General features: G+C 40.8%; 31 protein-coding genes and 1 pseudogene. 18 read left to right on the forward strand and 14 right to left on the reverse strand.

Features of this window, described 5'->3' with window-relative positions; translation table 11 throughout:
- Positions 1 to 422: 422 nt before the first annotated feature.
- Positions 423 to 1,637: an iron-containing alcohol dehydrogenase gene (locus tag A9Z07_RS03745; RefSeq protein ID WP_069576891.1), complete on the reverse strand. Its 1,215-nt coding sequence runs from the start codon at positions 1,635 to 1,637 to the stop codon at positions 423 to 425.
- Positions 1,638 to 2,241: 604 nt separating this feature from the next.
- Between A9Z07_RS03745 and A9Z07_RS03750 the strand changes: the two genes are divergently transcribed.
- The 5 genes from A9Z07_RS03750 (at position 2,242) to A9Z07_RS03775 (ending at position 9,882) form a co-directional block, all read left to right on the forward strand.
- Positions 2,242 to 3,582: a sigma-54 interaction domain-containing protein gene (locus A9Z07_RS03750; RefSeq protein ID WP_406935464.1), complete on the forward strand. Its 1,341-nt coding sequence runs from the start codon at positions 2,242 to 2,244 to the stop codon at positions 3,580 to 3,582.
- 170 nt (positions 3,583 to 3,752) lie between these two features.
- Positions 3,753 to 5,705: an alkyl/aryl-sulfatase gene (locus A9Z07_RS03755; RefSeq protein ID WP_069576893.1), complete on the forward strand. Its 1,953-nt coding sequence runs from the start codon at positions 3,753 to 3,755 to the stop codon at positions 5,703 to 5,705.
- 72 nt (positions 5,706 to 5,777) lie between these two features.
- Entirely contained in the window at positions 5,778 to 7,148 is a 1,371-nt protein-coding gene (locus A9Z07_RS03760) for an OmpP1/FadL family transporter (RefSeq protein WP_069576895.1), read from the forward strand.
- A 235-nt stretch (positions 7,149 to 7,383) separates the two neighbouring features.
- Entirely contained in the window at positions 7,384 to 9,459 is a 2,076-nt protein-coding gene (gene ppk1, locus A9Z07_RS03770) for a polyphosphate kinase 1 (RefSeq protein WP_069576900.1), read from the forward strand.
- A gap of 177 nt (positions 9,460 to 9,636) precedes the next feature.
- Entirely contained in the window at positions 9,637 to 9,882 is a 246-nt protein-coding gene (locus A9Z07_RS03775; protein WP_069576902.1) for a hypothetical protein, read from the forward strand.
- 46 nt (positions 9,883 to 9,928) lie between these two features.
- Here the strand turns inward: A9Z07_RS03775 and A9Z07_RS17940 are convergent, their stop codons facing one another.
- Positions 9,929 to 10,162: a hypothetical protein gene (locus tag A9Z07_RS17940; RefSeq protein WP_005257255.1), complete on the reverse strand. Its 234-nt coding sequence runs from the start codon at positions 10,160 to 10,162 to the stop codon at positions 9,929 to 9,931.
- A gap of 184 nt (positions 10,163 to 10,346) precedes the next feature.
- Between A9Z07_RS17940 and A9Z07_RS03785 the strand changes: the two genes are divergently transcribed.
- The 3 genes from A9Z07_RS03785 to hppD all read left to right on the forward strand — a co-directional run bounded on the left by A9Z07_RS03785 (position 10,347) and on the right by hppD (position 13,557).
- Entirely contained in the window at positions 10,347 to 11,312 is a 966-nt protein-coding gene (locus tag A9Z07_RS03785; RefSeq protein ID WP_069576908.1) for a 5'/3'-nucleotidase SurE, read from the forward strand.
- An 11-nt stretch (positions 11,313 to 11,323) separates the two neighbouring features.
- Positions 11,324 to 11,968: a hypothetical protein gene (locus tag A9Z07_RS03790; RefSeq protein ID WP_069576911.1), complete on the forward strand. Its 645-nt coding sequence runs from the start codon at positions 11,324 to 11,326 to the stop codon at positions 11,966 to 11,968.
- 533 nt (positions 11,969 to 12,501) lie between these two features.
- Positions 12,502 to 13,557, forward strand: coding sequence for a 4-hydroxyphenylpyruvate dioxygenase (gene hppD, locus A9Z07_RS03795; RefSeq protein WP_004771926.1), 1,056 nt, complete (start codon positions 12,502 to 12,504; stop codon positions 13,555 to 13,557).
- Positions 13,558 to 13,623: 66 nt separating this feature from the next.
- Here hppD and A9Z07_RS03800 read toward each other — a convergent pair whose 3' ends face one another.
- The 4 genes from A9Z07_RS03800 to fahA form a co-directional block, all read right to left on the reverse strand.
- Entirely contained in the window at positions 13,624 to 14,403 is a 780-nt protein-coding gene (locus A9Z07_RS03800; protein WP_005257259.1) for an IclR family transcriptional regulator, read from the reverse strand.
- Between the two features lie 280 nt (positions 14,404 to 14,683).
- Positions 14,684 to 15,232 carry a VOC family protein gene (locus A9Z07_RS03805; RefSeq protein WP_005257261.1) on the reverse strand — a complete coding sequence of 183 codons (549 nt, stop codon included), beginning with the start codon at positions 15,230 to 15,232 and terminating at the stop codon, positions 14,684 to 14,686.
- A gap of 19 nt (positions 15,233 to 15,251) precedes the next feature.
- Positions 15,252 to 15,884: a maleylacetoacetate isomerase gene (maiA, locus tag A9Z07_RS03810; protein ID WP_047427047.1), complete on the reverse strand. Its 633-nt coding sequence runs from the start codon at positions 15,882 to 15,884 to the stop codon at positions 15,252 to 15,254.
- Positions 15,871 to 17,175 carry a fumarylacetoacetase gene (gene fahA / locus A9Z07_RS03815; RefSeq protein WP_069576913.1) on the reverse strand — a complete coding sequence of 435 codons (1,305 nt, stop codon included), beginning with the start codon at positions 17,173 to 17,175 and terminating at the stop codon, positions 15,871 to 15,873. Before fahA ends, maiA begins: the two co-directional genes overlap by 14 nt.
- A 353-nt stretch (positions 17,176 to 17,528) precedes the next feature.
- Between fahA and A9Z07_RS03820 the strand changes: the two genes are divergently transcribed.
- The 3 genes and pseudogenes from A9Z07_RS03820 to A9Z07_RS03830 all read left to right on the forward strand — a co-directional run bounded on the left by A9Z07_RS03820 (position 17,529) and on the right by A9Z07_RS03830 (position 21,087).
- Positions 17,529 to 18,917, forward strand: coding sequence for an amino acid permease (locus tag A9Z07_RS03820; RefSeq protein ID WP_004771932.1), 1,389 nt, complete (start codon positions 17,529 to 17,531; stop codon positions 18,915 to 18,917).
- A 215-nt stretch (positions 18,918 to 19,132) separates the two neighbouring features.
- Positions 19,133 to 19,606: pseudogene (locus A9Z07_RS03825) on the forward strand (nucleotide triphosphate diphosphatase NUDT15).
- A gap of 311 nt (positions 19,607 to 19,917) precedes the next feature.
- Positions 19,918 to 21,087 (forward strand): MFS transporter, encoded by a 1,170-nt coding sequence (locus A9Z07_RS03830; RefSeq protein ID WP_171258943.1) that lies wholly within the window; start codon positions 19,918 to 19,920, stop codon positions 21,085 to 21,087.
- A 1-nt stretch (position 21,088) separates the two neighbouring features.
- On the opposite strand, the gene A9Z07_RS03835 is transcribed toward A9Z07_RS03830, so the two are convergent.
- Complete coding sequence (locus A9Z07_RS03835; protein ID WP_069576917.1) at positions 21,089 to 22,579, reverse strand: amidase; 1,491 nt, start codon at positions 22,577 to 22,579, stop codon at positions 21,089 to 21,091.
- A 203-nt stretch (positions 22,580 to 22,782) separates the two neighbouring features.
- Here A9Z07_RS03835 and A9Z07_RS03840 point away from each other — a divergent pair, with 203 nt between their 5' ends.
- Entirely contained in the window at positions 22,783 to 23,262 is a 480-nt protein-coding gene (locus A9Z07_RS03840) for a hypothetical protein (RefSeq protein WP_032864027.1), read from the forward strand.
- 47 nt (positions 23,263 to 23,309) lie between these two features.
- Here the strand turns inward: A9Z07_RS03840 and accC are convergent, their stop codons facing one another.
- The 5 genes from accC to A9Z07_RS03865 all read right to left on the reverse strand — a co-directional run bounded on the left by accC (position 23,310) and on the right by A9Z07_RS03865 (position 27,930).
- The gene (gene accC / locus A9Z07_RS03845; RefSeq protein ID WP_069576922.1) at positions 23,310 to 24,674 is read right to left on the reverse strand and encodes an acetyl-CoA carboxylase biotin carboxylase subunit; all 1,365 of its coding nucleotides are present in this window, start codon (positions 24,672 to 24,674) and stop codon (positions 23,310 to 23,312) included.
- Positions 24,675 to 24,691: 17 nt separating this feature from the next.
- Positions 24,692 to 25,114: an acetyl-CoA carboxylase biotin carboxyl carrier protein gene (accB, locus tag A9Z07_RS03850; protein ID WP_004771941.1), complete on the reverse strand. Its 423-nt coding sequence runs from the start codon at positions 25,112 to 25,114 to the stop codon at positions 24,692 to 24,694.
- Between the two features lie 27 nt (positions 25,115 to 25,141).
- A complete protein-coding gene (gene aroQ, locus A9Z07_RS03855; protein WP_004771942.1) occupies positions 25,142 to 25,591 on the reverse strand; it encodes a type II 3-dehydroquinate dehydratase in 450 nt (149 codons plus the stop codon).
- 725 nt (positions 25,592 to 26,316) lie between these two features.
- Complete coding sequence (locus tag A9Z07_RS03860) at positions 26,317 to 27,339, reverse strand: ABC transporter substrate-binding protein (protein WP_069576924.1); 1,023 nt, start codon at positions 27,337 to 27,339, stop codon at positions 26,317 to 26,319.
- Positions 27,340 to 27,930, reverse strand: coding sequence for an ANTAR domain-containing response regulator (locus A9Z07_RS03865; RefSeq protein ID WP_004771946.1), 591 nt, complete (start codon positions 27,928 to 27,930; stop codon positions 27,340 to 27,342).
- A gap of 534 nt (positions 27,931 to 28,464) precedes the next feature.
- Here A9Z07_RS03865 and A9Z07_RS03870 point away from each other — a divergent pair.
- From A9Z07_RS03870 to A9Z07_RS03890, 5 genes are all read left to right on the forward strand, one after another.
- Positions 28,465 to 29,817: an MFS transporter gene (locus tag A9Z07_RS03870; protein ID WP_005257281.1), complete on the forward strand. Its 1,353-nt coding sequence runs from the start codon at positions 28,465 to 28,467 to the stop codon at positions 29,815 to 29,817.
- A gap of 28 nt (positions 29,818 to 29,845) precedes the next feature.
- Positions 29,846 to 32,392 (forward strand): nitrite reductase large subunit NirB, encoded by a 2,547-nt coding sequence (gene nirB / locus A9Z07_RS03875; protein ID WP_069576926.1) that lies wholly within the window; start codon positions 29,846 to 29,848, stop codon positions 32,390 to 32,392.
- Positions 32,393 to 32,403: 11 nt separating this feature from the next.
- Positions 32,404 to 34,038: a nitrite reductase small subunit NirD gene (nirD, locus tag A9Z07_RS03880; RefSeq protein WP_069576927.1), complete on the forward strand. Its 1,635-nt coding sequence runs from the start codon at positions 32,404 to 32,406 to the stop codon at positions 34,036 to 34,038.
- Between the two features lie 270 nt (positions 34,039 to 34,308).
- Positions 34,309 to 37,089: a nitrate reductase gene (locus A9Z07_RS03885; RefSeq protein WP_069576929.1), complete on the forward strand. Its 2,781-nt coding sequence runs from the start codon at positions 34,309 to 34,311 to the stop codon at positions 37,087 to 37,089.
- A complete protein-coding gene (locus A9Z07_RS03890; protein ID WP_069576931.1) occupies positions 37,086 to 37,694 on the forward strand; it encodes an NTP transferase domain-containing protein in 609 nt (202 codons plus the stop codon). Before A9Z07_RS03885 ends, A9Z07_RS03890 begins: the two co-directional genes overlap by 4 nt.
- Before the next feature lie 15 nt (positions 37,695 to 37,709).
- On the opposite strand, the gene A9Z07_RS03895 is transcribed toward A9Z07_RS03890, so the two are convergent.
- Complete coding sequence (locus tag A9Z07_RS03895) at positions 37,710 to 38,876, reverse strand: YbfB/YjiJ family MFS transporter (RefSeq protein ID WP_069576933.1); 1,167 nt, start codon at positions 38,874 to 38,876, stop codon at positions 37,710 to 37,712.
- Positions 38,877 to 39,123: 247 nt separating this feature from the next.
- Between A9Z07_RS03895 and A9Z07_RS03900 the strand changes: the two genes are divergently transcribed.
- Positions 39,124 to 40,023, forward strand: a complete 900-nt coding sequence (locus tag A9Z07_RS03900; RefSeq protein ID WP_081406403.1) for a LysR family transcriptional regulator — start codon at positions 39,124 to 39,126, stop codon at positions 40,021 to 40,023.
- A gap of 127 nt (positions 40,024 to 40,150) precedes the next feature.
- Here the strand turns inward: A9Z07_RS03900 and A9Z07_RS03905 are convergent, their stop codons facing one another.
- The gene (locus A9Z07_RS03905) at positions 40,151 to 40,600 is read right to left on the reverse strand and encodes a hypothetical protein (RefSeq protein ID WP_004771956.1); all 450 of its coding nucleotides are present in this window, start codon (positions 40,598 to 40,600) and stop codon (positions 40,151 to 40,153) included.
- Positions 40,601 to 41,089: the final 489 nt, after the last annotated feature.

Genomic DNA, 41,089 nt, shown 5'->3' on the forward strand with positions numbered 1-41,089 from the left:
GATGACGACGATGATTATGATGATCGCGGTAGCAACCGTTCAGGTGGTCGTGGTCGCAGCCGTCGTGATGACGACGATGATTATGATGATCGTGGTAGCCGCGGTCGCGGTAATCAAAAACGTGATGAATACGGACGTTTTACCAGCTAAATTAAGCCGTATTGTTGCATTAAATAATGTACAGGCTTTCTCTGCCTAAGCCATTGTTTAATAAAAGCTAAGGATGTTGAATAAATGTTTTATTCAATATCCTTTTTTAATTGCTATTTCAACTGCTGTAAATCTAAAAAGATATTCTTTCCGTAAAATGAATCGCCCGCTAAAAAATTCGATTGAACTCGAGATTCCTAGATCAAGTATTCATCGCTTATTTTATATTTGATTGGCAGATATACGATCACGGGCAGCTTTTTAGATCAGTTTTATGTGTAGCTTTCCTCAGTAAGTTTATTCTCGTCAATAAGTGCTGGTTTTTGCTCTTGCCAAAGTTGTTGGTAAAGCGTGATGATCTGTTCAATCGTTGGTACGACTGGATTATTTAATGGTGAACCTGAAGCCAATGCTTGTTCAGCCATCGTATGTACGACCTGATCAAAATCACTTTGACTGACACCAAACTCAGCTAAGCTGGGTACTGCCAAATCTCGATTAATCTCAATCAGCGTATCAATGAGCTTCTGATTGGCGACGTCATCCGAATCATCATGATTTGCACAGCCGATTGCTTTGGCACATTCTGCATAGCGTTCAGGGGCGGCTTGAATTGAAAAAGCAGTGACTGTAGGTAACAGCATTGCATTCGATAAACCATGAGGCACATGGAAAAAGGCACCAATCGGTCGGCTCATGCCATGCACCAACGCCACGGAGGCATTGGAAAAGGCAATGCCAGCCAAAGTTGAGCCAAGCATCATTTTTTCACGAGCAGATTCATTACTGGGTTGGTGATACGCTGTTTGCAAATTTGGTCCGATCAATCTCATTGCCGCGAGTGCCTGCGCATCACTATATGGACTGGCTTTTTTACTTACATAGGCTTCCATTGCATGCGTAAGTGCATCAATTCCTGTATCTGCTGTGGTTCGAGCAGGCAGTGACATGGTGAGTTCATAATCGATAATCGCTGCAACAGGCAAAAAGCCTAAACCCGCACAGAGCATCTTTTCGCTGGTCAGGTCATTGGTGATGATGGTGAAACGTGTACATTCAGATCCTGTCCCAGCTGTGGTCGGGATGGCAATAATTGGAAGGCCTATTTCATTGACTTGTCGGGGAAATTTATAATCCGCGATGACACCACCGTGCTTGCTTAAAATGCTGATCGCTTTCGCACTATCTATCGGGCTGCCGCCACCAATCGCGATAATGGCATCGTAATCATGGTTTTTGACATGATCAACACCTGCTTCAATCGAGCTAGAGGTGGGTTCGGGAATGGTTTCATCAAAGTAATCACTGTCGATAAGTTCGGCTTTTAATATTTCTTGAATTTGTGCGATGTATCCTAGTGAAACCATCATTTTATCGGTAATGATCAGTGGTTTTTTTGCACCTAAACTATTCAGAATCAGGGGAAGCTTGCTTCGTGCATTTTTGCCAATTTCCATAATCCTTGGCAGATTAATTTGATGAGACATTGTTATTCATCCTATTCTTGATTCTTGTATTTTTATATCCTGATACAGCTTGTATCATTATTTATGTATATATTTTACCCGTATGCAAGTCAAACAAAAAAGGGCGTGGACTTTTCCTCAAAACCAAGCATATGCACTCGCGTTCTATTTCTGATGCCATGATTGCATCTAGCCTCTGACCTAAATTGTATTTCTGTAGGAGCGTTGATGTATAAACTTCATTGCTATTCATAGCACATCAACAATAAAAATCGTTTTCCCAAAAAAGCCTCCTGTATTTGTTCAGTATTTTTTATGATGAAAAAAATCATAAATAATGCTTTTTTTCATTAACTCAAAAGTCCTTATTTTTATATCTATCTGATAATTATAAATAATACATTTTGGCATCATACTTGCTTAATCAGATTTATTAGTTGAAAGATAAATAATTAAATACCAATATGTTTTTGAAAGCATACAGATGAGATGCTGTAAAACTTAGCAATGTTCTAAATCATCACTTAGAACGGTATTTAGAGATAAGACAATGGACTGGATAAATTTCTTTGATAAGGAAAACTCAAGGGACGTGAGAATTTCAAAAAAAATGTTCATTTCAATTATGGACGCAATTGATGATGGAGTATTTATTACAGATGGGATGGGACAGATCTTATTTGCAAATGATGCCTATTTGATGCTGACGGGTCTGGAACGCAATGATCTGATTGATCATTCCATTCAGGAGCTGGTCAATGCAGGTGTACTCTCGCGCTCTGTTTCACTGGAAGTCATTAAAAGCTGTAAAAAAACCACGATCTTGCAGTCACTAAAAAATGGCAAAGAATTACTGGTTACAGGTCATCCTGTTTTTCATGAAACCACCAATAGCTTGGTTGCAGTGATTACTTCTGTACGTGATATTACGGCATTATTACGTGCCCAAAATGCTCAGCGTGAGCTGGAAGATATTAAAAACACTCAGGAAAAATACTCTCATTCCAAGCCATTTGCAGATTTGTTTGAACATTTGAGTGATTCAACCAACCAGATCTATCAACTGGCAGATCGGCTCGCAGCATCTGATATAAAAGTGCTGATTCAAGGCAGCACTGGCACGGGCAAGACCATGTTGGCACGCCATATCCATAATCGCAGCAAAAGAAAAGATAAACCTTTTCTGGAAATCAATTGTGCCACCATGCCTGACGGTTTATTAGAATCCGAACTGTTTGGCTATGTGCCTGGTGCATTCACAGGCGCATTGCAGAAAGGCAAAAAAGGCTTATTTGAAGCGGTGAATGGCGGCACTTTATTTCTGGATGAAGTGGGGGATTTGCCACTGGCCTTGCAGGCAAAAATATTAAAAGTGATTGAAGATAATCGGTTTATTCCTGTAGGCGGCAGTGATTATATTTATACCGATGTCAGGATTATTTCAGCGACACATCATAACTTACAGGAACTAATGAAGAAGGGAACATTTCGGAATGACCTCTATTATCGACTGTGTGTGGCTAAGTTACATTTAGATGATTTAAAAGATCGTATTAGTGAAATCGAACCTTTAACCAATCATTATCTCAAGTTTTTTAATCATAAATATCAGCTCAATAGAACCTATTCCAAAACGGTCATCCAGATGATGAAGCAGTATTCATGGCCTGGAAATATTCGGGAATTGACTAACTTTATCGAACAGACCGTAGTCATGAGTTTGTCTGATCAGATTCAGCCTTCCGATATTCCTGCCAATATTTTTGATGAACCTCAATCTTTGATTGATGTATCTGCCTCACAACCGACAGAGAGAAATCTAAAAAGACAGGTTGAGGCATTTGAATACGGCATTATTGCCAAAGCACTGACAGAGTTTAAAACCACGCAAAAAGCAGCCCAAGCTTTAGGAATTGATCAATCTACTTTGGTCAAAAAGAGACAACGTTATATGGAGAATTTATAAAAGGATTTAGATCTTTCTGGCATCATAAAAAGGAGAATAGAAGCGGTTAATACATTGTTATTTAAACATAAGTTTTAAGTATATATCTGGTTTTACCTACGGTTTTGAGCATCCTAAGACACATTGAAATATAACAGTGAACGGGATAAAAGAAGTTATAAGGAAGTAATATGAAGATTAAAGTCGTTACAGCGTCATTATTATGTGTTTTACCGTTTTATGTTGGCGCAGCGGATGTCAATGTAGAAAAGGCAGTGATTGAATCTCATGCGCTCTATCAAAATAAATATAATTTACAAGATGAACAAGAGTTTAAAAATGCAGAAAGAGGGCTTGTTGCCAAGCCGAGCGGTCAGATCAAAAATGAACAAGGCGATGTGATCTGGGACTTCGATGCCTTTAATTTTATTAACGGTGCTGCCCCTGATACGGTAAATCCAAGTCTATGGCGACAAGCCAAGTTAAATAATAATGCGGGCTTGTTTAAGGTGACAGATGGTGTTTGGCAGATTCGCGGTTTTGATCTGGCCAATATGACCATTATTCAAGGGAAAACAGGCTGGATTATTGTTGATACTTTAACAGCAAAAGAAACGGCTGATGCTGCGATCAAGTTTGCTCGACAATATCTGGGCGATCAAAAAATTTCGGCAATTATTTTTACCCATAGTCATGTGGATCACTTCGGTGGTGCGCTGGGCGTGATTTCGGCTGAAGAGTTGAAGCAAAGAAAGATATCGATTGTTGCACCAGAAGGCTTTATGGAAGAGGCCACCAGTGAAAATATCATGGCGGGTCCTGCGATGACGCGCCGTGCCAGCTATATGTATGGAACATATTTGCCTAAACGTATCGATGGTCTAGTCGATAATGGTCTGGGCAAGGCGGTCGCTGTCGGACAAATGGGGATTTTAGAACCGAATAAGTTGATTACACAGTCAGAACAGAAGCTCAAGATCGATGGTCTGGATTTCGTTTTTTATAATGTACCCAGCTCAGAAGCACCGTCAGAACTGACATTCTCCATTCCTTCGCTGAAACTCTACAATGGCGCGGAGATTCTGTCGCATACGTTGCATAACCTTTATACCTTGAGAGGGGCAAAAGTCCGCGATACCTTAAAATGGGTGGGTTATTTAAATCAGGCGCTAGAACAAACCAAAAATTCGGAAGTCTTTGTTGCCCAGCATCACTGGCCAGTTTGGGGCAATGCCAATATTCAGGACTTTATTAAAACACAAAGAGATGTTTATAAGTTTATCCATGATCAGACGGTTCGTTATATGAACTCAGGGCTAAATGGTGCGGAAATCGCTGAAAAAATTAAACTGCCACCAGAGCTGGATCAGAAATTATATGTGCATGGTTATTACGGTACCTTAAAGCACAACGCCAAAGCGGTATATCAATACTATATGGGCTGGTTTGATGCGAATCCTTCCAATCTTGATCCATTGCCCCCTAGAGATGCGGCAAAGAAATATATTGAGCTTGCTGGAGGAGAGGTCAACGCACTACAAAATGCCCAGAAAGCTTATGATCAAGCGGAGTATCGATGGGCAGCAGAAGTATTAAAACATCTGGTCTTTAATAACCCTGACAATGCTCAGGCAAGACAGCTACTCGCTAAAACATACCGTCAACTTGGATATACGGCGGAAGCGTCAACCTGGCGTAATTTCTATTTAATGGGGGCGCAAGAACTGCAAGGCCAGCCGACAGTTAAAAATACCTCGAGTCGTTTAGGTTTACTGATTCATACGCCAACCGAAAGATTTCTGGAGGCTATGGCCACCAATCTGGATGTCGAAAATTTAAAAAATGAAAATCAGTGCCTGAATCTGGTCTTAACCGATCGCAATGAAAACTTTGCATTGCGGATCGAGAATTCTGTCATGCTGTTTGAAAAAATAGAGCGTAATCGTTTACCAGCCGACTGTCCGACATTAAGCCTCACCAAGCTTTCCTATTTGAGACTGATCAGTGGTGAAACCAATCCTGCCAAACTGCTGCAATCTAAAGACAGCGAGATAAAGGGCAATCCGATGAAAGTTGGACAATTCTTTATGCTATTTAAAAAACCAACGCCTAATTTTCCAATTTTGACTCGACCAGACTATTAATTAATATTTTAAGAAAATCGAAGGGAGTAGAGCAATAAAAAAGCTCCCTTTCATTCTACAAGGAAATGTAAAATGAATCATAAAATCAATTGTTTACTGTTGGCGGTTTTTTCAACACAATTAAATGCCGCTGCTTTTGATCGAAATGGACAATCCATTTCAGCCTTTTTACAGCCAGGAAATTATTTTGAAGCAGGTTTATCAGTCACGGATAGCTCCCTACAAGGGCAAGAAGCGGGTATCAATGCTTCGCGTCAGCCGATCTCTGATATTGCAAATTCAAGTTACTGGCCCTCAGCCGCATTAAAACTACAACTCGCGCCAAAGTTTTCTTTTGGTTTTATTTATGATGAACCTTTTGGTTCAGATACGGAGTATTCAGGCAATAACAGCTTTGTCGCCACCTCAAATGATATTGTTTTATTGCCAGGGATGACGACCACGAGAATTGCCCAAGCAACCTCCAATAACGCGCCAACAGGCAATACTAAATCCAGCTTTGATATCCAGAATTTAAGTTTTATTTTTGGTTATCAGCCCAATAAAAACTGGAATTTTTATCTCGGCCCGACCTATGAAAACTTTAAGAGTCAGGTTGAACTTAGAGGTGCGGTGTTCAGTCTCTATAATGGCTATGATTTTCACAGCAAAGCCGTGGGTGACTGGGGCTGGTTGGCTGGTTTTGCGTATCAGATTCCAGAAAAAGGTTTGAAAGCCTCATTAACCTATCGTTCTGAAATAGAACATAAAGTCAACGCAACTGAAAATGCGCCGTTGATTGATATGTTAAGTACCCAGCAAGGACGTGATCTGGTCGATCAGCATTTAAGTTATATGATTTCGATTGGGAAAATGACCGAGCAGAAAAAAGCAGCACTCAACCATATTGTGGCTGAGTTGCCCAATGCGAATAGCTCTGGAACCACCAAGTTCAAGACACCAGATTCCGTTAATCTTGAGTTCCAAACGGGCTTGCGCCCAGGAACATTGTTATTTGGTAATGTACGCTGGGTGAACTGGAGTGACTTTTCTTTTCAGCCTTATCGTTTTGGCGAAATTTCCAAGATGGTGGGCAGTTTGTCTACGCCAAGTCGACCAGATGGTTTTAATTTAGTTCGTTATTATGATGATCAATGGTCAGCAAATCTTGGGCTAGGACAAAAACTTTCTCAGAAATGGTTTGCTTCGATGTCGGTTGGATGGGATTCGGGCGCTGGAGAAAAAGTGTCAAGTGGTGGCCCGGTGAAAGGCTACTATAATGTTGGTATTGGCGCACAATATAGTCCCACAGCTCAAACTTTTATTTCAGGTGGCGTGAAATATTTCTGGCTGGGTGATGCAAAAGCACAACTGGGTGCACAGGCTGGCAGTGATTATTACGTGGCTGAGTTTAGTCAAAATCACTCCATCGGATATGGGCTTAAACTGGGTTATAAATTTTAGACCATAGACATAAAGATGTTTTAATCGTGGTTTTATTTTGAACCGCTATTGACTCATCTCTTTCATTTGATCTCGTATGGTTTTAACTTGAGCGAGATCAAATGGTTTATTTTTTTTTGCAAACAATTTATTTATGTCATTAATCTGCAATATATTTTTAAGAAAATAGGAGATTGAAAAATCCGTTTCCAGTTGCTTTATCGCAAAGTAATTTATATATAAAAAAGAGTAATCAATGACCTCACTGCATGCACTCAAAAATGCTCAAGAACATAGTTTAGAAACATATTTAAATCGAGAGTTGTCGCTATTAGAGTTTCATAAACGTGTGCTTGCACAGGCAAAAGATGTTGAACATCCGCTACTGGAACGACTTAATTTTTTAATTATTTTTTCTCGCAATTTAGACGAATTTTTTGAAATCCGCGTTGCCAGTCTGTTGCAACAAATCAATATGTCGACTCAGGTCACAGGACCAGATGAAATGCCGCTTGCAGAGGTATTGCAGCAAATTTCTAAAGTGGTTCATGAGGCGGTAGAAGAACAATATAAGATCCTGAATTATACGATTTTGCCCCAGTTACAAGGTCATGGGGTACATTACATACAACATGCCGATATTCTGGAAAAGCATAAGGCTTGGATTAAAGATTATTTCTACAGTGAAGTACAGCCTGTAGTCACACCGATCAGTCTGGACCCCGCTCATCCATTTCCACGATTAGCCAATAAAAGTCTGAACTTTATTGTTACCTTGGAAGGTAAGGATGCATTTGGCCGTGAAATCGATTTAGCGATTGTACCCGCACCAAGATCTTTACCTCGACTGGTAAAATTACCTCATCATGTTTCGGGTAGCGCAGAACACTATATTTTACTGTCGGCGATTATTCAGGAACATATCTCTGACTTGTTCCCTGGCATGAAGGCAACAGGTTGTTATCAATTCCGTGTCACCCGAAATGCTGATTTAACAGTATCAGAAGATGTTGAAGATCTGGCGGTTGCATTAAAAGGTGAGCTATCTGCAAGACGTTTTGGGCGCGCCGTCCGACTTGAAGTCAATAAAAACTGTCCAGATCATATTGCTGATTATTTACTGGAACAATTTGAACTCGAAAAAGAACATTTATATTTTGTTGATGGCCCTGTCAATCTGGCACGTTTTATCTCAAATTTTGATTTACCTGAATTACGCTTTAAGCCTTATCTACAAAAAATTCCTAAAGCACTTTATAGCAAAAAGCCAATCTTTGATGTGCTCAAGGCAGGTGATGTACTGTTACACCATCCATTTGACAGTTTTGCTCCTGTGATCAAGCTTTTGCGAGATGCTGCTTATGATCCGAATGTGCTTGCCATTAAGCAAACGCTTTACCGAAGTGGAGCGGATTCCGAAATTGTGAAAATCCTTGCGGAAGCAGCAAGAAATGGTAAAGAAGTCACCGCTGTCATTGAGCTAAGAGCGAGATTTGACGAAGAATCAAATATTGAAGTGGCGAATGTATTGCAAGAGGCAGGTGCGGTTGTTGTTTATGGCATCGTTGGTTATAAAACACATGCAAAAATGATTCTGGTGGTGCGTCGCGAGCAAGACAAGATTAAACGTTATGTGCATTTGGGCACAGGAAATTATCACGCAACCAATGCCAAAATTTATACCGATTATGGGCTGCTTACGGGTGACGATGACATTTGCGAAGATGTCCATAAAGTCTTTCAGGAATTGACGGGTATGGGGAAAATGGCTAAGTTAAAGAAGCTTTTCCATGCACCTTTTACCCTACATGCACAATTGATTGATCTGATTCAGCAAGAAATCGAAAACAGCAAAGCGGGTAAGAAAGCGCATATCATGATTAAGGTCAATGCCTTGACCGAAGCACAATTGATTCATGCACTTTATAAAGCATCACAGGCGGGTGTGCAGGTTGATCTGATCATTCGTTCAATCTGCTGTCTAAGACCGCAAGTGAAAGGGCTTTCGGAGAATATCCGTGTACGATCGATCGTGGGGCGTTATTTAGAACATACCCGTGTTTACTATTTCTATAATGATGGTGATGCTAAGCTGTATTGCGCAAGTGCGGACTGGATGGGACGTAATCTGTTTTCCCGCATCGAAACTTGCTTCCCGATTGAAGACAAGAAACTCAAGAAATTGATTATCGAAGATGGCTTGAATAATTATCTCAAAGACAATCGCCGTGCTTGGGAGCTTCAAGCGGATGGGATCTGGACGCAGTGTCAGCCTAAACCGAATCAGGCCGTGCATATTGCTCAACGTTACCTGATGAATAGAGAATTTTAATCAAATTCTATTGGTCATTGAATTGTCATAACATCAGATTATTCTAATTCTATAAGAACAAGAAATAGTTGGTTAGAGCATAAAAATAATAATTTTGATGTTTTCTAACACAACATTCTGATGGCTTCTGAACCCACTTCGGTGGGTTTTTATTTCATAAGGGGTAAAATGTAAAGTATGGTTGAGCAAGACAACACAACAAGCTTAAATAGAAGACGAAATGCGCGTCAAAGTTATCAACTCTTTGTCGCGTATAAAAAGTTTTTGCAAGAAAAGAAGCGGCAGAATGATGAAAATAGTCGCTTAATTTTTATTGTCAATTATCTGGAAAAAATCAATTTTGAATTATATGGCATGGATGGCAAAGAACAGCTGATTGCTGAACTGGAAAAATATTATAACGAAAATGAAATTCTGATTTAAACGTATAAATTGCAGAGCTAATGATCTGTATTTTTTGGCTAGAACATCATTCTAGCTCAAGTTGATAATCATCTTTAGTGACCTTAATTTTTATCTTTTTATACCTTCTTTTATTTGGATTTAATGCTGAATCTGTCACTTCTGTGGCAAAGTTCGAGTTGCCCATAAGATGATAATAGGCTTTATAACCGATTAAAATTTTTTGTGGTCTGGCGCCATGCTCATGGCTATAAGAATCAATAAGTTGGGTCAGTTTTTCAAAGGTTGATATCTCGTTCATAGTTCAATGATCACTGTGGTCTTTATCAATTATTTATTTAAATTAATCGAACTTTGTTAAGAATTTAAGACAGCGAATAGATCTGAATCAGGTGATTTGCTAAAGCCTCTACACGAATACGTCATAAATTTTTCATATTTCAACACTATTGTTTCTGGCGAATATTTTGAATAGTGATAGGACGATGAAAAAGAGTTTTTGGGGTGGATTAATTTTAGCTGCATGTTCGACGCAGACTTTTGCTTTAAATATTTTAATTGTGAATGATGATGGCTTAACCAGTAATGTCAAAGCGCTTTATGATGAGTTAAAGGCCAATGGTCATAGTGTCGCTGTATCTGTGCCATGTTCACCACAAAGCGGACGTGGTGGGGCGATTGTGATGTACAGCGCTAGCGTAATTTCGGCGGATAATGATAAGCAGATTGCGGCTGAAAATGGTTGCCATAATGGGGCAGCAGCGATTGGTGCACCAGCAGCAGGTACTTTTACTAAAGCAGGTTATACCAATGGGGACTGGAGTTATGTACATGGCACACCTGTCATGGCAACTGCTTATGGTCTGGATGTGGTTGCCAATAAACGCTGGGGTAAAGCACCTGATCTTGTCTTGTCAGGGCCAAATGAAGGGCAGAATGTTGGTCGGGTTGTGGTTCATTCGGGCACGATTGGTAACGTACAATTTTCGGCAGCTCGAGGAATTCCTTCAATTGCCTTAAGTGCAGATCCAAATACGGTGGATGATAAGACTTTAAATAATGCTAATTCCGTGATTGTGGCAAAACAGACAGTCGTATTATTGAAAGAGCTTCAAAATAAAGCAGGTCAGGGTGCTTTGTTACCTAAAGGCATTACTTTGAATGTCAACTTTCCAAAGAACTTAAGCACCAGCACGCCGTTCGCGTTCTCGAAAATTGGTAGCTATGACTTGTATAACTTTAATTTTAAAGTCAGCAAAGATGATAAAGGCGGCAATCAATACGGTTTAGGTTTTGGCATTAATTCCAATGCACCAACAGCAGCACAAGCAACAGATGAAAGTGCTGTTGTACAAAGCAAGATTGCAGTGACTGCAATGCAAGTCGCCTACGACCATCGTCCTGCAGCGCAAGAATGGCTAAAGATCCGTCTTAAAAACCTGTTCAAGTAAGGGGAAGGCCAATGCAACGTTGTTTATGGGTATTCCTTCTTGGCTTAGCCTTGAGCGCTTGTCATGATGACAACAATGATCGACAAGAACAGCCAGCCGAGAAGTCAGAGCCAGTTCTTGCTTTAGCAGTGGGTACTTATTCGGTCAGTATCGAAAGCGATCAGGAATTGCCTACAGTGGGTAAATACTATTCAGGTACGGATGGCACCAAGCTGGTGGTTTTGAATGATGAGCAAGATCGCGCTCAGATCGTGATGCATTATGATGTAGCAACTAAAATCTGGCATAGCAATCAAAGCGATAAAAATCTCAAGCTTGAATTTGCCCATTATGAAAAAATTGATGATCAAAAGCTAAGTTTGAATGAGCTGGTGGGAAGCTATACCTTATCTTTGGCTGACGGCAGTTCGATTCCTGTTGAGGTAAAAGCTCAAGGACAAATGATTTCACTTGATCAAAACTGTAGCTTCACAGCAAAAATCAGTGAGAGTTCATTGGCAAATACTGCAAGTTATCAATTCACTGAAAATAAATGTGCAGCCTTAAAAAATAATGAAAAAGGTTATGTCGTAGTCGATCAGGATCTGGAGCCTGCTGCTTTTAGATTGTTATCGGATACGGTTGATTCCAATGATCTTTGGGCATTTCCATCTTAAAATAAGCGCATCCCGATAATATCTTGTCGGGATGCTTCTCATCTTCTATCTCCCTCATCTCGCTACCTCCTTTGTTTTGCTTCAAAATAATATTCTGCTTCTAAGGTGCTGACTTTTTGATCTTGAGACCAATGTCTGATTTAGTTGGAGGCATTTTTCTTTTTAAATTCTGTCTCCTAGCAGGTACTGCTTCGAATTAAGTTAAAACACGTTATATATGACAAGAAAAAACCAATAAAATTACACATAACATAATTTAATTATGTATTGCATAAATTTAATCTTTCTTGTAGCATGAATTTATGGTTGAGGGCCTATGCAGAGAAAGTTCATACTTTATGGTTGCATTGGCTTACTTATGGAAGGAAAGGTTTCAACACGGATGCTTTTAACATACTTATAAAAACACCTGTGACCTTTTCTAAAAGTAATGCATATAAGTGCTGATTTTTTGAGTGAGCTGAGATGAGCCAAAACAAAATACGGTACTTTGCATTAACAACGGATGAATTTATCTAAATAAGGGAAACTAGATGGACATTTTAGATAACCCATTAGAACTATGTGGTTTTGCTTTTATTGAATTTGTTTCGACGGAAAATGGATTAGACCAAATCTTTGAAACAATTGGCTTTACCAAGGTGGCAAAGCATAAATCTAAAAAAGTTTATTTATGGCGTCAGGGTAATATCAATATCATTTTGAATTACCAGCCAGAATCTTATGCTTCATTCTTCTTTAAAGAACATGGCCCGTCCGCATGTGCAATGGGCTTTAGAACCCGTGATGCAGCGAAGGCATTTAAAAATGCAATCGAATTGGGTGCAGAGCCGATGTACTCGCAAGCTGGCCCAATGGAATTGAATATTCCTGCGATTAAAGGCATTGGTGGTATGCCAATTTTTCTGGTAGATCGTGATATTTATGAAAATGACTTTGTTTTCTTTGATGATGTCGAGCGCAATCCAAAAGGTGCGGGCTTAAACGAAATCGACCATTTAACCCACAACGTTTATAAAGGACGTATGGAATATTGGGCGAACTTCTATGAAAAAATCTTTAATTTCCAGGAAATCCGTTACTTCGACATTAAAGGTGAATATACAGGTTTGACTTCGAAAGCGTTGACTGCACCCGATGGCATGATTCGTATTCCATTAAATGAAGACTCAGACAAGGGCAATGGTCAAATTGCCGAGTTCTTGGCGGACTTTAATGGTGAAGGTATTCAACATATTGCCTTTATTACCGATGATCTGCTTTCAACATGGGATAAGTTAAAAGGTATGGGTATGCAGTTTATGACCGCGCCACCTGAAACTTATTATGAAATGTTGAAAGACCGTTTACCGGATCATGGCGAGCCAACTGAAGAACTGCAAAAACGCGGTATCTTACTGGATGGCAATACCAAAGATGGTCAGAAGAAACTGTTATTACAGATTTTCTCTCAAAACATGCTTGGGCCAGTTTTCTTTGAATTTATTCAACGTAAAGATGATGACGGTTTCGGTGAAGGCAACTTTAAGGCATTATTCGAATCAATCGAACGTGACCAGATTCGCCGTGGTGTGTTAGAAGCAAAATAAGCTAAAACTGAAAGAAACGAAAAAGCCAAGAAGTTTATTTCTTGGCTTTTTTATGATGAATAAAAATTAACGAGTTTGAATATACTGGTTGATCGCAGCCACTTCACGTTTAAATAGTTCCAGTTTTTCACTGCCTTCCTGCACCGAGAAGAACATTTCACTGTCCAGTGCAACAATACAAAACTCCATCGAGTGATGTGCATTAAAAATTGGTAAACCGACTGCATTGATTCCGACCAGCAGGTCGCCTTGAGCAATCGCCATGCCGTGTTGTAGTGTAGTTTGTTTAAGCGCAAGGAACTCATCCCAATTACTCGGTTTGATCGGGTAGTGGTTTTGTGTCGCTTTTTCCCATTCAGCCAGCATAAGCGGCTTAATGATGGCCTCAGGCATATATGAAGCAAATACGCGCCCAGCAGCGGAGTTGATTAACGGCATAACCGAACCCACTTTGGTGACAATGGAAATCGGGTGATTAGACTCAATTGATTGCACCACTAATGGGCCTCTAGGCGACCATTTGCTAATCTGGATACCGCAACCGATCTTGTTTTGTAATTCGTAAATAAGATGCTGTACCAGTTGTAATACATCGGTATGCTGAATGCAGTTCAAACCCAGACGCCATGCCTGATCACCTAAGGCATATTGACCATCTTCAAGCTGTTTTGCATAGTTCATGCGGATCAGGCTGACCAGATAGCGGTGAACTTTGGCAGGATGCATATCCAGTCGGCTAGATAATTCTTTTAATATAATCGGTTTATTGTGTTCCAAAAGGGCATTGAGTACGGCTAGACCGACCTCAAGTGATTGAACCCCACCAGATAACTTTTCTTCAATCATTCAATAACCCTTAATCTGCATACATTTAGCTGTGTGCGTTTACTGTCAATATTTAGTGTTACATGCAGCACATAATGCCTGAGCATGACCTAAAATAGAAATCATCTTTTTAAATGATTTAAATAGGTGAATTGTATAAGCATACAATTGTTTTTAATCACCTTACACTATATTCGTATCACAAGCATAAGCCATAAAAAGCGTATACATGCGTTATATTCAGGCAATAAAAATCGGCATTGAAGCGATAGAACCCCAATGCCGAGCGTTTGAGCCTGAATTATGCTCCTAGCTCATCTTCATGCAAGAAGTGAGTATGGTGTGGAGCACGTTTGGTACGGCTCCATTCATCCAGCATTTCCATTTTCATTTCTTCTGTAATACGTGAGATTTTGGCATTTGCGTGAACATCATTATAGGTCAGTTCCAGACGATGACCATTTGGATCGAAGAAGTAAATTGAATGGAAAATACCATGATTGGTAACGCCTAATACTTTGACATCATTGGCTTCAAGATGTGCTTTTGCTGCTAATAATGCATTTTGGTCTTCAACTTCAAAAGCAATATGTTGAACCCATTGTGGGGTATTCTCATCACGTCCCATTTCTGGTTGAGTCGGTAATTCAAAAAATGCTAGTACATTGCCTTGTCCAGCATCGAGAAATAGATGCATATAAGGATCAAAGGCTTTGGTAGAAGGTACATGGTCTTCAGCAAATGCCAGAATGAAATCCATGTTGAGCATTTTTTTATACCATTCCACAGTCTCTTTAGCATCTTTACAACGATAGGCCACGTGGTGAATTTTTTTAATTGCAAAGCTCATGATAAAACTCCTTTTATCCCTATTCCCAATCTGGTTGTTGTTCTGGTGCAGCATGTAAAAATGCTGGAAGGGTTAAACAATGTTGATAAATCGATTCAATTTTTGGGAAAGCGCTTAAATCAATCTTGAAGCGCTTTGCGTTATAAACCTGTGGAATCAGGCAGCAGTCGGCAATCGTGGCTTGTGTACCAAAACAGAATTGCCCGTTGGAATGCTGCAACTGTTTTTCCAGACTTTTAAAGCCTTCAATAATCCAGTGCTGATACCATTGATTTTTTTGCTCATCGCTGACTGCAAGATCATTCTTGAGATATTTCAGCACTCTCAGATTATCCAGTGGGTGAATATCACAGGCGATGACCTGAGCAAATGCACGTACTTTGGCGCGTTCAATGCTATCTTTCGGTAACAATGGGGTTGCTGGATATTGTTCTTCCAGATATTCCAGAATACTGAGTGACTGTGAAAGCGCCTGATCCTGATCCATCAGCGTAGGAACAAGCTGGCTTGGATTCAGCGCAACATATTGTTCCTGTTGCTGTTCATTTTTGACCAAATGAACAGGCTGGGTTTCATAGGCAATCTCTTTCAGGTTCAGCGCAATACGGACACGGTACGCGGCCGAGCTACGAAAATAACTATACAGTTTCATAGCGCTCGTCCTTTTGTTCGTTAAAACTAAAGTGACGTGCTGGTAAAATGGTGTTGGCAACTTCGCCAAAGCCCACGCGAATACCATCTTTTTCACAATAACCTTTCATGACAACACGGTCGCCGTCTTCAAGGAAGCCGCGTGTTTCGCCGTTTGAAAGGTGAAGTGGCTTGGTGGTATTCCATGTCAGCTCAAGCAAACTGCCGTAAGAGTTTTCAGTTGGCCCAGAAATCGTACCAGAACCCATGAGATCGCCAACCTGAACATTACAGCCTGCAATGGTATGGTGGGTGAGTTGTTGCGCCATCGACCAGTACATATATTTAAAGTTGGTCTGGCAAATCACTTCTGCTTGTTGTGCTTGAGGTGTTTGTACTTCAACACTCAAATGAATGTCATAGCTGTTTGCAACATTTTCCTGTAAATAGCCGAGTGGTTGTGGCTGTTGTTCTGGGCCTTTGAGTTTAAATGGCTCCAAAGCTTCCATGGTAACGATCCATGGGGAAATTGCGCTGGCAAAAGTTTTGGCATTGAACGGGCCGAGCGGAACATATTCCCATTGCTGGATATCACGCGCAGACCAGTCATTTAGCAACACCATACCAAAGATATGATCCCATGCATTTTCAATCGCAATCGGCTCACCTAGTTCAGTGGCTTTACCTACAATAAAAGCAGTTTCCAGTTCAAAGTCGAGTTTACGCGTTGCTGAAAAAACAGGACGTTCTTCATTTGGTAATTTGATCTGACCAGAAGGACGGACAATATCTTTACCGCTGACAATCACAGAGCTGGCACGACCGTTATAGCCCACTGGTAGTTCACTCCAGTTTGGCAATAAGGCATTTTTCGGGTCTCTGAACATGGTACCAACATTGGTCGCATGTTCTTTAGATGAGTAGAAATCGGTATAGCCCGGTACATGTACTGGTAAATGTAGCGTAACGGCATCTTGTTTCAATAATGCTTTCTGGCGTAAGTCTGCGTTATCGCGTAAAGCAGGGTTCTCAGCAGACAGTAAGTTTTGCAAGGTTTTACGAACGGCTTGCCAGTTTTGCTTACCTGTTTCAATAAATTTATTTAACGTTGTTTGATTAAAACAGTTTGGGACGTTGCTGTGTAACACGCCATGCGCTTCTAATGCTGCAAGATCAAGTACCCAGTCGCCAATCGCAACACCTACACGTTTATCACTTTGTGCTGTTTCGCTAAAGATTCCGTAAGGCAAATTATGAATTGTGAAATCTGATTGTGGATCAATCTCAAGAAAAGAGTTTAATTGTTGCGCCATGTTGTACCTTCCTTGTCTCTCATTCTGTGAAAAACGTTTAAATTTTTATCTTGCTATGTTCAAGCTTTTGAAAAAACGATACATATTTTTCGTCTTATCCATTGAGTTGTCTTGGCTCAAGCAAGAAATATCGACTTTATGATTTCTATCATACTGAAAATAATTAATTACGCAATACATAATTTAATTACATTATTCATAATATTTGTTATTTATTGAATTTTCTGTTTATATGCGCGGTTATCTGAAAAGTAAATCAAATATTTTTTGATTAGAGGTAGGCATTGGTGATTAATTTATGATATACGTAATTTTAGACAAAAAAATTACGCTACAAGGACGAGAATAATCATATGTCAAAACAGGAGCAAGGAAACCTGAAACATGGTCTAAGCAATCGGCACATCCAGCTTATCGCGCTAGGTGGTGCAATTGGTACAGGTCTGTTTCTCGGGATTTCCCAATCAATCAAGTTGGCAGGCCCCTCGGTCATATTGGGTTACGCGATTGCAGGACTGATTGCATTTTTAATGATGCGTCAGTTAGGTGAAATGGTCGTACAAGAGCCAGTAAGTGGTTCATTCAGTCATTTTGCCTATAAATACTGGGGCTCATTTGCAGGCTTTATGTCGGGCTGGAACTATTGGGTACTCAATGTTCTGGTCTGTATGGCAGAGTTGAGTGCAATTGGTCTCTATATTCAGTATTGGTGGCCTGAAATACCGACATGGGTTTCAGCACTGGCTTTCTTTATTTTAATTAACGGTATCAACCTGTTACATGTAAAGTTTTTTGGCGAAATGGAGTTCTGGTTTTCCATCGTCAAGATTCTAGCGATCCTCGCCATGATTGCCTTTGGTTCATATCTACTTGCAACAGGTACAGCAGGGCCGCAGGCGAGCATCAGTAACCTTTGGGCATTGGGTGGATTTTTCCCATTTGGTGTTGAAGGTTTAGTCATGGCAATGGCGGTGATCATCTTTGCATTTGGTGGCATCGAGTTATTTGGTATTACCGCAGCCGAAGCACGTGAGCCAGATAAAACTCTACCAAAAGCAGTGAACCAGATTATTTACCGTATTCTGATTTTCTATATTGCGACACTTTTCATTCTGTTTGCATTATTCCCTTGGAATCAAATGGCAGCAGGCGGTAGTCCGTTCGTGATGGTATTTGCTTCACTGGACAGTCAAGGTGTAGCGACTTTACTGAATTTTGTGATTTTGACCGCGGCAGTATCGGTATATAACGGTACAAGTTATTGCAGTAGCCGTATGTTGTTAGGTTTGGCTCAACAAGGCAATGCACCGAAATTCCTCAAGCATATCAATAAGCGTGGTATTCCAACCAATGCGGTATATCTTTCAGCTTTCGTGACGGTTTTGTGTGTATTGTTGAACTATGCATTTCCTGAAAAAGCGTTTGGCTTATTGATGATGCTGGTAGTTGCTGCGATTGTCATTAACTGGGTGGTGATTTCATGGACACATCTCAAGTTCCGTAAAGCCATGCAAGCAGAAGGCGTAACAACCAAATTCCCAAGTATTGCTTATCCATTTAGTAATTATCTCTGCATGATCTTTATGCTGGGAATCTTGGTGGTGATGTCATTAACACCTGATATGCGTATTGCCGTGATGATGATTCCTGCGTGGATTCTATGTTTGATGCTGGCGTATTTTCTTAAACAGCGAAAGTTAAGAAATGCGCAACATAGTGTGGCATTGAATACAGATGCATAAGTTTTGAATAAATGATGTGAATAGAAGGGCTGAGTTATTCAGCCCTTTTTTATTTTAGAACTAGGAGGGTAATTAGGGATTAGTAATTATCTAGAGATATTTGATGTGAGCCATATTATTACTGTAATAATAAGCTCTCATTATGGGAGTAGACTACTGTTTAATAGTCACTTTAATCGTTTATTTTTTATAAAAATATGGAAAGGAACTGAATTATGACCCAATCTTTAGATTTATCTCCTATTTTAGGTGTAGGAGTGATGATATTAGATGAAGCTGAGCAGGTTTTGTTAGGCTTGCGTATAAAATCAGATGAAGATCCTTCATGGTGCTTTCCTGGTGGGAAAGTTGAGGCAGGGGAAACTTTTGAGTAAGCAGCCTTTAGAGAGGTTTTTGAAGAAACTGGATTGAAAATAGAAATAGAGAATATTCAACCATTTGTTGTGTTTATTAACCAATCTTTGGCACATGTAAATAATACCATAGGGCTATCTTTTAAATTACAAAATAAACAGATGAAAGAAAAAATCGTTGTAACAGAACCTGATATTTTTGAAAAATGGGATTGGTTTCGTTTATCAGATTTACCTACAAATTTATTTCCTGCATCTAAAGTAATGTTAAATATTTGGAAACAAGAAAAGCTTGATGATTCATGGGCTGCATATTCAATAACATCGGGAGAATAAATTTTGCTCCCTATATTTTTTGATATAACTTATTTGTTTTGAAATCTTTTAATAAGAATATTTTCAATCTTAGACACCCTGATAAGGGTGTTTTTATTGGTAATGAATGACTCTCGTTTCGTTTAAAGAATACTATAGCTGCGATATCCAATTTTATTTTAATTGAATACGTTGTTTGCGATAATTTAAAGGTATGATGTTAGAACTCTCAGACTATAGAAATACTAAGAATTTCTATTTTTGCTGAGTGGCGAAAGTTCTAGTGCAATATCTAAGTCACTATTCTGAGTTCTAGCTGAAAAAACGAATCAATGCCATCACTTACGATAAATACCAGACTCGCAGGTTTCTACTTCTTTTACTATGCCATCGTTGGTACATTCATGCCTTATTGGAACCTATATCTGCAAGATCAGGGTTTCAACTATCAAGAGATTGGCATTCTTTCTTCAATTGCCATTATTACCCGTTTCTTTGCGCCACTCATCTGGGGCTGGATCGCCGATAAGTCTGGCAAACGCATGCTGCTGGTACGCATTGCAACTTGGATGGAAGCCTGTATCTGGTTTGCAATATTTGTGATTCCAAACAGCTTTCAATCGGTTGCTCTGCTGATGCTGATTTTTAGCTTCTTCCAGAATGCCATTCTGGCTCAATTTGAAGGAGTGACATTATTTTGGCTGGGTGAAAAACGGGCTGAACTGTATGGCAAAGTGCGTAAGTGGGGTTCGGTCGGTTTTATTGTCGGAGTGTTTTTGATTGGCGCATTATTGGAGATTATTCCAATTGCGATGTTGCCAGTTTTACTTTTAGCGATTTCATTTCTTGCTTTTCTATGGTCATTTAGTATTAAAGAGCCTGAGCATGCACCAAGCTCACAAAAAAAATTACAACCGCTATGGCCTGTTCTGAAAAAACCTATTGTTGCTGCATTCTTTAGCATTGAATTTATTTTATTGTTTTCACTGGCGCCATTTTATAGTTTCTATAGTAATTTCCTCAAAGAAATTGGTTTCAGTACTACACAAATTGGCAGTTTGTGGGCGATGGGTGTTATCGCCGAGATTGTCATGTTTGCAGTCGCGCAAAAAGTATTTTTCACTCGCTTTTCTTGGCGGACACTGGTGGTGATTTGTCTACTGCTGACCAGTCTTCGCTGGTGGCTAGTGGGGATGTTGGAGACAAATTATATCGGACAATTGCTGACCCAATGCCTGCATGCATTTAGTTTTGGGTTGTTCCATCTAATTGCCATGAAAGTGATTTTTCAGAACTTCTCGGCAGAGCAACAGGGACGTGGACAAGCGCTGTATAGCACCATGTGGGGCTTAGGCGTTGCTTCTGGAAGTTTGTTGGCAGGGCATTACTGGCAGATGTTTTCAGGTATGACCATCTTTTTCTGTGCAAGTGTAGTGGTGTTGCTGGGACTATTATTGGTGTTTTGGCTGCCGAATCACATTGAAACAGCAGCCAAAAGCTAAATTAGAGTTGAATGTTTTGATATTGAGGCATCCACGGTTGTGCTTGTTCGAGTTGGGCTGCCAGTTGAAGTAAGCGATCTTCACGTCCAAACGGTGCGATAAACTGACTGCCAAGCGGCAGGCCTTGTTGATTCCAGTACAGCGGCACCGACATGGCTGGTAAGCCAGTAACATTGGCTAACTGGGTAAAAGGAACCCAGCTCAAGTTGTCTTGTACCATTTTTTTGACCAGTTTGCCTTGTGCGAGATAATGCGCTTTGCCAAGTTTTAACAAGCCTTTTAAGATGGGTTTCTGCCACGTTGGCGTGGCAACTTCACCATTCTTGGGTGCAACTGATGTTGTGCTTGGAGTGAGATACAGGTCATATTGTTCAAAGAAGATGTTCATCTGGGTGCTATACACGCCCCAATTATCCAGAGTGTGAATATATTCTGTTGCCGTAGTTTTTGCTCCAAAAGCCGCCAAGGCGATTGAATCCAGTTCAAAGTCCTGATCTGTTGCTCCATATTGTTGTTTGATTTGTGCCTGCATATAAGAGAACTGGCTAAACCATGTGGTTACGAAGTCTTTTGCTAATGCCAAACCATCAATTTTCGGGTGATCTTCCACCACAATATGACCCAATGATTCCAGCAGTTTTGCAGTGTGTTGCACTGCTTGAATCGCATCTTTAGACACTTTGGTGCCAATCGGGGATTGGGTATTAAACGCGATTCTGAGCTTTTTAGGTACTTGTTGAATAATGTCACTGTATTTTTGTGCTGGCGCTTCAATTCTAAAGAGTGAAGTTTGTTCTGGGCCTTGCTCGGCATCAAGCATGGCTGCACTATCACGCACAGTTTTGCTCAAAACATGCTGCATTGCTGCGCCGTGCATGGCTTCACTAAATTGTGGCCCCCACGGCGTGCGTCCGCGACTAGGCTTTAAGCCAAATAAACCGCAATAAGAAGCAGGGATACGGATGGAACCGCCGCCATCACCAGCACCGGCGATCGGGACAAGGCCTGCAGCTACCACAGATGCTGAACCGCCTGAAGAACCACCACTATTATGTTTTAAATTCCACGGGTTATGGCATGCACCCCATGCTTCAGGTTCGGTAATACCTTTAATGCCAAACTCTGGCGTGTTGGTACGGCCAAAAGTGACAATACCAGTATTTTCCCAGCGATTGACAATTTCAGCATTAAAATCAGGGATGTAATTACGGTTTTTAAGTGCATGGCTACCATAGGAGGTCGGGATGCCTTGGTATTCCTGAAACAGATCCTTTACCAAGAAGGGAACACCTGCAAATGTGCCAGAACGTTGTTGGCTTGCGCGATGTTTTGCCTGTTCGTACATGGGAATAATGATCGCATTGAGCTTGGGATTAACCTGTTGAGTGCGTTGTAATGCAATGTCTAGTAATTCAGAAGGATGGATTTGTTTTGTGTTAACTAAGTGAGCTAATCCAAGACCATCGTATTGCACATATTCTGAAAATTTCATGGCTTTTATCCCTAAAGCTAAATTGTTATAAAGTAAAAATAAATCTAAGTTGCGAAATAGAATACCCGAAAAAAATAACAGAACAATCAATTAAATGACGTGCTAAAAATATTGTGTTTATATGGTTATGAATGCGTGTTTTTATCAAAAAATATGCTAATTTAAGCGCATGCACCGTTTTAGATGACGACTTAATTAAATCTATGAAAAATATTTATATTATTGGATTATTATGGGCTTGCTCAACATGGACTATGGCAGAGACGGTCGTAAATAACAAGGCAGCGCCAACGCCTCAGCAAGTGGCTAAAGCGAATGCGATTCGTGTAACAACACGCCCTGAAATTATGGGTTTATGGGGAATGGAAATTCCAAATAATAAAAAATGTGTTGAGTACTATAATTTTCGTGGTTCCAGCGATGTGGTGATTAAAAGCGGACAAGAGTGGTCATATGGTTTATATGATTATCAACCTTCTGAAGATCATAAAGAGCGGCTACCTGCGCTGATCTTACAGATTAAATATGACAATAATGAAAAGGATTGTTCTGGCCAAGCTCAGGATCAAACAGGCGAGGTTTCTCAGTATTTCGTGAAATGGTCAAACGATCACACCATTGATTTCTGTGCCAGCGAGAAGGGCGATAAATGTTTTGCTACCTTGCGTCGTGTCTTACCTTAATGAATCGGTAGATATAAAAAAGCCTCTTATTGAAGAGGCTTTTTTATTTAGGCTTTTTCAGCTTGCGGTTCAAGCTGTTTAAGCAAATGCTTTTCTAGGTAATGAATATCCATTGCCTGTTCACAGAAGTTCTTATCTTGCAGGATAAGATCTTTATGCAATGGAATATTGGTTTTAATCCCAGTCAAAATCATTTCATCTAAAGCTTGGCGCATACGAGCTAGAGATGTTTCACGATCTTTACCATGAGCAATCAATTTTGCAATCATTGAATCATAGTAAGGCGGAATGCTATAACCTTGATAAATATGTGAGTCTAGACGAATACCCGCACCACCCGGTGCATAGAAGCTTTCAATCTTGCCTGGTGAAGGCAGGAATGTAGTTGGGTCTTCGGCATTGATACGACATTCAATCGCATGACCTTTAACTTCGATTTGCTCTTGTTCAAGCGCTAGGCCTAAACCAGCGGCAATACGAAGTTGCTGTTCAATAATGTCGACGCCTGTCACCATTTCAGTCACAGGATGTTCAACCTGAACACGTGTATTCATTTCAATAAAGAAGAATTCACCATCTTCAAACAAGAACTCAAATGTTCCCGCGCCACGGTATTGCATCAATTTACATGCATTGACACATGCTTCCAGAATATCAGCACGTGCTTGTTCTGGTAAGTTTGGTGCAGGTGCTTCTTCTAACACTTTTTGATGGCGACGTTGTAAAGAACAGTCACGATCATATAAGTGAATCGCATGACCATTACCATCACCAAGAACCTGAACTTCGACATGGCGAGGTTTCTGTAAGAAACGTTCCATATATACGGTGTCATCACCGAACCACATTTCAGCATCACGCTGTGCCGCCTGAACAGATTCAAGTAGGGTGTCGACACGTTCTACAATACGCATACCACGACCACCACCACCTGCGGCAGCTTTTACGATCAACGGGAAACCAATTTCTTTGGCTTCAGCAAGTGCATTGTGAATCGTAACTGCATGGTCACAACCTGGTACAGTTGGAACACCTGACTTTTTCATGGCAATAATGGCAGAAACCTTATTTCCCATGAGGCGGATATGTTCAGGGCGAGGGCCAATGAAAATGAAACCTGAGCTTTCTACAATTTCAGCAAATTCAGCATTTTCAGACAAGAAGCCATAACCAGGATGGATTGCATCTGCACCTGTAATTTCTGCAGCAGTAATAATCGCAGGAATATTTAAATAGCTTTCACTTGTGGTACCTGGCCCAATACATACCGCTTCATCAACGAAGCGTAAATGCATCAAGTCTTTGTCAGCATCTGAATAGATACCAACTGTTTTAATGCCAAGAGTTTTACAAGCCCGAGTAATTCGTAAAGCGATTTCACCACGGTTTGCAATTAATACTTTTTGCAACATCGGAATCCCCAAACAAATTAAGCACGGTAGCGGAAAAGTGGTTGACCGAATTGGATCACTTCACCATTTTTCACTAAGATTTCTTCAATAACACCGCTCTTTGTTGCTTCGATCGGGTTCATGATTTTCATCGCTTCGATGATACCAAGTGTTTCACCCGCAGAAACTGTTTGACCTACATTTACAAATGGTGCTTCACCCGGGCTTTGTGCTGCATAGAACACACCAACCATTGGAGAAGTTTCAACTGCACCACGTGGTGTTTTAGCTGCTGGAGCAGCTGGAGCAGAAGCTGCTGGCGCTGCCGCAACAGGCGCTGCTGCATAAACAGGAGTAGGACGAGTTAATGAGATGGACTGGTCACCTTCCTTAACTTCAATCGCTTGTAAGTCAGATTCAATCATCAAGTCGATGAGCTTCTTGATTTTACGGATATCCATGAGTGAGCATTCCTAATGTGTTTAAAATTAGTTAGAAGATTGAATTTTTTCGATAGCGTAATCGAGTGCAAAGGAATAACCCTTCGCACCTAAGCCACAAATCACGCCAATGGCCTTATCTGATAAATATGAGTGATGACGAAATGCTTCACGGGCGTGAACATTTGACAAATGAACCTCAATAAATGGAATGGCAACGCCGAGAAGGGCATCGCGTAAAGCAACTGATGTATGAGTCAGGGCAGCAGGGTTGATAATGATAAATTTTACCCCTTCAGCTTGTGCCTGATGAATGCGATCGACAATCGCACCTTCCCAATTGCTTTGAAAAGTATCTAGTGTAAGTGATGCGTGTTTAGCCTGAGCGGTGAGTTGCTGGTTAATATCATCTAAAGTGAGATAACCATAAACTTCTGGTTCGCGCTTTCCTAGCAAGTTCAAATTCGGTCCGTGAATCACCAAAATGGTTGAGCTCATTCAGCCTGCTCCAATTCTAAAACTGCAAATATTTTTTGCAAGATGTCTGCAAAGTTTGCTTATTATGGCATAAATTTCTGCAATTTTTTTATAAATTGTTTTAATTGATGAAGAAAGTTGCATACCAAGCATGGTGCATATAATGAAAACTTTGCAAGGAATTGGCAATGTTAAAATATGACAAATTTCAGCGTATTTTCGTTTTTTTATATTTTAAACTGAATTGCCCCAATTCGTTCATGGGATTTGTGTAACTCAGCAGTCAATCTTGCCGAAGCCTGTTTGTTTTTACATGACTTGTCGATCAATGTATCGTGGAAACTAGTGTTTGAAAACCTGAATAATGGAATCTATATTTTTATTGTAAATTATTGATTTTACTTTTATTAATCTTGGTCTTTATTCTCCTTGCAATCGGCTGTGGCGAATGGTTAAGCTTAAATTCTGGTCCCTTTATCTGAGTATTCTCATTTCGTGGGTAGGTACTATATAGAGATGTATTGTGCTGCTTATGGATTGAACACTGTGCTTGTTGTTGCCATTGGCAAAAATGATGAAATCCCTGATTCTGGATGGCAGTTAATGACATAAAAATGTCCGAAAAAGATATGCATGACTTCAATATGATAACAATCACTTAAAGGATTACATCTGATTGGCGTAATCTTTTATGGGTCTTTCAATGCTGTCTTGGTACTTCAAGACAGCTTTTTTTTGTCCAAGATTTAAGTTTCTTTGGCAGCTTGATAAATCGAGCCCAAGATACAGTGCTGTGCTTGCTCAAGATAGATGGTTTTTTCTGACGTCACATCATTCCATTTATACATTTGTTGAAATAGCCATTCAAAATCTTCTGCTTGGGGTTCAGCACTATTTTGTACGAAGTTCCGAATAATCTCCTGAATACTAAAATACTTCTCGACGTGAATCTCTGCTGAACATGGAAATTGAATCACATCAAAGTCCATTAGCATTTGCCATACCTGCGTAAAGTCTTGCAGTTCTCGTAATTCCTGTTGTGCTTTCAGAATCGCACGGCTCAGTGCAATGAGTGTATTGGGGTGCTGTTTGGCCCAGTCTTGTGTTACGGCAAGCACTTTATCTGCAACATTAGGAATGATCTGTTGGCTGGAGCAGATGATATGGCTCAGGCCCTGAATTTCAGCTTGTGTATTCCAGGGTTCGCCTACACAAAACCCATCGATCAGGTGATTGCTGATGGCTTCAACCATATAGGGTGGTGGTAATGTTTTTAACTGAATGGATTGTGCCAATTCAGGACTAGCCAAGGCCAGCCATTCTCTTAAGCAATAATGATGAATTGAATGCTGAAATACATGAGCAAGAGACAAAGGATGGTTATTCTGGATATATTCAAAGACTTTATGGGCAGAGGACTCAGCCGAATCTTGGGAAACAATATTCAGTTGATAGCATAATTTTTGGCTGATGCTAATAAAGGCGCGATTTTCACTCAGCACTAAGGGTGTTTGCAGCGGAATACCAATCTGATCAGCGCCTATAGCCGCAGCGGGAAGCATGGCGGATAAGCAATGGGCAGCATCTAGCAGGCCAAAAGCCAAACGGTCTCGTAAACTTGCCCAAGATGCTTCTTTGATGAGTTGAACATTTAATCCATTTTCGGCAAAAAAACCACGCTGTTTAGCCCAAAGCAGTGCAACACAGTCGAGTAAAGGAATATAGCCCAGTTGTAAGTCAGTTTTTTCTAATACGATAGAATGAACCATTTACTCATCCTTTAATTGATTATTTAACAGTTGTTGAGCATCAAGGAGGCGCCGCGCCATTTCTCCAATGGTCATGCGATGGCTCATGGCATTTTTTCTGAGCAGTTGAAAGGCGGTATCTTCGGTTAGCCCATGTAATTGCATCAGCAACACTTTGGCCTTTTCAATATCTTTACGATCTGCCAGTTTGGTCTTGGCATCTTTGAGATCACCTTCCAGCTTTTTATGTTTCTTATATTGCTCAATGGAAATATCGAGAATGGTATGTAAGCGGCTTGGGTCAATACCATCGACGATATAAGCGGTAATGCCCGCGTCAATGGTTTGTTTAATGGTGTCCTTATCTGCATTTTTGGTAAACAGGACAGTCGGTAGATCAAAGTTGCTGACACAACTTTCGATTACATCACGATGTGGATGATCCATATCCAGCAGAATCACATCTGCTTGGAGGTGTTCGAGTTTAAATAGATTGAAGTGATCCAGCGTAAAACAAGCCACCACATCAAAGTCATGTTCAATCAAGCATGCTTTTAGGTATTCAGCCCGAGCCTGGTCGTCATCAATAAGAGCGATCTTGAGTTTCGGCATAAGTATAAAGGTCAAACGCTAAGTCAAAGCACATCTAAGGTCATGTGCGGTATAGGATAGAGACGATTGTTTTGAAGCAAATTTAATGCCAGTCAATGAGGGGTAAATCTCGAACTGCATTCATGGCCAGATGCTTCATAGAGATTAGTGTACTGCGATTGATAGAAAGAAAAATGAAAAAGATGTGACCAGCCAACACAAAGTAAACATGCGCATTTTTGGTGCGGAAAAAGAGTTTTTTTGAGGCGGTTTCAATGCTGCTGTAAAACAGTTCATTTCTTATTTTTATGAATATAGCAATAAAATAGAATGCATTTTTAGGAGAATGTATTTAACTATAATTAATATAAAACAATTATTTACCCTGTTTTTGAAGTTGTATTTTAAAAAGTTGGCATAGCAATTGCTAAATATCTCATGAGTCAAAGATGACTTATAAAGTTATAAGACGGCCAACGATGTCCGATCTGATCGATTTGTTTACACAACCTGATGTGTCAACAAAGCAAATTACGTTCAGTATGGGAGATGGCTATGTCTTTAGATTTATCTGCTAAAAAAGCAACTTCAATCAAGTTATTTAACTTTTCTGCACCAGCAATGCGGGCATTCCACATGAGCTGGCTGGCTTTCTTTGTTTGCTTCTTTGCTTGGTTTGCCTGTGCGCCTTTAATGCCGGTGATCGCAGGTGAATTCCATTTAACCAAAGACCAAATCGCAAATATCAATATTGCTGCTGTTGCAATCACCATTGTAGTCCGCCTCATTGTCGGGCCACTGTGTGATAAGTATGGCCCACGTAAAACCTATACCGCTTTGTTACTCATCGGCAGTATTCCTGTATTTGGTGTAGCCGCTGCCAATAGTTACGAATCCTTCCTTTTCTTCCGTTTGCTGATTGGTGCCATCGGTGCCAGCTTCGTGATCACGCAATACCATACCAGCATTATGTTTGCGCCAAATGTGGTGGGAACCGCAAATGCCACTTCAGCGGGTTGGGGTAATGCGGGTGGTGGTGCTACACAAGCTTTGATGCCATTGCTATTGGCTGCATTGGTGATGTTTGGTGTTGAACAGGCGATGGGTTGGAGAATTGCGCTGATCGTTCCAGGTGTGATGATGGTGATCGTCGGTATTCTTTACTGGAAGCTTACCCAAGATTGTCCTCAAGGCGACTTTAAAGCATTGCGCGAGCAAGGTGTTGTGGTTGGAAGTGACAAAAAAGGTGGTGTTGCAATCTTGATGCACGCAGCACGCAACTATCGTGTCTGGATTTTGTTTGCCTCTTATGCTGCGTGTTTTGGTATCGAAATTTTCATGCACAACATCATTGCGATGTATTACGTCGAGCACTTCAATTTCGGATTAAAAGAAGCAGGTCTAGCTGCGGGAATCTTTGGTTTATTGGCTCTATTTGCTCGTGCCTTAGGTGGACTGGTTTCAGACAAAGTCGCACTGAAAAAAGGACTGGATGGTCGTACCAAAGTGCTGTTTATCCTGATCTTGGGTGAAGGTTTATTCCTGATGCTGTTTTCACAAATGAATAGCGTTGCACTTGCCATGATGAGTATGACGGTATTTGCACTATTTACCCATATGGCTTGTGGTGCAACTTACGCTTTAGTGCCATTCATTGATCGTGATGCTTTAGGGGGTGTGGCAGGCATTATTGGAGCAGGCGGCAATGTGGGTGCAGTTGCAGCAGGCTTCCTATTAAAAGGCATGGTCGATATTCAAACCTGTTTAATGGTTTTAGGTGGCCTAGTCGTCTTTGCAGCAGGTTCAGTCATGTTGATCCGCTTCTCAGTCGAACATAAAGAAAAAGAACAACGTCTGTTTGAACAGGCCGTTTTAGAACGTGGCTCAGAACAAAGCAGCATAGCTTAATCATTCGTCAGATTTTAGGAGAAACACAATGAAATTAGTGATGATTGGTCACGGTATGGTGGGACATAAATTCATCGAAGCCATCTTGGAGAAAGCGGATGATGAATTAGAAATTACCATTCTTGCGGAAGAACCTCGTATTGCTTATGACCGCGTACATTTGACCGAATATTTCTCTGGTAAAACAGCAAAAGACTTATCGCTGGCTCGTTTTGATTTTGCCGACGCACATGGTATTGACCTCCGATTAAACACCAAAGCGGTTGAGATCAATTCTACAGAGCAAACGGTGACCACCAATTTCGGTGATGTGATTCATTATGACAAATTGGTATTGGCAACAGGTTCTTATGCCTTTGTTCCTCCGATCTCAGGCAATGACCGTGAAAACTGTTTTGTCTATCGTACCATCGAAGACTTGGATGCGATTCGTACAGCAAGTTTGAATGCGAAGACAGGAGTGGTGATTGGTGGTGGTTTGTTGGGTTTGGAAGCTGCTAAAGCACTACGTGATTTAAATCTGGAAACGCATGTGGTGGAATTTGCACCACGTTTGATGGCGGTACAGATCGATGATCTTGGCGGTAAAGTGCTACGCCGTAAAATTGAAAATCTTGGGGTTAAAGTTCACACTCAAAAAGCCACGCAATGTATTGAAGCGGGTGAAAGTGCAACACATGTGATGAAATTTGCCGACGGTAGCGAATTGGAAACCGATATCATTTTATTCTCGGCAGGGATTCGCCCACGTGATGAATTAGCGCGTGTCAGTGGCTTAGCATTGGGTGAGCGTGGCGGGATTAAAATCAATGATTATTGCCAAACCTCAGATGACAATATTTATGCGATTGGTGAATGTGCACTGTGGGATAACAAAATTTATGGCTTAGTTGCACCGGGCTATGACATGGCACGAATCGCGGCAAAACATATCCTCGCTGAAGATACGCATTGTTTTGCAGGTGCAGATATGAGCACCAAATTGAAATTGATGGGTGTTGATGTTGCCTCCGTCGGTGATGCGCATGGGATGACGCCAAACTCACTCAGCTATTTCTATGCTGATGAGGATGCATTGGTTTATAAAAAAATTGTGGTTGACGCAGACAAGACCAAATTGCTTGGTGCGGTATTGGTGGGTGATGCCAAAGAATACAATGATCTTTTACAAATGATGTTGAATGGTTTGACACCTCCCGAAACGCCTGAAAGTTTGATCATGCCGGGATTTGCGGATTCAGGTGCGAAAGCAGGTGGCAGTGGTGTCGATTTATTGCCTGATAGTGCAACCATTTGTTCATGTAACAACGTTTCTAAAGCTGATATCTGCCAAGCGATTTGTGATGGTTCAACCTCTTTGGGTGCATTGAAAAAATGTACCAAAGCAGCGACAGCTTGTGGTGGTTGTGCACCTTTAGTGACGCAAGTGTTGAAATCGGAGTTACAGCGTCAAGGGGTAACGGTCAATAACCATGTCTGTGAGCACTTCCCATACTCACGCCAAGAAATTTATCACTTGGTTCGTGTCAATGAAATCAAGACCTTTGACGATTTGATTCATCAACATGGTCATGGTCTAGGCTGTGATATTTGTAAGCCAATGGCGGCTAATATTTTGGCATCGTGCTGGAATGATTTTGTACTTGAGCCAAGCCATGCGGGTCTACAAGACAGTAACGATTACTACTTGGGCAATATTCAAAAAGATGGTTCTTATTCGGTTGTGCCGCGTATGGCAGGTGGTGAAGTCACACCAGATGGTTTAATCGCTGTCGGTCAAATTGCCAAGAAATATAACCTGTATACCAAAATCACAGGTGGACAACGGGTCGACTTATTTGGTGCGCAAATCCATCAACTGCCATTTATTTGGGAAGAGCTCAACGCAGCAGGTTTTGAATCAGGTCATGCTTACGGTAAATCATTACGTACCGTGAAATCATGTGTCGGTAGTACGTGGTGCCGTTATGGCGTCGATGATTCTGTGGGCTTAGCGATTGAACTTGAGAATCGTTATAAAGGTTTACGTTCACCACATAAACTAAAAATGGCAGTGTCGGGTTGTACCCGCGAATGTGCTGAAGCACAAGGTAAAGATGTTGGGGTAATTGCAACTGAGAAAGGCTGGAACCTGTATGTCTGTGGCAATGGTGGCATGAAACCACGTCATGCAGAATTATTGGCTTCTGACCTTGATACGGAAACCTTGATCCGTTATATCGACCGTTTCTTTATGTTCTATATTCAAACCGCAGATCGTTTACAACGCACCAGTGTATGGCGTGACAATATGGAAGGTGGTTTGGATTATCTTAAATCAGTGATTGTCGATGATTCGCTAGGGCTTGCCGAAGAGTTAGAACTTCGTATGAGCCATGTGATTGGCACTTATCAAGATGAATGGCGTACCGCGGTTGAAGACCCTGAAATCCGTAAACGTTTCCAAACCTATATCAACGCCAGTGCAGAAGAGCAAGCTGATCCACATATTCAATTTACTCAAGTGCGTGATCAAATTCGCCCATTAAATGACGCTGAACGTTCAGTCGATCGTATCCCAATGGTTGAAGCATAAGGAGAATTCAAATGACCAGTTTAAAGAACATGAATATGCTGCCAGAAAATCAATGGGTTGAGGTGTGTGCTTTGGATGACATCACACCAAATACAGGTGTCGGCGCATTGATTGAAGGTCAATCAGTGGCACTGTTTCGTGTTGGGCATGAAAAACGCATTTATGCTTTGAGCAATAAGGATCCGTTCAGCCAAGCCAACGTGATGTGCCGTGGCATTATTGGCGATTTACAAGGTGAACGTGTCATTGCATCGCCGATTTATAAGCAACATTTCAGTTTAGCGACGGGTCGTTGTCTGGAAGATAAAGACCAAAAGTTATTGGTTTTCCCAACAAAAATTGAAAATGGTCGTGTTTGGGTTGGGTCTGTTCCGCAAAAAACCTATATTACCAATAATGGCGCTGCGCAAGAAAAGCTGAAACTGGTGCTGATTGGCAATGGACTGGCGGGTATGCGTTGCTTAGAGGATTTACTGGACATGGCACCAGATCGCTATGAGGTGACGGTGATTGGTGAAGAACCTTGGGGCAATTACAACCGTATTATGCTGTCACCAGTGCTTTCAGGTGAAAAAACCATTGATGACATCATGCTGCATCCACATGCATGGTATCGCGATAAAGGGATTCAATTTATCGCTGATGATCCTGCGGTAAAAATTGATCGTACTCGCAAGATTGTACATACAGAGAAAGGCGAAAGCGTTGATTATGATCGTTTGATCATTGCGACTGGTTCATCGCCATTTATTCCACCTGTACAAGGTGTGGATTTAAAAGGCGTGATCAGCTTCCGTGATATTTATGATGTAAACACCATGATCAAATATTGCGAAACCAAGAAGAATGCCGTGGTGATCGGTGGTGGTTTGCTGGGTCTGGAAGCGGCATATGGACTGAAACAACGTGGTATGAATGTGACGGTTCTGCACCTGATGGATCGAATTATGGAACGTCAGTTGGATGGTCGTGCCAGCCGTATGTTGCGCCATAGTATTGAGCAAAAGGGTATCAATATCATTACAGAAGCCAATACTGAAGCATTGATTGGTGAAGATGGTCATGTTAGTCAAGTCCGTCTTAAAGATGGAACTGTACTGGATGCTGACTTAGTCATTTTTGCTGTTGGTATTCGTCCAAATATTGCTTTGGCGCAAAGTGCAGGACTACGTTGTAATCGAGGCATTTTGGTGAATGACACCATGCAAACCTTTGATCCAAGTATCTATGCTGTGGGCGAATGCATCGAGCATCGTAATCAAACTTTTGGTCTGGTTGAACCACTCTGGGGGCAAGCCTTCATCTGTGCAACGCATTTGGCTGAACATGGTAGTTTAACTTTTAAATCGCCAACCGTACCAACACAGTTAAAAGTCAGTGGTGTCGACGTATTCTCGGCTGGGCGAATTGATTTAGAAAATAGTGAACCGAAAGAGGATTATGAAGACATCATCCTCAATGATGATAAACGTCAAATTTATAAGCGTATCATTATCCAGAAAGACAAAGTGATTGGTGCAGTTTTGTTTGGTGATACCGAAGATGGCATGTGGTATGCCGAGTTGATTGCAGATCAAACACCCGTTTCTACATTTAGAAACAAGCTGTTATTTGGTAAGGATTTTGCAATGAAAAAGGCAGGGTAATATTTCTAAGAAATTAAATTCTTATGTAAGTAGTTTGATACTCGGAAAAGTCATCTGCAACCTGCATGGTTTTTGTAAGAAATGTTTCTGCGATGAATCTAAGTAGGTGACAGAAGAGAACAGGTTTTGCAGATGACAATGGTTTTGCCTACTTTTCCCGAAAGAAAAGTAGGTCGAGCCGAAGGCTTAGCCTGAAAATAAGATGAAAACTCGGTAAGACTCCCGAGAGTATGCATCTTTAAAAAGATTAACTAGGTAAAAGGAGCAGTCATGAACAGTATTCAAAATTTAGAACACAGTCGCTCCGATCAAGCAGAAACAATCATAACAAAAACAACATGTCCCTATTGTGGCGTGGGCTGTGGTGTGGATGTCAGTGTCCAACATAAAACGCATGGCACGACGGTACAAGTTGCTGGTGATATGAATCATCCTTCAAACTTTGGACGACTCTGCATTAAAGGCAGCAATCTTGCAGATACGTTGGGTTTGGAAACCCGTGTCTTGCATCCGATGTTTGGCCGTAAAAACCATCGCACAGTCACTACATGGGATCAAGCCATCGAGAAAATTGCAGATCAATTTCAAGCCTGTATTGATCAATATGGCGCAGACAGTGTTGCATTTTATGTCTCAGGTCAGTTGCTGACAGAAGATTATTATGTGGTGAATAAGTTTGTAAAAGGCTATTTGGGCACGGCTAATATTGATACCAATTCACGCTTATGTATGTCATCTGCGGTTGCGGCACATAAACGGGCTTTTGGTGAAGATATTGTTCCAGCCAGTTATGAAGATTTTGAACATACTGACATGGTGGTTCTGGTTGGTTCCAACACCGCATGGTGTCATCCCGTGCTGTATCAACGGATTATGCAAGCAAAGAGCAAGAATCCAGATTTATTTGTAGTGGTGGTTGACCCTCGGTTTACCAGTACCTGTGAGCAAGCGGATTTACATTTGCCGATCTTACCTGGTCAGGATGTGGCATTATTTAACGGCTTGTTTCAGTATTTATATCACAATAATTACATCGATCAGCATTTTGTAGAGGCCCATACCGAAGGTTTAGCGGCACTTTTAGCTGCGAGTAGCAGCGAACAAGATTTTGATGGACTAGTGAAACGGACAGGGATCTCCGCAGAAAAATTACAACTGTTTTTTGATAAATTTGCCAAGACGGAGAAAGTGATTACGCTATTTTCAATGGGCGTTAATCAATCCTCTCAAGGGGTGAACAAAGCCAATAGCATTATCAACTGTCATTTACTGACTGGGAAAATTGGCAAATTAGGTGCAGCGCCATTTTCTATGACGGGTCAACCCAATGCCATGGGCGGCCGTGAGGTGGGTGGACTCGCCAATATGTTGGCTGCACATCTGGATTTGGACAATCCTTCACATCAAAAACTGGTACAAGATTTCTGGAACAGTCCTGTGATTGCCAAGCAGGCAGGCTTAAAAGCAGTTGATTTATTCCAAGCCGTGGAAAGTGGCAAAATCAAAGCGATCTGGATTATGGCAACCAATCCTGTGGTGAGCTTACCCGATGCAGATCAAGTCAAACGTGCCTTGGAAAAATGTGAGTTTGTGGTGGTCTCTGATATTTGTGCAGATACCGATACCACGGCGTATGCAGATGTATTGTTACCTGCGCTGGGTTGGGGGGAGAAAGATGGCACAGTCACCAATTCTGAACGCCGTATCTCACGTCAACGTGCATTTTTAACGCCGCCAAAACAAGCCAAAGCCGATTGGTGGGCAGTTGCTCAGGTTGCAAAAAAACTGGGGTTTAACGGGTTTGATTTTAATTACGCTGCTGACATTTTTAATGAACATGCGGCTTTATCGGCTTATCAAAATGCCAGTGTTGACCAACGTGACCAAGTTGAAAATTTCCGTTATTTCAATTTGAAAGGTCTCATGAATTTAAGTCTGGATGAATATAACCATTTACGTCCAATCCAATGGCCTGTATGGGAGAAAGGTCAAAGTGTTGCGGTGGAGCAGCTATTTGATCGAGGTCGTTTTAGCCATAAAAACCAAAAAGCCAAATTGATTCCAACCGTGGCCATAGATCCAGTGCATGCGATTTCTGAAGATTATCCTTTGGTGTTGAATACGGGGCGTATTCGTGATCAGTGGCATACCATGACTCGCACGGGTTTATCGGCAAATCTCACCACACATCGCGCTGAACCATTTTGTGAGATTCACCCGAATGATGCGTTAAAATTTGGTATTCGTGATAAAGCTTTGGTCGAAGTTCGTTCGGAATGGGGCCGTTGCGTGCTGCGGGTGACCTTGGCGCAAGGGGTTCGCCGTGGTCAAATCTTTGCACCGATTCACTGGACTGAGCAAGTCGCTTCTGATGCGCGGATTGGTAAAGTGGTCAATCCTGTGGTGGATGCGATTTCAGGTGAACCTGAATTTAAACATACCCCTGTTACAATTCAGCCGTTCCATACCACTTGGCAAGGTGTGCTCTATGTACGTGAAGGCTTTGAACATCATATCAAAGCCTCATTGCAAAATTGTGCATGGTGGACCAAGATCAAAACTGCAAAAGCGATTCGTTATGAAATTGCTGATCGTCAGAGTATTGATCAAACCCAAAAGAATTTAAAAAGCTTCCTACCTTTTGTCGATGAAACTTATGAATGGTTAAGCCTTGAAGATATTTCATCGCAACTCAGTCATAGTGTGATTTTAAAAGAAGGTATTCTGGTTGCCAGTTTATATATCGCTCCTGCCGATCTATTACCTGATCGGGATTGGGTGGCGAGCCTATTTAAACGTGAACGATTAAGTGCTCTGCATCGTAAAGCACTGCTGGCGGGTATGCCAATGTCTGCTGCAAATAATGATGGACCATTGGTCTGTAGTTGCTTTAAAGTGGGTAAAAATAAGATTATTGAAGCCATTAAAACGCAAAATATCACGCATGAAAAACAAGTCACTGCATGTTTAAAAGCAGGCGGAAATTGTGGTTCCTGCTTACCTGAAATTCGTGGCTTGATCAAAACCTGTCAGCTGGAGGCAGAAGCATGAATACCGAATATCCTGCTACGGATCTGGTGATCTTGGCGGGAGGGCAAGCGCGCCGTATGAATGGCGTGAATAAGCTACTGCAACAGTTTGATGATCAGATTCAACTGTTAAAAATTTCTGAGCATTTTAAGACCCAAGTACAACAGATTTGGGTAAATAGCCATCGTGATCGTTCGATTTACCAACAAATTGAACCAGATATTCAATGTTATGCCGATGATCAGCAGGGTTTTCTAGGCCCATTAATGGGCATGAAAAGCGCATGGTCGCATATTAAAGCTGACTATGTTTTATTTATTCCCTGTGATGTGACTTATATTCCCAATCAGGTTTTAGTCAAACTGCATCGTGCTTTACACAAGAATCTTCTAACACAAGTAGCCTACGTCACAATTAATGGAGATGCGTTATATCCATTTTGTTTGCTGAAGCGAGAAAGTTTATCGGTGCTGGAACAAGCAATCGCTGAGAACAAACTCAGCTTGCGAGATTGTTTTAAACAATTGAATGGACAGACGGTGGCATTTCAGAAGCAAAGCCTGTTTTGTCATAGCATTAACTCCTTAGATGAGTTGCAACAATACAAGCAGATGAAGGTTTTTTAAGTCATCTATTCCAGCTTAATGAATCGCTTCAGTTGATTTTAGACTCATCAGTGTTGCAATCAATAAGGCCCCCGCAGCAGTTATTAGTAAGCTATTAAGGGTGTGATAGATTGAAAATAGGGTATTTGCTGCAATTGGTCCGATGATCTGACCGAGACCATAGACAACGGTCATGATAGCAATTAAATTACTTTTGCTTTGACGTGCGATTCGCTGTGCGACAGGCATGGCAATGGTCACAGTTCCCATAAAGGTTCCACCCACCAGTAACGCACTCAACAGATAACCTAAAGTGGTTGGCAGCATGATAGGTAAGACAACACTGACGGCCTGTACTCCCAGATTAGAAGATAAAGCGATTCGTGTCCCAAGTCTGTGATGTAGATAATGCCAGAAAAAACAAGAAGGAATCGCACCCAAACCGAAGATCGCCCAGATATGTGCCGCGTCAATATTCGGCAAGGCCTGTTTGACCAGTAGGGGTAAATAGGTTGCCGTGATAATGTAGCCAAAACCTGCCAAGGCATAAATCAGAATCAATGAGACAGCTTTGGGCTGTTGAGTATTGCCATGAGAGAGATGCGACTCTAACACCTGTCTGGGTTGAGCTCGAGATAAACCCACAATAGCAGCGAAGCCAAGGACAAAACTGGACAGCCCAAGCAATAACCATAAGCTTTTACTCTGCCACCCAAGTTGTGTGCCAAAAACCAAAAGTTCAGCGGACAAGGCAATCCCAAGACCAACGCCTGCATATAAAATAGGGGCTTGATGCACTTGTTTCTGTTGTTCTAACAGCCATAACGAGGCTGAAATCATAGCGAAGGCACTCAATACACCCGCAAGACCACGAATAAGAATAATGACCGAAGCTGAATCTAGATAAGCAAGAAGGGTGAGACAAAGTGCTGTACCTACCGTTGCAAATACACAGGTGAAATAGCTGTGCTGCGACTGGATTTTAATTGCGAATAAAGCCCCAAACAAATAGCCTGCATAGTTAGCGGATGCTGCGACACTGGCACTATGCAAATTTAAAATGCTTTCCTCAATCATATGTGGATAGACCGCCGTGAATGCAAAGCGGCCAAATCCCATCCCAATCGCCATAATCAGCGCTGCACAGAATGCGGATTGCAGTGTTTGCTGCTTATGAGCGTTTATTCCTTTAGTATTGATCATGTTCAGCACCAAAATTTAATCGCTATAGTTGATGTGATCTAAAGGTCGTGCTTTGCCAAAGATTTTGCTATCGACCAAAAAAAGCCCATAGCTAAAACAACTTAGAATACAGATGAGAAATATAAGTTTAGACACGTTCATTTTGAATCAGCATGACATCTGGAGAAATTTAATAAAATTTAAACAAGAGTCACTAATCATGTAAAATGATTTGAATTGATACAAACTATCTTTAATAGTGATAGAGATGCAGATTAAGTCTTTAGAAATGTTCATAGCAGTGATGAAGTTAGGCAGTTTTTCCGAAGCCGCAAAGCGATTACATACGGTACAGTCCAATGTCACCAGTCATATCAAGAAACTAGAAACCGAACTTAAAGTTGAACTGTTGCATCGGCAGAATCCAATTCAGCCGACTCGGGCAGGTATACAGTTATATGGTTATGCAGAAAAAATGCTCGATCTACAACAAGAGCTGCTGGATACCTTCTGTAATACACAAATGGCAGTCCGTTGTCCTTTAGAAATTGGCAGTATGGAAACAACAGCGGCGGTGAGGCTTCCAGCCTTATTTCGGGATTTACAAGAATCTGCGCCCGATTTCCCTTTTGCCTTATCGACTGCTCCGAGTCGAGAGCTGATCGATTTGGTAAAAGTCTCCAAGCTAGATTGTGCATTTGTTGCCAATCATGCCCCGATCGAAGGCATGTTTAATTTTCATGTTTGGACAGAGAAACTAGTTTTAATTTCTTCAAAAAAAGTGCCACAACAACTTTCAAAGGAATATCTGGTTCAACAGAAATTTATTGCCTTCAAGCAAGGCTGTAGTTATCGCAAAGCAATTGATTCCTTTCTTTCATCATTTCAACTTCCGGCAGCGAATATCATAGAAATGGGAAGTTTGGATGGCATCGTTAGTTGTGTCAGTCTAGATGTTGGGCTTGCGATTTTGCCTGTGAGTTATGTACAGCAATCACATTTTGCTGATCGGGTGCAGATACATGACATGGATTTTATTGGAGACATCAACACTTATTTGATCGCTGATAAAGATATGAGCAAATGGGCAACCAATATGCATCATTTTTTTGAACATTTACAGACGATGTCACATTCAAATGTGAATACAGAAGCAGTATGCGGGTAGTAGAAATAGAGTAGACAATACAGCACCTTTTTATTTTTCGAATATCGCTAGACTTTACTGTTTTTTGTTCGAGTATAAAATAATAAGGCTGTATTTTATACTCGAATATTTCACTTGAAAGATAAACTTATTTTCTTTGTAAATATTTTAACACTTGATCATAAATAGACTGTAAATAAGGATTTAATGGAATAAGGTCTTGTCCAGATTTACTACGCACATATTTAAAATAAGGTGTCAAAGGATACTGGGCACTTTCACAAACAATGACTTTAGGAAACCATTCTTTATGAAATTGATCGGCTGTAAGATCAAGAATAACGCCATTTACGACCAGATAACAGTGAGCGATTTCTGGTGTGCGTGAAGAAATCTGAACTTTTCCGACCCGATAATCAGACTTAATATAATGGACATTGAGTAAATAATACTGCAAAAGGTCACAGGCATCAGAACCACATTCCTTTGGGAATTTACTAAATGCCCCTGTAATAAAGCCATTCGTCACGTGATCCAAAGCTTCTCGAAAGGTGGTTGCAAGATTGGTTAAAGTCTGTATTTCGTTTTGGTACGTCATTTGATCTCATTCTTCAAGTGATAAGCATTCTCTATAGTAAAACCCGATTAAATGTAAGATTTAAATAAATTTATTTATTAAATTGTTAATACTATTATCACGTGTAACCTTGAGATTCAGTCGGATAGACTCACTTAGTGATATGCACAGAGCAGTGATTTCTTGTGTGCTTATCCATCTCATGTTTAGCTTTTATTTAAGCCTATGTATTGTTCTGGTGTTACTTTTAAGGCACTGACTTTTGTGCATTGTCATCTTAGTTTTAACTTGAATGAACTCTCATCTTATGGAGTGTGAATACTGAATAGCATTAGAATAATTAAGAAAATTTTGTATAGTAAAGTGTAAATTATATTTTTAATTTTAAAAAATAGTAATCATTTGTTTTTATAATTAATTTCAATTAAAAAATTATTTTTATTAAAATTAATAGTTGGATTTTTATTATAAATGGAATTGTTGGAAAATATTTTATTGTAAATTTATAAG

Source organism: Acinetobacter sp. YK3 (assembly GCF_001729365.1).
Classification (GTDB): domain Bacteria; phylum Pseudomonadota; class Gammaproteobacteria; order Pseudomonadales; family Moraxellaceae; genus Acinetobacter; species Acinetobacter vivianii.

Bases quoted from the DNA above. Each gene is read 5' to 3' on its own strand.
- A9Z07_RS03745 (WP_069576891.1), bottom strand. From the start codon at position 1,637: ATGTCTCATCAAATTAATCTGCCAAGGATTATGGAAATTGGCAAAAAT.
- A9Z07_RS03750 (WP_406935464.1), top strand. From the start codon at position 2,242: ATGGACGCAATTGATGATGGAGTATTTATTACAGATGGGATGGGACAG.
- A9Z07_RS03755 (WP_069576893.1), top strand. From the start codon at position 3,753: ATGAAGATTAAAGTCGTTACAGCGTCATTATTATGTGTTTTACCGTTT.
- A9Z07_RS03760 (WP_069576895.1), top strand. From the start codon at position 5,778: ATGAATCATAAAATCAATTGTTTACTGTTGGCGGTTTTTTCAACACAA.
- ppk1 (WP_069576900.1), top strand. From the start codon at position 7,384: ATGACCTCACTGCATGCACTCAAAAATGCTCAAGAACATAGTTTAGAA.
- A9Z07_RS03775 (WP_069576902.1), top strand. From the start codon at position 9,637: ATGGTTGAGCAAGACAACACAACAAGCTTAAATAGAAGACGAAATGCG.
- A9Z07_RS17940 (WP_005257255.1), bottom strand. From the start codon at position 10,162: ATGAACGAGATATCAACCTTTGAAAAACTGACCCAACTTATTGATTCT.
- A9Z07_RS03785 (WP_069576908.1), top strand. From the start codon at position 10,347: ATGAAAAAGAGTTTTTGGGGTGGATTAATTTTAGCTGCATGTTCGACG.
- A9Z07_RS03790 (WP_069576911.1), top strand. From the start codon at position 11,324: ATGCAACGTTGTTTATGGGTATTCCTTCTTGGCTTAGCCTTGAGCGCT.
- hppD (WP_004771926.1), top strand. From the start codon at position 12,502: ATGGACATTTTAGATAACCCATTAGAACTATGTGGTTTTGCTTTTATT.
- A9Z07_RS03800 (WP_005257259.1), bottom strand. From the start codon at position 14,403: ATGATTGAAGAAAAGTTATCTGGTGGGGTTCAATCACTTGAGGTCGGT.
- A9Z07_RS03805 (WP_005257261.1), bottom strand. From the start codon at position 15,232: ATGAGCTTTGCAATTAAAAAAATTCACCACGTGGCCTATCGTTGTAAA.
- maiA (WP_047427047.1), bottom strand. From the start codon at position 15,884: ATGAAACTGTATAGTTATTTTCGTAGCTCGGCCGCGTACCGTGTCCGT.
- fahA (WP_069576913.1), bottom strand. From the start codon at position 17,175: ATGGCGCAACAATTAAACTCTTTTCTTGAGATTGATCCACAATCAGAT.
- A9Z07_RS03820 (WP_004771932.1), top strand. From the start codon at position 17,529: ATGTCAAAACAGGAGCAAGGAAACCTGAAACATGGTCTAAGCAATCGG.
- A9Z07_RS03830 (WP_171258943.1), top strand. From the start codon at position 19,918: ATGCCATCACTTACGATAAATACCAGACTCGCAGGTTTCTACTTCTTT.
- A9Z07_RS03835 (WP_069576917.1), bottom strand. From the start codon at position 22,579: ATGAAATTTTCAGAATATGTGCAATACGATGGTCTTGGATTAGCTCAC.
- A9Z07_RS03840 (WP_032864027.1), top strand. From the start codon at position 22,783: ATGAAAAATATTTATATTATTGGATTATTATGGGCTTGCTCAACATGG.
- accC (WP_069576922.1), bottom strand. From the start codon at position 24,674: ATGTTGCAAAAAGTATTAATTGCAAACCGTGGTGAAATCGCTTTACGA.
- accB (WP_004771941.1), bottom strand. From the start codon at position 25,114: ATGGATATCCGTAAAATCAAGAAGCTCATCGACTTGATGATTGAATCT.
- aroQ (WP_004771942.1), bottom strand. From the start codon at position 25,591: ATGAGCTCAACCATTTTGGTGATTCACGGACCGAATTTGAACTTGCTA.
- A9Z07_RS03860 (WP_069576924.1), bottom strand. From the start codon at position 27,339: ATGGTTCATTCTATCGTATTAGAAAAAACTGACTTACAACTGGGCTAT.
- A9Z07_RS03865 (WP_004771946.1), bottom strand. From the start codon at position 27,930: ATGCCGAAACTCAAGATCGCTCTTATTGATGACGACCAGGCTCGGGCT.
- A9Z07_RS03870 (WP_005257281.1), top strand. From the start codon at position 28,465: ATGTCTTTAGATTTATCTGCTAAAAAAGCAACTTCAATCAAGTTATTT.
- nirB (WP_069576926.1), top strand. From the start codon at position 29,846: ATGAAATTAGTGATGATTGGTCACGGTATGGTGGGACATAAATTCATC.
- nirD (WP_069576927.1), top strand. From the start codon at position 32,404: ATGACCAGTTTAAAGAACATGAATATGCTGCCAGAAAATCAATGGGTT.
- A9Z07_RS03885 (WP_069576929.1), top strand. From the start codon at position 34,309: ATGAACAGTATTCAAAATTTAGAACACAGTCGCTCCGATCAAGCAGAA.
- A9Z07_RS03890 (WP_069576931.1), top strand. From the start codon at position 37,086: ATGAATACCGAATATCCTGCTACGGATCTGGTGATCTTGGCGGGAGGG.
- A9Z07_RS03895 (WP_069576933.1), bottom strand. From the start codon at position 38,876: ATGATCAATACTAAAGGAATAAACGCTCATAAGCAGCAAACACTGCAA.
- A9Z07_RS03900 (WP_081406403.1), top strand. From the start codon at position 39,124: ATGCAGATTAAGTCTTTAGAAATGTTCATAGCAGTGATGAAGTTAGGC.
- A9Z07_RS03905 (WP_004771956.1), bottom strand. From the start codon at position 40,600: ATGACGTACCAAAACGAAATACAGACTTTAACCAATCTTGCAACCACC.